This window comes from Segatella copri (assembly GCF_949820605.1).
GTDB lineage: Bacteria > Bacteroidota > Bacteroidia > Bacteroidales > Bacteroidaceae > Prevotella.
Genome location: NZ_CATKVU010000006.1, coordinates 3,195,344 through 3,253,014, shown reverse-complemented (window position 1 = coordinate 3,253,014; position 57,671 = coordinate 3,195,344). Strand labels below are relative to the sequence as shown.

47 protein-coding genes, 2 tRNA genes and 2 pseudogenes (2 of these 51 running past the window's edge) are annotated in these 57,671 nt (G+C 44.0%); 30 read left to right on the top strand and 21 right to left on the bottom strand.

The genetic code is table 11. The features are described 5' to 3' along the window. A protein-coding gene (locus tag RCO84_RS14540; RefSeq protein WP_317585466.1) for a TonB-dependent receptor crosses the window boundary here: on the top strand, positions 1-192 show its end. The gene continues 2,379 nt to the left of window position 1, outside the view; only the last 192 of its 2,571 coding nucleotides appear in the window; the start codon falls outside the window, past its left edge; it ends in the stop codon at positions 190-192. A gap of 964 nt (positions 193-1,156) precedes the next feature. Here RCO84_RS14540 and RCO84_RS14535 read toward each other — a convergent pair. Further along, positions 1,157-1,402, bottom strand: a complete 246-nt coding sequence (locus tag RCO84_RS14535) for a hypothetical protein (RefSeq protein WP_117727369.1) — start codon at positions 1,400-1,402, stop codon at positions 1,157-1,159. A gap of 1,044 nt (positions 1,403-2,446) precedes the next feature. Between RCO84_RS14535 and RCO84_RS14530 the strand changes: the two genes are divergently transcribed. From RCO84_RS14530 to RCO84_RS14505, 6 genes are all read left to right on the top strand, one after another. Next, positions 2,447-2,803, top strand: coding sequence for a hypothetical protein (locus tag RCO84_RS14530; protein ID WP_317585465.1), 357 nt, complete (start codon positions 2,447-2,449; stop codon positions 2,801-2,803). Between the two features lie 39 nt (positions 2,804-2,842). After that, entirely contained in the window at positions 2,843-5,062 is a 2,220-nt protein-coding gene (locus RCO84_RS14525; RefSeq protein WP_317585464.1) for a TonB-dependent receptor, read from the top strand. A gap of 197 nt (positions 5,063-5,259) precedes the next feature. After that, on the top strand, positions 5,260-6,624 hold the full coding sequence (locus RCO84_RS14520) for a sigma-54-dependent transcriptional regulator (protein ID WP_317585463.1): 1,365 nt from the start codon (positions 5,260-5,262) through the stop codon (positions 6,622-6,624). Between the two features lie 47 nt (positions 6,625-6,671). Next, positions 6,672-7,862, top strand: a complete 1,191-nt coding sequence (locus RCO84_RS14515; protein ID WP_317585462.1) for a sensor histidine kinase — start codon at positions 6,672-6,674, stop codon at positions 7,860-7,862. Between the two features lie 136 nt (positions 7,863-7,998). Continuing rightward, positions 7,999-8,790, top strand: a complete 792-nt coding sequence (locus RCO84_RS14510) for a Fic family protein (protein ID WP_317576026.1) — start codon at positions 7,999-8,001, stop codon at positions 8,788-8,790. Positions 8,791-8,972: 182 nt separating this feature from the next. Beyond that, entirely contained in the window at positions 8,973-10,277 is a 1,305-nt protein-coding gene (locus RCO84_RS14505) for an ATP-binding protein (protein ID WP_317576027.1), read from the top strand. Between the two features lie 9 nt (positions 10,278-10,286). Here the strand turns inward: RCO84_RS14505 and RCO84_RS14500 are convergent. From RCO84_RS14500 to RCO84_RS14435, 14 genes and pseudogenes are all read right to left on the bottom strand, one after another. Then, a pseudogene (locus RCO84_RS14500) lies at positions 10,287-10,385 on the bottom strand (ABC transporter ATP-binding protein); the annotation flags it as partial. Positions 10,386-10,493: 108 nt separating this feature from the next. Then, positions 10,494-11,468, bottom strand: a complete 975-nt coding sequence (locus tag RCO84_RS14495) for a hypothetical protein (RefSeq protein ID WP_144155746.1) — start codon at positions 11,466-11,468, stop codon at positions 10,494-10,496. A 12-nt stretch (positions 11,469-11,480) separates the two neighbouring features. Further along, positions 11,481-12,434, bottom strand: coding sequence for a DUF6175 family protein (locus tag RCO84_RS14490; protein ID WP_119229348.1), 954 nt, complete (start codon positions 12,432-12,434; stop codon positions 11,481-11,483). Between the two features lie 12 nt (positions 12,435-12,446). Further along, positions 12,447-12,929, bottom strand: a complete 483-nt coding sequence (locus tag RCO84_RS14485) for a hypothetical protein (protein ID WP_151202046.1) — start codon at positions 12,927-12,929, stop codon at positions 12,447-12,449. Positions 12,930-12,940: 11 nt separating this feature from the next. Next, positions 12,941-13,510 carry a hypothetical protein gene (locus RCO84_RS14480; RefSeq protein WP_151202047.1) on the bottom strand — a complete coding sequence of 190 codons (570 nt, stop codon included), beginning with the start codon at positions 13,508-13,510 and terminating at the stop codon, positions 12,941-12,943. A gap of 22 nt (positions 13,511-13,532) precedes the next feature. Next, a complete protein-coding gene (locus RCO84_RS14475) occupies positions 13,533-13,883 on the bottom strand; it encodes a hypothetical protein (protein WP_151202048.1) in 351 nt (116 codons plus the stop codon). Between the two features lie 129 nt (positions 13,884-14,012). After that, positions 14,013-15,245: a hypothetical protein gene (locus tag RCO84_RS14470; protein ID WP_287868093.1), complete on the bottom strand. Its 1,233-nt coding sequence runs from the start codon at positions 15,243-15,245 to the stop codon at positions 14,013-14,015. 13 nt (positions 15,246-15,258) lie between these two features. Next, positions 15,259-17,001 (bottom strand): WG repeat-containing protein, encoded by a 1,743-nt coding sequence (locus RCO84_RS14465; RefSeq protein WP_317585461.1) that lies wholly within the window; start codon positions 16,999-17,001, stop codon positions 15,259-15,261. Between the two features lie 388 nt (positions 17,002-17,389). Next, the gene (locus tag RCO84_RS14460; protein ID WP_144155734.1) at positions 17,390-18,070 is read right to left on the bottom strand and encodes an ABC transporter ATP-binding protein; all 681 of its coding nucleotides are present in this window, start codon (positions 18,068-18,070) and stop codon (positions 17,390-17,392) included. Between the two features lie 40 nt (positions 18,071-18,110). Beyond that, positions 18,111-20,495 carry an ABC transporter permease gene (locus tag RCO84_RS14455; RefSeq protein WP_317585460.1) on the bottom strand — a complete coding sequence of 795 codons (2,385 nt, stop codon included), beginning with the start codon at positions 20,493-20,495 and terminating at the stop codon, positions 18,111-18,113. Positions 20,496-20,573: 78 nt separating this feature from the next. After that, positions 20,574-21,827, bottom strand: coding sequence for an efflux RND transporter periplasmic adaptor subunit (locus RCO84_RS14450; protein WP_317585459.1), 1,254 nt, complete (start codon positions 21,825-21,827; stop codon positions 20,574-20,576). A gap of 3 nt (positions 21,828-21,830) precedes the next feature. Next, a complete protein-coding gene (locus tag RCO84_RS14445; protein ID WP_317585458.1) occupies positions 21,831-23,174 on the bottom strand; it encodes a TolC family protein in 1,344 nt (447 codons plus the stop codon). 147 nt (positions 23,175-23,321) lie between these two features. Then, positions 23,322-24,002, bottom strand: coding sequence for an ABC transporter ATP-binding protein (locus RCO84_RS14440; RefSeq protein WP_117691789.1), 681 nt, complete (start codon positions 24,000-24,002; stop codon positions 23,322-23,324). Positions 24,003-24,053: 51 nt separating this feature from the next. Continuing rightward, positions 24,054-26,405, bottom strand: a complete 2,352-nt coding sequence (locus RCO84_RS14435) for an ABC transporter permease (RefSeq protein WP_317585457.1) — start codon at positions 26,403-26,405, stop codon at positions 24,054-24,056. A 201-nt stretch (positions 26,406-26,606) separates the two neighbouring features. Here RCO84_RS14435 and RCO84_RS14430 point away from each other — a divergent pair, with 201 nt between their 5' ends. The 3 genes and pseudogenes from RCO84_RS14430 to RCO84_RS14420 form a co-directional block, all read left to right on the top strand. Further along, on the top strand, positions 26,607-27,125 hold the full coding sequence (locus RCO84_RS14430; protein WP_117695454.1) for a DNA-binding response regulator: 519 nt from the start codon (positions 26,607-26,609) through the stop codon (positions 27,123-27,125). Positions 27,126-27,163: 38 nt separating this feature from the next. Next, positions 27,164-28,051: a sensor histidine kinase gene (locus tag RCO84_RS14425; protein WP_317585456.1), complete on the top strand. Its 888-nt coding sequence runs from the start codon at positions 27,164-27,166 to the stop codon at positions 28,049-28,051. 34 nt (positions 28,052-28,085) lie between these two features. Then, a pseudogene (locus RCO84_RS14420) lies at positions 28,086-28,340 on the top strand (MFS transporter); the annotation flags it as partial. Between the two features lie 116 nt (positions 28,341-28,456). On the opposite strand, the gene RCO84_RS14415 reads toward RCO84_RS14420, so the two are convergent. The 4 genes from RCO84_RS14415 to ribD all read right to left on the bottom strand — a co-directional run bounded on the left by RCO84_RS14415 (position 28,457) and on the right by ribD (position 31,916). Next, positions 28,457-28,591, bottom strand: a complete 135-nt coding sequence (locus tag RCO84_RS14415) for a hypothetical protein (protein WP_317585455.1) — start codon at positions 28,589-28,591, stop codon at positions 28,457-28,459. Between the two features lie 356 nt (positions 28,592-28,947). Next, complete coding sequence (locus tag RCO84_RS14410; RefSeq protein ID WP_287864458.1) at positions 28,948-30,387, bottom strand: AAA family ATPase; 1,440 nt, start codon at positions 30,385-30,387, stop codon at positions 28,948-28,950. Between the two features lie 223 nt (positions 30,388-30,610). After that, positions 30,611-30,769, bottom strand: a complete 159-nt coding sequence (locus RCO84_RS14405) for a hypothetical protein (protein ID WP_022121547.1) — start codon at positions 30,767-30,769, stop codon at positions 30,611-30,613. 109 nt (positions 30,770-30,878) lie between these two features. Continuing rightward, positions 30,879-31,916: a bifunctional diaminohydroxyphosphoribosylaminopyrimidine deaminase/5-amino-6-(5-phosphoribosylamino)uracil reductase RibD gene (gene ribD, locus RCO84_RS14400; RefSeq protein WP_317585454.1), complete on the bottom strand. Its 1,038-nt coding sequence runs from the start codon at positions 31,914-31,916 to the stop codon at positions 30,879-30,881. Between the two features lie 73 nt (positions 31,917-31,989). Between ribD and prmC the strand changes: the two genes are divergently transcribed. The 12 genes from prmC (at position 31,990) to metG (ending at position 43,305) form a co-directional block, all read left to right on the top strand. Continuing rightward, positions 31,990-32,883, top strand: a complete 894-nt coding sequence (gene prmC / locus RCO84_RS14395) for a peptide chain release factor N(5)-glutamine methyltransferase (protein WP_317585453.1) — start codon at positions 31,990-31,992, stop codon at positions 32,881-32,883. Positions 32,884-32,923: 40 nt separating this feature from the next. Next, complete coding sequence (locus RCO84_RS14390) at positions 32,924-33,451, top strand: regulatory protein RecX (protein ID WP_181975270.1); 528 nt, start codon at positions 32,924-32,926, stop codon at positions 33,449-33,451. Positions 33,452-33,590: 139 nt separating this feature from the next. Further along, positions 33,591-34,232 carry a ComF family protein gene (locus RCO84_RS14385; RefSeq protein ID WP_317585452.1) on the top strand — a complete coding sequence of 214 codons (642 nt, stop codon included), beginning with the start codon at positions 33,591-33,593 and terminating at the stop codon, positions 34,230-34,232. A 111-nt stretch (positions 34,233-34,343) separates the two neighbouring features. After that, positions 34,344-34,976 (top strand): orotate phosphoribosyltransferase, encoded by a 633-nt coding sequence (pyrE, locus tag RCO84_RS14380; protein WP_006848066.1) that lies wholly within the window; start codon positions 34,344-34,346, stop codon positions 34,974-34,976. 19 nt (positions 34,977-34,995) lie between these two features. Continuing rightward, on the top strand, positions 34,996-35,457 hold the full coding sequence (locus RCO84_RS14375) for an SRPBCC family protein (RefSeq protein WP_117587246.1): 462 nt from the start codon (positions 34,996-34,998) through the stop codon (positions 35,455-35,457). A gap of 14 nt (positions 35,458-35,471) precedes the next feature. After that, positions 35,472-36,809 (top strand): argininosuccinate lyase, encoded by a 1,338-nt coding sequence (gene argH, locus RCO84_RS14370; protein ID WP_317585451.1) that lies wholly within the window; start codon positions 35,472-35,474, stop codon positions 36,807-36,809. A gap of 18 nt (positions 36,810-36,827) precedes the next feature. Then, on the top strand, positions 36,828-37,454 hold the full coding sequence (locus RCO84_RS14365; protein WP_317585450.1) for a hypothetical protein: 627 nt from the start codon (positions 36,828-36,830) through the stop codon (positions 37,452-37,454). Between the two features lie 103 nt (positions 37,455-37,557). Next, positions 37,558-37,630: transfer RNA gene (locus RCO84_RS14360), tRNA-Gly, on the top strand. Between the two features lie 20 nt (positions 37,631-37,650). Further along, positions 37,651-37,736: transfer RNA gene (locus RCO84_RS14355), tRNA-Leu, on the top strand. A gap of 17 nt (positions 37,737-37,753) precedes the next feature. Further along, positions 37,754-38,761 (top strand): DUF4369 domain-containing protein, encoded by a 1,008-nt coding sequence (locus RCO84_RS14350; protein ID WP_317585449.1) that lies wholly within the window; start codon positions 37,754-37,756, stop codon positions 38,759-38,761. A gap of 42 nt (positions 38,762-38,803) precedes the next feature. After that, complete coding sequence (locus RCO84_RS14345) at positions 38,804-40,354, top strand: YifB family Mg chelatase-like AAA ATPase (protein WP_317585448.1); 1,551 nt, start codon at positions 38,804-38,806, stop codon at positions 40,352-40,354. 884 nt (positions 40,355-41,238) lie between these two features. Further along, positions 41,239-43,305 carry a methionine--tRNA ligase gene (gene metG, locus RCO84_RS14340; RefSeq protein WP_287798141.1) on the top strand — a complete coding sequence of 689 codons (2,067 nt, stop codon included), beginning with the start codon at positions 41,239-41,241 and terminating at the stop codon, positions 43,303-43,305. Between the two features lie 92 nt (positions 43,306-43,397). Here metG and RCO84_RS14335 read toward each other — a convergent pair whose 3' ends face one another. Next, positions 43,398-44,102, bottom strand: coding sequence for a porin family protein (locus tag RCO84_RS14335; protein ID WP_317585447.1), 705 nt, complete (start codon positions 44,100-44,102; stop codon positions 43,398-43,400). A gap of 482 nt (positions 44,103-44,584) precedes the next feature. Here RCO84_RS14335 and RCO84_RS14330 point away from each other — a divergent pair, with 482 nt between their 5' ends. Continuing rightward, a complete protein-coding gene (locus RCO84_RS14330) occupies positions 44,585-44,896 on the top strand; it encodes an AAA family ATPase (RefSeq protein WP_317585446.1) in 312 nt (103 codons plus the stop codon). Positions 44,897-45,351: 455 nt separating this feature from the next. On the opposite strand, the gene RCO84_RS14325 is transcribed toward RCO84_RS14330, so the two are convergent. Next, positions 45,352-46,554: an ROK family transcriptional regulator gene (locus RCO84_RS14325; protein ID WP_317585445.1), complete on the bottom strand. Its 1,203-nt coding sequence runs from the start codon at positions 46,552-46,554 to the stop codon at positions 45,352-45,354. A gap of 344 nt (positions 46,555-46,898) precedes the next feature. On the opposite strand from RCO84_RS14325, the gene RCO84_RS14320 reads away from it, so the two are divergent. The 7 genes from RCO84_RS14320 to RCO84_RS14290 form a co-directional block, all read left to right on the top strand. After that, a complete protein-coding gene (locus RCO84_RS14320) occupies positions 46,899-48,134 on the top strand; it encodes an MFS transporter (RefSeq protein WP_144155701.1) in 1,236 nt (411 codons plus the stop codon). Positions 48,135-48,178: 44 nt separating this feature from the next. After that, complete coding sequence (locus tag RCO84_RS14315) at positions 48,179-49,096, top strand: dihydrodipicolinate synthase family protein (protein ID WP_144155698.1); 918 nt, start codon at positions 48,179-48,181, stop codon at positions 49,094-49,096. A gap of 25 nt (positions 49,097-49,121) precedes the next feature. Then, positions 49,122-50,309 (top strand): AGE family epimerase/isomerase, encoded by a 1,188-nt coding sequence (locus RCO84_RS14310; protein ID WP_317585444.1) that lies wholly within the window; start codon positions 49,122-49,124, stop codon positions 50,307-50,309. Between the two features lie 12 nt (positions 50,310-50,321). Then, a complete protein-coding gene (locus RCO84_RS14305) occupies positions 50,322-51,551 on the top strand; it encodes a sialidase family protein (RefSeq protein ID WP_264901781.1) in 1,230 nt (409 codons plus the stop codon). Between the two features lie 69 nt (positions 51,552-51,620). Next, entirely contained in the window at positions 51,621-54,941 is a 3,321-nt protein-coding gene (locus RCO84_RS14300) for a SusC/RagA family TonB-linked outer membrane protein (protein ID WP_287832502.1), read from the top strand. 18 nt (positions 54,942-54,959) lie between these two features. Next, positions 54,960-56,510, top strand: coding sequence for a SusD family outer membrane lipoprotein NanU (nanU, locus tag RCO84_RS14295; protein ID WP_119229893.1), 1,551 nt, complete (start codon positions 54,960-54,962; stop codon positions 56,508-56,510). 94 nt (positions 56,511-56,604) lie between these two features. Continuing rightward, positions 56,605-57,671 carry the 5' portion of a cyclically-permuted mutarotase family protein gene (locus RCO84_RS14290; RefSeq protein ID WP_317576043.1) on the top strand. Its footprint extends 13 nt past the window's final position, so 1,067 of the gene's 1,080 nt are visible here — the first part of the coding sequence; the start codon lies at positions 56,605-56,607; its stop codon lies off the right edge, out of view.

Below are 57,671 nucleotides of genomic sequence, written 5' to 3'. Positions count from 1 at the left end.
TTCTATCCTCATGGCTGCGTGTATAAGGATGAACTTTTCAACAAGTATGTGCAGCAGAAGAACAAGGTACGCCTTGCTGACCAGGGCAACATGCTTGTCTTTACTGTCAGCTTCAACTTCAGCCATGGCCGCAGATACCATACAGGCAGCCGTAAGCTGAACAATAGCGATAGAGATAATGGTATCAGATAGAATTATTATATTTTCCTGAAATCACAAATAAGCAAAAGGCTGAACTTCCTAACCCGAAGTTCAGCCTTTTTGCATGTCATCAGTAATCCAAATACACATTTTATCGTTTATAGACGATAAAAATGTATCAATTCTATCGTTTATAGATGACAAGCATCATTTTTAGGGCAATTTTGCGCTGGGACGATTACCCTTCTAAGAGAAGAAAATAATATTTCTAGTTAGGAAAATAAAAATCTCTAACTGGGAAAATATTTAGGATGAAAATGACTCAAAACAGACAGCTGAGACTCACTTTCCGGTTTTTCCGGCTCTAAATCGGGCAATAGTCTCAGTTATCCCGTTTTTACTTGCATTTTTTAGGAGAACATGATTTTGTATTTCAGCAAGGTCTAAATCTACTTTAAAGCAAAAAACAAAGCAATTTTGAGGGTTTGGGAGACCTAAAAAGAATGCTTTTGTAAAATCTTTCGAATAATCTATAGGGCTGAGACCGAAAATGGGAAACCGCGAAACCTTCATAAGTCGTTGCTTTCTAGGGAATTAGATTATCGCCTCTTTTCCTTTTACTTGCTTCCATAGTCTCAGTCTCAGAGTCTCAGTTGTTTTTCAAGCACCCCTCTTCTTCTTATATACTTATATATTATATATATATTAATATATAATTAATTAATAATCAATAAGTTATAAAGATAAAAAAGGGAGAGCGGAAGAATGGTACCCCCTTTATTTATAACTGAGACTCTGAGACTGAGACTCTCTGCTCATCCCGAACAAAAAAGCAGAAGTCTGCCAGCATCCCTGCCAGCAGACTCCTTTTCCATAAACCGAACCTAAATTTTACACTTTCTTTTTCTAGGAAATGCAATTACAATGTAAACCTAAATATAACCTATTACCTTGATGAAACTTCTAATACACTTTTCTCTATTATAACGCTTTGCAAATGAATACCTTCTTAAGACTATTCAGCAACAGCCTGCTGCTCTACAGCCTTGTCCGCAACAGTCTGCTCTGTAGACTCCTGCTTGGCAGAATCCTCAACGCTAGCCTGAGAACTGATAGCTGTGCCTTCTACTGTTGAATCGGCTGGAGCTACTGTATCAACTGGAGCTACTTCAGAATTACCCATCATTTTGCTAGAAGCAAAAACATTACTTACTGAAACCATTACCATAGCTGCGATAGCTGCAAAAACGAACTTCTTCATAATCTTATCTTTTAAACTGTTATTACTAATATTGTTATTTACTTTCGTTGTGGATTCATTATCGAACCCGCTATTCATTATCACAAGATGCGTGCCAGAAATGAGCAAATCGACTATTTCTGCTGATTATCAGCCACTTATCATTTTCGTATCAAAAACAGAGAGTGGGGATAATGGGGAATGAATGGGGAAAAAATCCACAAAAAAATGGGGATTCCGTTCCAGATAACTTCCATTTTCCCCAAGAAACAGTTTTGTTTCACCCCGAATTCCGGATTTCTTTATTGCTTCAGATTCATTCCCAGCCATACAAGAGAGCATGGTTACCCCAACAGAAAGCACAAAAGCTAGAAAAATGAAACAGATATAGCCCTCAAAAACGCTCCTTTTTGGAAGATACATTCCTTTTTCAAGTTATACGGAAGATTGATGATTGCGTTAACCACTTGACAATAAGCCTTTTAGAAGAAAGCAGATTAGAAAATCTTCCAGATTCCAAATCTTCCAATTATTTTTTCTGCATATCCCTCCTACCTCTATTTTTATATATATTTATATATATAATTAATTAATAATCAATAAGTTATATAACATAAAGAAGTAAAGAAGAAGGACAAACTAAAGATGCATACCCTCTTAAAATTAATTGGAAGAACTGGAATCTGGAAGATTCAGCAGGTTAACTGGAACGCTAGAATTTTATTAACTATCTGATAATGAGACTTCTAGAAGAAAAGAAAGCGTTCCCGTTCCAGGAAAATCCCTTTTCTCTAGAAGGCAAGACCTATCCATTTGCTTTTCCACTTAAATACTCTCTTCGATTATGCATGTAACTGAAACCACAAGGATTAGATAAAAAACAGATAAATTTCCTTTTCAAAAGGAAATAATTGCCAATTTCTTTCCTTTTTAGAAGGAAAGTTTGTATCTTTGCAACCGAGTGTAGGTATCTACATATTAACAACAGAGCCCACTTTAAAATATTTCTGTATAGACAAGCAAATTATTTGAAATATCATCATAGACTGTAGATAAATGCAGAGGATGACGCATAAGAGAATCAGAATTTCCTGGCTGCTGCTATTGGTTTACCTGCCGATGCTGCTTGCCATTACGTTTCACCATCATGGTGAAGCGCAGGGAACTCATACTGATTTCTATTGTGCCGATTGTGCCCATCATGTTCATCACGACGGGCATCTGATAGCCCTGCAGCATACCATGCACGACTGTGTGCTTTGCCAATTGCAAAGCACTCCTTATCTGGCTCCATCCCTCGTGGTTTGGGTTGCCATCGCCGTGCTCCATCTCTCCCCTCGCCGTGCCTTCTGTTCTCCTTGCTTGTGCAGGGCGAAGGGGACAAAATCTACCCGTGCTCCACCTTATTCTTTGTTTTTATAAATAATTGAATATTAACAGAATAAGGTAATAAATAACATAATGAGAACAATATTGAAAGCAATATTGCTGATGAGTCTGTACTCATCGGCAACAGCCCCTGCTATGGCTATAAACAGAGCAAATCATGATAAGAAGGACGCAAACATTCATGAAGAAGAGACAAACGATTCTACCAGACACCAGCCGCTGACGGAATCGAGCGTGAAACTGAACGAAGTGGTGGTAACAGGCTTGACGGGCAGCCAAAAACTGAAGCAATCGCCTGCGCCAGTCTCCTTCGTTTCTGCCAAACAGCTCGAAATGCAACCTTCTACCAACATCATCGACGCCATCGCCCACCAGCCAGGCGTTTCGCAGATTACCACGGGAAGCGGAATTTCAAAGCCCGTGATTCGTGGCCTGGGCTATAACCGCGTGGTAGTGGTAAACGATGGAGTCAGACAGGAAGGACAGCAATGGGGCGATGAGCACGGAATAGAAATCGACCCCGCTTCGGTTCATTCTGTAGAGATTCTGAAAGGCCCGGCAAGTCTCATGTATGGATCAGATGCGATGGCTGGCGTCCTTATCTTCCATTCCGCTCCTACCCTTGCAAAGGGCGACATGAGAGCAAATTTCTCAACGGGTTATCAAACCAACAACGGACTTTTTGATTATTCGTTCAACTTTGCCGGCAACCAGGGCGGATTTGTATGGAACACCCGCTACAGCGGAAAGATGGCGCATGCCTACAAGAATAAATACGATGGTTATGTATTCGGTTCATCACTCAGAGAGCAGGCATTCTCGCAGCTTCTAGGCTGGAACTACCGCCAGGGGCATTCGCATCTCACACTCGATTATTATCATCTCACTCCAGGCATCGTAGAGGGAGAAAGAGATGAGAAAACGGGCGAACTGGAAATTCCGGAAGGCTACGATGCCAAGAGTTACGGCAAGCCGATGCCTTATCAGCAGATTCATCATTACAAGGCTGTACTTGATAATTCCTGGTTCCTGGGCGACGGCAATCTGAAGTTCCTCCTGGGTTATCAGCAGAACCGCCGTCAGGAGTTTGAGGAGGAAGAGAATCCGAAGGAATGCGGACTCGATTTCATGCTCCATACCATGAATTACGACCTGCATTATCTCTCGCCGGAAATGAATGGATGGAAGTTCTCTACGGGCATCAACGGCATGTGGCAGCAGTCGATTAATAAAGGTTCTGAATTTCTGATTCCAGCCTATCATCTCTTCGATTATGGTGTATTTGCCACGGTGAGCAAGGAGATAGGCAAACTGAACCTGAGCGGCGGCATCAGATACGATCATCGCCATCTGCACAGCGAGGCTTTGAGAGAAGAGGATGATGCAGAATCGCATCGTTCTGAATCGAATGATTCATTCCGCTTTCAAGCCTTTAAGCGCAACTTTGAGGGAGTGACTGGAAGCATCGGATTGGCTTATGAAATCCTGCCCGATTTCAATCTGAAGCTGAACCTGGCAAGAGGATTCCGTGCTCCAAACATCAGCGAATTATCATCGAATGGTGTGCACGAAGGAACACAGCGATACGAATTGGGAAATACCGGTCTGAAGCCTGAGAACAGCTGGCAATTCGACCTTGGTCTGGATTATTCTTCGCCTATCATTTCGGCAGAGCTCTCGCTGTTTGCCAATCGCATCAACCATTACATCTATAGCGAGAAGTTGGCAGATGAGAAGAATCAGCCTGTCCTCATCGACGACACGCCAGCCTATCAGTTTACTTCGGGCGACGCCCGCATTCTGGGTGGTGAGGCGAGCATCGACATCCACCCTGTGGAGCATCTGCATATCGGCAACACCTTCTCGTATGTCAACTCGGTTCAGTTGCATCAGCCATCCGAATCAAAGTATCTGCCATTCACCCCAGCCCCTCGCTGGGTTTCGGATGTAAGGTATGAGTTTGTCTGCGACGGCAAGACTTTCGACCATCTTTTCGTAAAGCTACAGATGGATTGCAATCTCCGCCAGAACCATTATTTCGCAGCCAACGATACGGAGACCGCTACGCCATCGTATACCTTATTAAATATGTATGCCGGTACCGACGTGAAGCTCCATGGCAAGCGCCTTCTCTCGCTCTATCTTTCGGGCGAGAACCTTACCAACCGTGCTTACCAGAACCACCTGAGCCGTCTGAAGTATCTTGACGTAAACCAGGTTACAGGCAGAAGAGGCGTTTACAATATGGGCCGCAACTTCAGCATAAAGATAGTGGTTCCGATAGAGCTGTAACTCCCCTTTTGGAATAAGTAATTCCCCTTTTAGGATAAGCAATTCCTCATCAGGAATCAGAATTTTGAATAAACAAGTGCCGATAAGGATGCCAAAAGCTGCCGGAAAAGCAACTTTTGGTACCATTATCGGCATTTTTTCGTCTAATTATTAGACAAACATTACCACTTTTCCATGATATTTCGTAACTTTGCACCATGATTAAGAAACAAGGAACGATATTGATTGTTGATGACAACCGCAACATTCTTACTACGGTAAGGATGCTGCTGGAACCCATATTCGATGACATCATCACCATCGCCAACCCTAACTCCATCCCAGCCAAACTGAGAGAGGAGCATCCCGACGTGGTGCTGCTCGACATGAACTTCTCCAGCGGAATCAATTCGGGAAACGAGGGACTGTACTGGCTCAGGGAAATCAAGAGCCTCAGCCCGAAAACCGAGGTGGTACTCTTTACCGCCTATGCCGACATCCAACTTGCCGTAACAGGCATCAAGGAAGGTGCCGCCGACTTCATCGTGAAACCTTTTGAAAACGAGAAGATGATACGTACGCTGGTAGAGGCTAGGGATAAGAATAGGGCTGTGGATAACGTTATCAACAGGAAAGGTGGAAAACCTGGTGGAAAAGATGCGCAAAGCGCTATGTATTGGGGAGATAGCGAAGTTATGAACAATTTGAGAAGTATTGTGGAAAAGGTTGCTACAACCGATGCAAACATCCTCATTACGGGCGAAAACGGAACGGGTAAAGAGGTGTTAGCCAACGAGATACATCGTTTATCCACAAGATGTGGAAAGAAAATGCTGCCTGTGGATATGGGAGCCATCACGGAAACCCTTTTCGAGAGCGAACTCTTCGGTCATGTGAAGGGTGCTTTTACCGATGCCAAGGTGGATAAACCGGGCAAGTTTGAGCTTGCCGACGGCAGTACCATCTTCCTGGATGAGATAGGAAACTTATCCTACAGTCTTCAGGCAAAACTCCTTACCGCCCTGCAACGCAGAAGCATCGTAAGAGTGGGCGGAAGTAAGCAGATTCCCATCAACGTACGACTGGTTTGCGCCACCAACCGCAACCTGCAGCAGATGGTAAACGATGGCGAATTCAGAGAGGATCTGCTCTATCGCATCAATACCATCCATCTGGAATTGCCTGCCCTGAGACAGAGAAAATCAGACATCGTTCCATTGGCAGAAAGATTCCTCCATCAATATGGCGATTTATATAATAAGGTGAATCTCCGTCTTTCGGAAGAAGCTGAGAAAAAACTTACCAGTTTGCCTTGGTACGGCAACATCCGTGAACTTCAGCACGCCATCGAGAAAGCCGTGATTCTGTCTGATGGCGGAATGATTTCTGCCGAAGATATTGACGGCGGAAACCAGCAGAAAAGAGAGAAACCCCTGGAAGAGGTTCAGACGCTCGACGAGATGGAGAGCCGAATGATAGAGAAAACCATCAGGGAATGTGAAGGAAACCTGTCGGTGGTAGCTGCAAGACTGGGCATTTCCCGCCAGACGCTTTATAATAAGATTAAGCGATACGGGATTTAAGTGAAGAACGAAAAGTGAAGAGTGAAGAATTCTATAGTTTTTGAAGTATGGATATTAATAAGGTGATTATTATCGTGCTTTTGCTCGTGGCTGTAGTGGGTTACATTCGCCTCTACCGCCACTATCGCCGTAACATCAAGAAGGTAACCTTCCTTTTTGATGCGATAGATAATGGGGATTTCTCCTTCAACTTTCCTACGGAGAAGAGGTTTAAGGAGGATAATATTCTACACCAGTCCCTCAACCGCATCAAGCTTTTCCTGCAACATACGAGAGAGGAGCAGATGGATCGGGAGAAATATTACGAGCAGATTCTGAATGCGGTGGATACGGGCATCCTGGTGGTAGATAGTCACGACAACATCCTGCAACATAATCAGGCAGCCCTCCGGTTGCTCGATACGGATGTGCTTACCCACATGAACCAGGTAAAAGGAAAGCTGAAGGATGAACACCTGGCAAAGCATGAAACCCAAGCCATGCTGAAAGACAAGCACGTGCGCATCATCGCCCTGAGCGACGTGAGCCACGAGCTGAGCAATCAGGAGGTGGATTCTTGGATCAAACTGATTCGTGTGCTGACCCATGAAATCATGAATACCATCACACCGGTTACTTCGCTGAGCGAAACTCTGCTTACCCGGGTTACAGAGGATAAAGACCTGAAGCAAGGCTTGGAAACCATCCACAAAACAGGAACCGAACTGTTGGCTTTCGTCAACAACTATCGCCGTTTCACCCGTGTTCCCCAGCCTCAGCCTGCTCTCTTCTATGTGGAGCCATTTCTGGAAAGAATGGCGTTGCTCTGCAACCACGAAGTAAAGATAGAAGTTTCTCCCAAGGATTTGTTGGTTTATGTCGATGAGAGCCTCCTCTCTCACGTGGTAACGAATCTTCTGAAGAATGCCGTAGAAGCTTTCAAGGAAAAGGAAAGAGAAGACAAGCAGGAATGCCGCTCCGCAGATTTGCAATCCGCGGCAAGCAAGAAGGCATTTATCCGTCTCAAAGCCTACGCCAACGCCCAGGAATCCATCATCATCGACGTAAGCAACAACGCCGGCCTCATCCCCGAAGATGTAGCCTCCCACATCTTCATCCCATTCTTCACCACGAAGCCGGAAGGAAGCGGAATAGGTCTCTCCCTCTCCCGCCAGATCATGCGAGTAAGCGGCGGCAGCCTTTCGCTCCATCAGGACAAGGCACAGGGAATCACCACCTTTCGCATCATCATCCCATAAAAAAGTATAATTTGGGGAAGGAAAGTTTGGCACTTTCGCTTTTTTACCATATCTTTGCCTTTATAAAAGATTAAGCTTATGTCAACAGACGATAAGACCATATTAGAGTTAGTCATATAATTACTTACAGAAGATTATGGCATTCGAAAAGGAAATCAAGGAATACGAGGATTTGAGAGGAAAATATCAAACCCTTATCATCAATAAAATGGATAGAGAAGAGTACATCAAATATAATGAAGTACTCTTCTCTACACACTCGTGCGCCATTGAAGGCAACTCATTCTCCGTAGATGACACCCGGGAACTGAAGGAGAAAGGATTAGGGATGATTCCTGCCGGAAAGACTCTTTTCGAGGCTTTCGAAATGCTCGACCATTTCGAAGCCTTCGAGTACATGATGCAAAACACGCAACATCCACTCGACGAGAATCTTCTGAAAGAAATCAACAGACGGGTTACCAGCCATACGCTTTCCTACCGTTCCCCAGAAGCTATTCCGGGCGAATACACCACCACAGACATGGCAGCAGGCGATACGGTATTTGGCGACCACGAAGAACTCATCGCCAGAGTTCCCAAGCTGTTGGAATCTACCGAAAAAGCCATCGTTTCAGCAGCCGTTCATCCCATGATTCTTGCCGCCCGTTTTCATGGCTTCTACGAATATCTTCATCCCTTCCGTGATGGGAATGGAAGAACAGGACGTCTCATCAGCAACTACATTCTCTTAAGATTGAATCATCCTCTCCTTATCATCCCATCCGAAGCCCGACAGGAATACATTTCTGCCCTCCGTATGATTCGTACGGAAGCAACCGACAAGCACCTCATCCGCTTCTTCTTCAAGATGGCAATACAGAGAATGGAAGAAGAGCTGAAGCAGAAAGAGGCTAACACCAAGCGATTTATGACTTTTCTCTTCTAATATGGGCAAACATTTTACGGATTTCGGCATATTCGCGCCAAAACATTTTGCGGATTTCGGCGAAATAAGGTTAAAATATTTTGCGGATTTCGGCAAAACCCTTATCTTTACACACATAAATCATTAATTATAAGCAAAATATGGAGCAAACCAAATTATTCAAAAGAAAAATATACCAAGAGATGCTCAGATGGAAAGAAGAGCGACAGGGAGAAACCGCCCTATTGATAGAAGGAGCGAAACGAATCGGCAAGTCTACCATCGTAGAAGAATTCGCAAAAAACGAATACTCTTCGTATATCTTGGTAGATTTCTCGAAGACAGCTACCGAAATCAACGACCTATTCAATGATCTTTCTGACCTTAACTACATATTTCTGCGTTTACAGCTTAACTACAACGTCAGTTTGAAGGAGCGCAAATCCCTCATCATCTTTGATGAAGTGCAAAATAATCCTAAGGCACGACAAGCCATCAAGCATCTAGTAAAAGACCATCGATACGACTATATAGAAACTGGCTCACTTATCTCCATCCGCAAGAATGTACAAAACATCATCATTCCTAGCGAGGAGACACGAATCAGTATGCACCCCATGGACTTCGAAGAGTTCAGATGGGCTATGGGCGACAACGTCACATTTACTCTGCTAAAAACAGTTCTTGAGCAAAAACAACCTCTCGGCGAAGCAATCCACCGTAAAATGATGAGAGACTTCAGACTATACATGCTGGTCGGTGGAATGCCACAAGCCGTAGACAAATACATCAAAACCAACGACCTTAGCGAAGTAGACACCGTGAAGCGGGACATCATCGCCCTTTACGAAGAAGACCTCAGAAAAATAGATACGTCGGGCAAAGCAACCGCTATGTTCGACGCCATACCTTCACAACTGAGCAAGAATGCCTCACGATATACTATCTCGACTGTCATCCCTGGAGAAAAGCAAGACAGGATAATCGACATTGTCCAACTGATGGAAGAATCCAGAGTGGCAAACATAGCCTACCACTCCAACGACCCCAATGTTGACTTAGCCCTTACAAAAGATTTGCAACGATATAAGATGTATACTTCAGATACGGGACTCTTCGTCACATTGGCTTATAAGTCTAAGAAATTTACAGACAATATCATCTACAACAAATTGCTGAGCGACAAATTAGACACCAATCTAGGGTACATCTATGAGAATGTAGTGGCTCAAATGCTCAGAACTTCCGGCAAAGACTTGTATTACCATACCATACCCAAGCATGACGGCAAAGGATATTACGAAATCGATTTTTTGCAGGCAGATGGGAGCAAGATAAGTCCTATAGAAGTAAAGTCTTCTGGCTATAAGTCTCATGCGTCACTCGATCAGTTTTCCGAGAAATACAGTTCTAGAACAGGGCACAAATACTTAGTTTACACCAAGGACTTGAAAAAAGATGGCAATGTGCTCTGCCTACCTATATATATGGTACCTTTACTCCCATAAGACAAGATTTTACTCATCCACTATCTGTCCATCAAACAACCGGATGGTGCGATGGGCTATCTTGGCATCATGCTCATTATGCGTTACCATGACGATGGTGGCGCTCTCATGCCCGCTTCGTTTTGCAAATGCGGAACAAGTTCGACCACAAAACACATAAAAGTATTTTGTGGTCGAATATCATTCAATTATTAAAATATCAAGTATCAAATCTAATTATGGAACTGCTACGGGAGACTGAGTGGCGATAGCACCGCCATGTCCTAAAAATATAAGGTTCATAGGTCTATTTGCAGCATACGCCTTACCGATTTCCCCAATAGTTTGGATGCGTAGTTTTTCTAGTTCAACAGCATCCTCATACTTCTTCTTTGTCTCATAATCCACATCGGTCTTTACGACTTTAGCAACCTGCGACAGAAGTGCCATCGCTTCTTTATAGCATTTGGCATCAGGATCGACCGAAGACAAGATTGCCACCACAGGTACGCTACCAGCCTGAGTAGGATTGGAACTCCAAAGAGCCTTAGCCTCATTCAACCGAGCCAAGAAATAGGTATCCCGATAAAGAACATAGATTCTCATAGCCTCCTTCATTGCAGAATCATAGCCATTGCAGCAGGTAGGAACCACCGCCAACATGGCAAGAGCCTCCTCATAATTTTTGAAGGAAGCCTTGGAACGTGCTTCCTTAATTAGAGAAGGTAGTTGCGAATCATAATAGCTTATAATCTTTTTCTTTGCACCAGAAAGGAAAGTATTGATTTTTCCATTCCCTGCATTCAACTGACGTATCGCATTCAGCGAAGCCTTTGTTTCATTAGAGCCCACGCCCTTTACCTCAACATATACAGAAGCAAAAAGCTTTTGGTTGTAAACATCCACAAGATACAATGTAACCCCAAATACATTGGCTATCTGGGTAGGCGCACTACTTACAATATATCTGTCCAACTGATCAAACTTTGCCGTAATGGCAAAGTTTGCATTTTTCCATCCCACATCCAATTTCGACTGGGTGATAAGACGTTCCAACTGTGTCTGCAAAACAGAAGCACTCTCGGCGGTAACATGAGCAAAGCCCTCATCCACAATCACCGACATCGGGATATTGCAATCTTGCGCCAACATCCCCTGCGCCGACAAGAGCAAAGTCGATGTCAGCAAACACTTATATATATTCTTTCTCATTGCCTGTAACCTTTATTTTTCACCAAATATCAACTCACACTTACCAAGGCCCTTATTTACGGTCTTGATTGGAATATTATAAGGAGCAGCCTTGAAAAAACGGGCCATATTGCGAGCAAACGAATAGGTATCCATAGCTTGTCCATTCTCCTTATACAAAGGTATTCTCACCTGGTCGTAAATAAGCGTAGTTTCTGTTCCGTCGGACTTATTGAAACGATGATTCACACAATTGTCGCTAAGCCAATTATCGATAACTTCATTGAGTTCATAGTCACCATATTCTTTCTCGAAATCCAAGCCGGAGCCATTATCAAATACTTTCATTACAAGAGATATTTCTCTACCATTCTGCATCATATCCTCAAAATGAGATTGCAAACGCTCGCAAAATTCATCCATGTGATCTTGTACTGCCTCTTCTAGTAAGACTGGAAGTTCGGCAGAAAAAGATCCCTTGCCCGTACCCTCAGCACCAGCAACTTGTTTGTCAGAATAAGCATCCAAGGCACGAAGATTATATGTAATAGAACTTTTTGGTCCCATCTTATTCTCCGTCCAATCTATTTCCATGATGATGTCCGGTTTGGCACGACGGCGCAACCTATCCAAAGGGCTCTCTGCCACAGAATTTCCAGCCTTGCTGGTCAAGAGCGCATCCTCAGCAGCATCATTATTGAGGGTTTTCAAAGTTTGCTGCAAATCTTTCAATGGAAATCCCCTATCAGCCATCAGATTGTTGATTTTCGAAATAACAGCATTCAACTGTTTATCCGTAGAAACAGCAGCCTTATAATCTGGTACTTTTTCCTGAGTTCCCTGGTTGTCATAAGTCTGCATATACCCATGCTCGTTACACCATGCATCACTTGGCATTACCATGAGGGTAGGTTTCTTCGCCTGTCCAAAAACAGCAACAGAAGAAAAAAACAGCAGGGCTATCATCAGCATTTTTCTTATCTTCATAATATTTTCTTTTTATAAGTGATCTTTATCTATTACATTATCAGCCTTTAAACGCGCCTTGAGCTGTGAGCGAAGCACTCTAATGGTCATCTCATACGAATAGCCTACCTTATCCTTGCTTTTATTAGCAGAACGTTTTTTGGTATCTCTAAGAGTAACATATTTTTTATACTCTCCTCCATCTGCAAAAAACACATTGAAATAGTCCTCATATCGCTCACGAGCATTCACTTCTGTCACCAACGGACGCATATTGCATCCCGATACTCCCTCACGGATACCATCAAAGACTACAGCCCAAACGGCATTCTTCATGGCTTGTTCCTTGGCATCAGAACGATTACGACCATAGCCCAGTACTCTCAATGTCTGGGAGCCATCCAATTCTACCCCCATACACTTGATTGAAGAACGGTCGTAGATCGCCTGCTTCTGCGCCATGACAGAAACTGAGGTCGCAAAGACCATCAGCATACACAAAATAACTTTCTTCATAATCGTAATATTTAAAATTCATAGCCAAGTTTCAAGCCAAAATAGTTATAGTTTTGCTTTACACCGGCATTATCCTTGAGATTTGACAAAGTATAAGCAACACCAACCTGAAAGTTATTGCGAAGTCCACCAAAGCTATAACCTATGGTAGGGCTAAAGAAAGCACCTTCTTTGGTGATACCACCAACATTGAGCGACCAAAAAGGAACGCCATCCCTATCCTGAGCTGATATGAAATTACCACGGACATTGGCAAAGATTGGTATTCCAAACTTGCTATTGGTATTTCTCACACTAGCATTATTAACATACATCCTGCCTCCAAAACCTACACCTAAGCGCAAAAACTCGTTTATGCGATAACCACCAGTAAAGGTTAGGTTCACATATTGCATATTAGTTTTATGCTCCATGATGCTACTACCACCTTCTGTCTCTACGGCACACCAAAAGCCCTGTTCTTGTGAAGTATAATCACGATAATTTGAGCCCTTAGGCTGTTCTGGCATACGTACATCACGATACTGACCAAAAGAAGGCAATGCTAACAATACAAATAATATAAAACTGATAATTCTCATATTCATCAATATTTATTAGAAGTTAAAAACCTGCAGACAGAGAACGTACTACACCAGCCTTTTCCAAAGCCTTGCGCAATGCCTTCTTGTCTACCTGAACAATAGCGCCACTCTTTACTCCCTTGGATGTCTTCACACGCTCATAAGAACCAGCTATGATACTAGCATAATTTTGACATTCACCCTGCGCAGCAAAGAATCCATTACAAAATTCGGAATGGCTTGCTTCAGATTCTGCTGGTGCCATCGCTGGTTGTTTAGCACCACTATTATTTCCAGAACATCCTCGAAAAACAACACCATGAACAGCAGCACGCTTCAAGTCCTGATCAGTCACCTTCTTGGAATATACGAAGACCTTAACCAACAGCATGCCTTCATTGCCAGATCCAGCCCCAGTTATATCATACTGAGGCATCTCATTACCCTTTGCAAATGCAACAAGAGACAACATTAGCATTAGGCATAACAAACTCAAAATTCTTTTCATTTTCCAAATAATTTATTTATTCGTAATTTCCCTTATCAACATTCCTTTCGCAAAGTTTTTACCGCTGATGGCACGGAACGTAGTATAGTTCAAGTTACTGCCTACTGCACCTTCCTCTGTAGCCATAAATCGATTGTCCCAAATTTGCCCCTCTATAGGTTGAATCTCACCCACCTTTTTATATTTATGAGAGCCATTTTCCAACAATACGACTTCAAGGACTTCGTATCTCGACTTAGCTGTCACGCCCTCCTTCTTGCCAATATAAGCCGTAAGAGGTTCTGCTGTCAAAAGTGGAGTCTTGGTTCTAAATTCCTCATAACTACGTTGTAAATCCACCACATTCTCATCAATGGCACGCTGGCAAGCTTTTCTTACCATCATAATTGGCTCATCCTCCTTAATACCAAGGAAAGAAGTAGTGCCGCCCTGGCTTTCTACTTTACCTACATATTTCAAATGATAATTAGGACGAGCCTTTTCAAAGTTTTGTTTTTTTGCAGCATCGGCCCCTACGCCATATTGTTCCTGATAAAACAAATTAGCCTGGTCCTGATTCCAATCCAGACGATAAAGGAACGTATTGATTCGGACAGAGAAGCCCTTTAAACTCTCAGCAATATCACCTAGGTTATTGCCCAAGTCCTTATAACTGTCAACACCAGTATATGCAGCAGCAACCTGTCCCAATACCTTGAAGATAGAACCTACCGTCTTAGAGCCCTTACTCTTATCTATATATCGAATGTCATTAACAACCACAAAGGTATTACCAATTAAGTCTTCACCTGCATCTTGTAATAACGCCATTCCACGAGCAGAATGCTTAGCCAACTGGCGGTCAAACTCTGTTGCATTATAAAGTCCGCGTTCCTTTACCAACTCCATATCACAAGCACCAGTATAGATATCCCTATTGAACCAGCGTCCCACCAAGCGACTTGCAACATTATTGTCTTTCAGGAATTTCGTTATCACAGGATTTTCCTTATCACTCTTTGCGCCATCAAGCTTTTTATCAAGATTAAGCACCTTTACACTAAGGTCATGATTATTAAACTTATCCGGAACAGGAATCTGTAAGAAAGCCTCCTTTATCTCGTTAGCAAACTGTTGGTCTGTATGATTCACCATCAAAGAATATAAAGAACTGCGACGATAGTTCATCACATCTTCATGATCCGCCTGGGCGTAAGAAGCCATGACGGCAGCACTCATCATAAGTGTCAATATTATCTTTTTCATAATCTCCTACATTTTAATAATTCCACTCATCCTCATCCAAAACTGAATTTAAATCATAACTACGATTTTCCTTAGTTATATCCAAGAGGATATTTTTCTTCTCAGCCTCAGTTAACTTACGGTTTCCTCGTTTTTTGAGCTGTTCCATAACGAGTTCTACATAGGTAGTAGACACCGGTAAATCAAACAGCACCACATCATTAGTATTCACCAAATAGCCAAAACACTCTCTCCGTCCCTCAGGATTGACAGAAGCTATATCCTTATGATTGGTATTAGGGGCAAATAATTGAGAACGATTTACCTCTGAATTTTCTATTTTCATACCAACTGGGCGAACATGAGCGATGCCTTTAGAAAAATTGGCAACTGCCTCATAGCCTAAGTCATATATTTTTTGCGATGTCACATTAAAATGATAAAACAAACTATCAGATTTCATCACCCAGAAATCTTGACAACCACGCTCGCTTGGTAATATTATTTTCTTGTAAGACAAAGGAATAATTTTATTTCCCGAGACTGAATAAGCTCCCCACAAACTATCCTTCATAACATCTAAGACATCATAAGTATTTGAAGCTACAAAATCATATTGAAAAGGAATTACCTCTTTGCCAGTCTTAGTAATTGCTCCATATCGAGTTCCCTTTTTGACAGAATAAACCTCTAAATCACCTTTTTCTGTAGGGAAATTGATATCCTCATAGTTAGACAACGAAACTATGTCTTGGTTGTAGCTATCAAACACATCCCATTTTCCAGAGACATTCTGTGCCGCCCACTCACCATTCTGGCTATGTTTCAACTGTTTGTAATCCTTGCGCAATATCTTACCTGTCTTATCGACAAAGTTCCAAGTCTCACCATTAACAGGTGCAATATCGCCATCAAAATCTCCATGAGTCCAGAACTTTATATCAGCTATACTCAATTTAAACTTAGCTGCAACGAAGCCCTTACCTGTATCAAGATTGTGATAGCCACAAATTGTTTGCTTCTTCTTGATATCATAATATCTGACCATACCACTTTGTGGTAGCATCAATTGGTCATACACTCCCATCTTAAGGATTTCCTTGCCATTTTCATCTATAAGACCACATCCTGTGATGTCAAAAGGATCATTATTAAAACCGATATACTTACAATCTGTTTTCAAGGTGTCTTTCAAAGAATGAATTGCTGCCGACAAACGCAATCCTTCGTTGTAAGGAAATACGCCCTTGGTATTGTAAGAAAACTCATGAATTCCCTTATATTTTGGAGTAACCAGTACTCTACCATTATCATCAATGATACCCAATTTTGCATTGAGCATATACTGCTTATTATCGGAAGAAGAAGACTGCTTTCCCCCAACCGCAACTAAAGCCTTGCCATAACAATTTGGCTTAGAAATAAAAGAATACTTAGTTGGAAGAACCACTTTTCCATCATGGCTTGCCAATCCCTGTATCTTGCCTGTCTTTATCAAATAAAGGGACTGATTCCAAGGCATAATAGATGTATACTTCAGCGGTAAGACGACCTTACCCCTTTCATCTATTATACCGGACTTTCCTGATTTAGTTACAATCGCATATCCACCTGAAAATGGATAGGCACTCTCGTAAGCACATTTAATTACTTCGGCTCCATTTTTATCAACGAACCCGACTTTACCTTTCTTATTAACATGGATAGTTAAATCCTGGGCTTGGGCAACGCAAGCAAAAGTCACACTTGCTACCATTAAAATCTTTCTAAGCCTCATAGTTCTTATACATTAATTTATGAATAAATAATCACTTACTAAAGTTTTCCACCCCAAAATAATGGGAGAAATAGTTTCTCACTAAAAGTTGTATCTTTGTAATCGCTAGAAAACAATAGAACAACGGTTTTAAGAGTAACTATATATGGAGGCAAAATTAAGATTTTTTTCTGAATTATACAACATTTTAAGTGTTAAAAGTTGTTGCAAACCATTTAAAAGGCTTTTTAACCGATTGGCGCATGGCATTTACTATTATCGCATGTTATATAGAGCTACTATAGACAGACAAAAAATCTTTTTCGAGAATTCGCTACAAGCATCATGGTGTTACCTTTGACAAATTGGAATCAATAAGAATCTAGCTGTCTCTGCTTATCTTTTTACGTTAAAGCAGATTGCCCTCCGCCTCCACAATCTGTCCATCAAACAGGCGGATGGTGCGATGGGCTATCTTGGCATCATGCTCATTATGCGTTACCATGACGATGGTGGTGCCCTCGTGGTTCAGCTCGGTAAGCAGATGCATCACCTCGGCTCCATTCTTGGAATCGAGGTTACCCGTAGGCTCATCGGCTAGGATGAGCTTCGGACCGAAGACCACGGCACGGGCGATGGCAACCCTCTGCTGCTGACCACCTGACAGTTGGTGAGGGAAGTGCTTGGCACGATGGCTGATGGCCATTCGCTTCATAATCGCCTGCACCTTTGCCTTGCGCTCCGCCTTCGGAATGTTGAGGTAAGTAAGAGGAAGCTCGATGTTCTCCTCTACGTTCAATTCATCTATCAGATTGAAGCTCTGGAACACAAAACCGATTTCTCCCTTTCTCACATCCGTGCGCTCCTTTTCCTTCAAGTTTGCCACCTCGTGATTACCCAGGAAATATTTTCCCGAAGTAGGGTTGTCGAGCAAACCGAGAATGTTGAGCAAGGTAGATTTGCCGCAACCGGATGGTCCCATAATGGCGACAAACTCGCCGTCTTCTACTGTGAAAGATACATTATTTAAAGCAATCGTCTCCACATCTTCTGTGCGGAATGACTTGCAAAGATTCTCTATTTTAAGCATTTTCTTATCTTTTTACTTTTTTACCTTTTTACTTTTAATTTTATTCATCCTTGAGATATTTCACAGGATTACTGTTAGCCACCTTGTAGCAGTTGATGACGACGGAAAGCCCGATGATAACGAGCAAGATGATGGTAACGCCGATAAACAGTAAAGGCGTCATCGTAATCTTCTCGCTAAACGACATGAGCCATTGTCTGGCTATCAGCCAAGCCCCCAAGTCGCCCACGATGATGCAAGGCAAGGCAATCTTCATAATGTCCTTCAGGAAGATGCGAAGAATATCCTTCACCTTCGCTCCGTTCACCTTTCTAATCGCAATCTCCTTGCGGCGGCGGTTCACCTCATCACTCGTATAGCCCACCAATCCGAAGAGGGCGATAATCATCGTTACGATGCCGGCTACCAGGATTCCGTTGCGGAAATTGAGCTGTGAAGCATACTGGTTAGCCAGTTCTGAGGCATAACTTTTCACGATGACCTTATTATTCGGATACATCGCCTGCACCTTCGATTGCAACTCCGACAACGATTCATCCCTTAGTTCATTAAACTTAACCAACATGTAGTAGGCCGTCTTGGCTGAATAGAAATACAAATCTGGAAATTCATTCATACCATCACCCCCGGTTTCCACAGCCCCCCAGCGGATATTCTTGCTCACGCCACAAATGGTAAAGATATTATTATCATGTCCTGTACAGGTAATTTGCTTGCCAACTACGCCATCCTTCCAATGCCACGTTTTGATGAGTTTCTCTGCACCTCGTTCATCAATAATAACCTGGCGGCAACTGTCATTTCTTTCCGTAAAGAAAGAACCCTGAACGATAGGAATATTCATCATCTTGAAGAAATTGTCGTCCACTCCCGACATCTCCATGATATTAAAGGTATTCTTCTCGTCGCCAGGTACTCCAACCATATTTCCACTACGATCATACCCATCGAGCGGAACATTAAAAGTCGAACTGCAATCCTTGACATTCGGCATTCGCCTGATTTCTGCCAGACATTGATTGCGCTGGTCTCTATTGCTGGCATCTATCGAAACTATCGCTACATGATCGTAATCATACCCAGGATTGAGTCCCAACATCAGCTGGTATTGACCATTCACGATGTAAAGCAAACTAAACAGCAAACCAGAGATAACGAACTGGATACCCAACAAACCAAGTTTCCATCGGTTGCGATTCTCATTATAGCCACGGAAAGCGATGGCTACAGGAATCTTGTTGTAAAGCCAACCAGGCAACAAGCCGCCAACCAGCAGTACCAGAATACAAATAGCCACCAATATCCAACTGCCACGATTAAGCACCAACGTGCTTACCGGAGCAGAAAGGAAGTTTTCGATGGTTCCCTTGCAAAGGAACACAAGAACAGCCGCAAGAACAACCGCCAGTCCCACATGCACCAAAGCCTCTGAGAAAATGATGGCATGAATGTTCTTCGATTCGGCACCATAACACTTACGGACAGCCATTTCGCGAGAACGACCCACAAGATTTCCCACGATGATAAGCAGATAGTTCATCACAGAAGTGAAGAGGAGGACAAAAGCGATAATTCCCATAATCCATCCCATCTTCTTGACATAAGGATCTTGGGTGTAAACATCGCTCAATACCGTGAAATCATAGTTCAGTTCTATTCCCATATTCTTCATCTCCTTCAAAGGGAAATGATCCTCTCGCATCTTATTCACGTAAGGCTTGAGTTCTTTTGCCTCATGCCCCTTTGCTAACCGGATGTAGGACCTATAGGAATCATTTCCCACCCATTGGCCTCTGCCATCGTAGGAATATACGTATGGCACACTACACCTCGACAGAATCATCTGCGTACCATGAAAGGAAGAACCCCAGGGAAACGCTTCGAAAACACCATAGATGGTAAAAGTGGTTCCCGGATAATTGGAAAGCGTGAAATGCTTACCTACAACATTACCGCCAATCTTTGCTGCCGTTTCTGAATCGATGAGACAGGATAAGGGTTGGGATAGAATCTGTTTAGCCTTGCCTATCAATATCTTCTGTGGAAAGACATCAAAGAAACAACTGTCTGCCACCCTGATATTGGCAGAAATGATGTTCTGGTCTTCCATCTTGCATTGGGCATCATCATAAAAATAGTGAGTACTGGTAGCAGCTTCCACCATAGGCGCATATTGCTTTACACCTTGGGCAGTGGCTCCTGAAGTATTGGTAAACTCCATGGTTTCGCCATGGTTAGTACCCACTTCCGAAATCATATACGTCCTCTCCCAACTAGGGAAATACGTATCGTAGGTCTGCTCGAAATAAATCTCGGCAATAATTACCGAACTGATTGCCAATCCGAGCGCCAGACACAAGATCTTCACGAAATTATGCTGGCCCCTTCGGGGCAGATTCTTGAATGCGTTAATAATATGATTCATATCAAATATCCTGTTTCAAGGGCGTTAGCCCAATTTATCACTAATCACTACTAATTAATCATTACTAACTAATCACTACTAATTAAAAACTAATACATCATTATCCTTATAGGCTTCATAGCCACTAACGATAACTTGCTCGCCCGGCTCCAAGCCCTCAATCACCTCATAATACTGAGGATTCTGGCGACCGATGGTGATCTTGCGGCGATAAGCCTTCTTGCCACTCTTGTCTAAAACAAAAATCCATTGACCACCCGTTACACTATAAAACGTGCCTTTAGGGATGATTATTGCCTGCTTCGACTGACCGAGCTGCAAATCTACATAATAAGTCTGACCGGTTCGGATGTTGCCTGGACGAACGCCTTTGAAGACGAAGTCGATGCGGAACCTGCCGTCTCTTACCTCGGGATAAACCTTGCGGACCTGCAGGAGATAATGCTTGCCGTTCTGGTCGAAGGTAGCAGTAAGTCCCGGTTTTACCCGGTCGATGTAATGCTCATCTACCTGCGCCTGCACCTTGAAATTGCTGAGGTCGTTGATGACTCCAATCTTCTGTCCAGCCTGGATGCTCTGTCCCAGTTCCACATCGAGCAAGCCGATTTCGCCCGAAATGGTGCTGCGGATGTTCAGCTTCTCCTTGCGCTGGCGAACCAGCTGCACATTCTTCTGCATGGCTTCCAGATTATCACCCATCTGATCCATCTGCGAACGGCGGAGCTGTGCATCCTTCTTCAATCGCTTGCTGATGAGTGCATGCTTCTTGACGGCAAGGTTGTAATCTTCCTTAGCCTTCAGATACTCCTCGCGCGAATTGAGTTCTTCCTTGTGCAACGCCTCCTGATGCTGATAGGAGCGGCGCTTGGTAATGACATCCTGCGAAAGCGACAGTTCCTCGTTGCTATTGTTCAGGCGGTCCTGCTCCATCGAAATCTGGGTGTTGCGAAGCATATCCTGCTTTTCGGCAAGTTCGCTTTCGGCATTCAGAATCTCCAGGTCGAGATTCGAATTGCTCAGTTTCACGATTACATCGCCCTTGTTCACGTGGGCACCTTCATCCACCACTTTCTCCAGAACGATACCGCCTTCCTCGGAACTGATCTGCACCACGGAGATAGGAACCACCTGTCCATCCACCGAAACATAATCGTTGAACTGTGCCTTCTCCACGGTTCCGATGCTCAATCCCTTCCTGTCCACCTTCAGGGTGGAAGAGAAATTGCTCAATCCCAACCAAATGAGGACTGCGATCAAAACCGCTCCTCCGCCAATCCATGCCCAATACTTGCGAGGCACGAGATATTTTTTCTTTTCTATTTTTATATCCATAATTTATCTTATTAAATTTTCTCCCTGGTAATAAGCAACCAGCCTCTGTTTGATAATGAGCAGCATCTGCATCTGGAGTTCCTTGATTCTGCTTTCCAGAAGCGTCTGGGCTGCGGTATGAAGGTCGAAGGTGGAAAGCATTCCTTCCTCAAACTTGCGGCTCGACATGTGATAGGCGAGCGAATCGGAGGTCACCTTCTTCTGCATCTGATGCAACTCCTTGGCGTAACCCTCTGCATCCATTACCGCCTGGGCTATCTGGTCGTGAAGTTTGCGACGGGTTTCCTCCAGGTTCACCTGTGCCAGTTGCCAGTCGTTGCGTGCCTTCTTCACGCTGTGCCATCGGTCGCTATTATAAAAAGGTATGGAAAGGGTCAACGCGAGGTATTCGCCCTGGTTGTTGTGAAACTGCGAGGCAAACCCATCGTATTGCCCTTTCTGAGAGAGATTCTTATAATAATTGGTAGAAATGCCGCCACCGAGAGAGAGTGATGGCAGCAATCTGCCTTTTGCTATCTTGTAATCATACCGTGCCCGCTCCACTTCATATTCTGCCGACTTTAAATCGGGAGAAATATTCTGAAAGCCCTGGTAAACGGTTTCGTAGTTTACTCCAGATTCAGGAACCTCTTTATTATCAGACGTTAACTTCAAATTCTGCTCCTCATTAATCAGAATTTTCAGCTCTTCATCCACCGGAAAATTCATCGCTGATTTCAAGGCGAGCAGACTCTGTTTTGCCACATTCTCCTGATGCGTAAGATTGTATTCATCTTCTGCCACCTGCGATTCCATCTGTACCACATCCGGTCGGCCTTTCTCGCCCAGTTCATACAGGCGCTTCATCTTATCCAGCATCCGCTTGCTTTCGTTCAGTTTCTCGCTTGCTATCTGAATGCTTGCCTCAGCATAGGCAGCATCCACATATTTCTGCATCACGTCGATGGCACGGTCGTCCTGAATCTTCTGCATCGCCGTGGCTGAATAATCCCGGCTCAACTTTGCCTGCTTCAAGGCGTTGATGGTGGCGAAACCATCGAAGACATTCAGTTCGGCATAAAGCTGATAATAGTTGTTGAATGTCGTTACATTATTATAAGTATTGGTTTCCGGATCGATGTTTCGTCCCCAGGCGTACTGTCCCTGCACGCCACCTGTAACGGAAGGCAGGAATCCTGCCACAGCATGCTGGTAATCCTGCTTGCGCTGGCGGGCATTTACCACCTCCCGCTTCACCTCCGTGGCGTGCTCCACGGCGTATTTCATGCAGTCGTCAAGGCTCCAACTCTGTGCCGAGGCGCCTGCAGCCCAGACCAGCCACCCTATCAATATTCCTATTCTTTTCATAATCTTCTTCATTTTGGCATGATAAGGACAAGAGCCGTGCCAAAACAGCATTTCTCCTGATAATCAAACCATTAAATAAAAACTCTCATTAAACAAACTGTCCAACAATTAGACACTACCGTCTAATTGTTGGACAGAAACCGCAGCTTAAAGCTGATCATTCATCGCATCCACCACTTGTCCATCAAACAGATTGATGATGCGACTGGCGTAGGTAGCATCGTGCTTGGAGTGCGTCACCATCACGATGGTGGTTCCCTCCTCGTTCAGCTCGCTAAGCAACTGCATCACCTCCATACCATTCTTGGAATCGAGGTTACCCGTAGGCTCATCGGCAAGAATGATGCTAGGCTTGCCCACCACGGCACGGGCTATCGCAACACGCTGCTGCTGACCTCCGGAGAGCTGATGAGGATAATGCTTGGCACGATGACTGAGCTTTACCTTGCGCAGGATGTCGAGCACTCGCTCCTTGCGTTCCGCCTTGCCAATGCCTAGATATTTGAGCTGCAGGTCGATGTTCTCCTCTACCGTCAACTCATCTATCAGATTGAAATTCTGAAAGACGAAACCGATGCGACCCTTGCGATAAGCCGTGCGCTCACGCTCCTTGAGATGTCCTACCTCCTCATCGCCCAGCCAATACTTACCCTCGGTAGGTGTATCGAGCAAGCCGAGGATGTTGAGCAAGGTAGACTTGCCACATCCCGAAGGTCCCATGATGGCTACAAACTCGCCATCCTTTACATTGATGTTCACGCCGTTCAGGGCGATGGTCTCTATCTCTTCTGTACGAAATATTCTCGTTAAATTCTCTGTACGTATCATCTTGATTTAATGTTTAATGTGTAGTGTTTAATGTTTACTTAGCTCATCATGCTATTCCATCTTGATGCTGTCTATCGGATTCTCCAGAGCGGTGCGCAGGGTATAGCTGAAGACCGATACCAAGGCTAGCAGCAAGGTGAAGATAGCTCCTGCTACCAATGTCCACCAAGGGAAATCGATGCGATATTTGAAACCTATCAAGTATTCTTGCATCAGCTTAACACACAATGGGATGGCGATAACCACAGCCACACACGATGTGATGAGGAATCGCTTGGAAAGTTGCCATGCCGCATCTGTCACCGAGGCTCCCATCACCTTGCGCAAGGCTATCTGTCGGCGCTGCTGGTTGCCGTAATATACCGACATGCCAAACAAGCCGAGGGCGGAAATCAAGATAGAAATGCCCATGAAGGTGATGATGAGCACCATCATGTTGTGCTTCTCCTTGAGGGCATCCGCCAAGGTGTCGTCCAGATACTCCGTATCCATATCCGTAGGTACGCCCAATTGCTCCTTAGCCACTTGCTTGCAGGCACTCTGGATAGCAGCCAAGGCTTGGGCATGGTCGCCACGAGTCTTCACCAAGATGGTCCAAAGCACATCATGATTAGAAGGAACACGTATCGCATTATGATTTCCAAATTTGTCAGATTTGAACTCATCAAGAGCGTCGCCACAGTGGAAATCTTTCACAACGCCACAAACCTCATATTCCGGCTTGCCTTCACGATTACCGAAATATGGCTTCTTGCTCGATACGCCAAAGGTTCTCTTGGCTTCCTCGCTAACCCAGATTTTGCCTGGCGTAGGGTCTGAATATCGCTCCAGCACCTTGAAACCCATCGTCTTCATCGCTATGGAATCCAATACGCTCAATCTCAAGAACGCTATATTTTCTCCCTTCTCATCATGCACACCATTGGCAAAGCTGATGACAGGATTGTTGCCGATAGCCGTAGCCTCCTCCACCTCTGACAGAGACTTCAATCTCGCTATCAACGCTGCGTTTCTGACATCCACATTATCAAATCCGAAAGTGGTGGAGATGCAGAGAATGTCTTTCGTCTGATACCCCAAAGGTATGTTGGCGAGATGGCGCATCTGGAGCATCATCGTGATAGCCATCACCACTAGCGACATACTGATAACGCTCTGTGCCACAATGAATATTTTACTAAACCACATCTTGCTGCGCAAGCGGATGGTACCCTTCACCACATCTATCGGATTGAAGCGAGACACCACGATGGCTGGGAACAAGCCCGACAGCAAGGAGATAACGAGATAAGCCACCAACAGGCATCCCCAAACGGCAGGCGAAGAGAAGAGCGAAATCTTCGTATCCAAGATGCTATTAAATAAAGGTGTGAATGCCCAAGCCAGCAAAATGCCCAGCAAGAAACAACCTGCCGTGAAGAGTGCTGCCTCCTTGATATAGCGCAATACCACACCCAGTACCGACTCACCCAACAGGCGGCGGGTAGCCATCTCCTTGGCTCGATTGCCTATCTGCGCCACGGTGAGATTGATGTAATTGAAGATGGCTGAAAGCAAGAGGACGAGTGCCACAATCAAAAGGACATTGACCAAGGTCTTGCTGCCATGACGGACATGCGAGCATGTAATATCTGAAAAATACAACTTATCCCAGCGTACCAAGCTAGAGCCCCACAAGAAACTGCCAGTTGTCTTCCTACGACTCCACCATTTCTTCCAATAGCCCATATATTTATTGAGCAATGTGGCATTCACCTTTTCTGGATCAGCATTATCTGCCAGTTTGGCGATGGTAACAACCTCACCAAACTGATCCATCGGATACAAATCTGCGTCCTTAAATTTCATGGAAACAAAGATGTCGGTGGGTTCCAGCAAGTCTTCCCTGCCAAAATCATCCACGATGCCCACTACCTTGAATTGCAGCGTGTCGCACTTAACGACCTGCCCGATAGGATTCGTATTGCCAAAAGCCCTCTTGGCAAAAGACTCGGAGATAAGGGCCTGGTGCTTATCCGTGAGCACACGATGAGCGGAGCATCCCCTGCACTTCATTCCCATCATATCCAAGAAGTTAGAATCTATGGCACGTGCCTGCACATGGAAGTATTGACCATCCACCACAGCACCCTTGTCTGTATAATAATCGCTAAATCGGGTCCATTCCTTGATTTCCGGGATGGAAGGAAAGAACTCCTTAGCCGTACCCAAGGTCATGCCAAGGTAATCGCCCGAACCAGGCACATAGAGATTCTTGGCATCTGGCTGATGCGTGCCCACCCGATACTCCATGAAGGCGTAGGATACCAAAATCATCACAAAAGCCAAGGCTATCGAGAGTCCGAAAGCCTCGATAGCCGTATAGAGTTTGTTGCGTGATAAGAACTTAAAATAACTTTTCATATCTGTTGTTTCATTATTTTTTCTGATGCAAAGGTAGCCATTCCTTTTGATTCTGCCAAAGACCAGAAGCCAGCGGCAAGTGGATTGTATGAAATTCATACACTTTTCTGTATGATAATCACACATCACATTCCATTTTGTTGGCTATTTCAAGAAAAAAGTGTACTTTTGCAAACAAAAGATATAACAGAACACAAATAGATGAAATACGGAACAATACTTGTTATCGACGACAATCCATCGATACTCACAGCCCTGAAGATATGCCTGGGCGGCACTTTTGAGAAGATTCTCACCTTGCCTCGCCCAGACACCGCCCCCACTCTGCTCCAACAAGAGCCAGTGGACATCATCTTGCTCGACATGAATTTTTCCTTGGGCGTAAACAGCGGACAGGAAGGTTTGCTTTGGCTCCGCACCTTCCGCCGTCTCCATGCCAACATCCCCGTGGTGCTCATCACCGCCTACGCAGATATCCAGCTCGCCATCAAGGGATTGAAATCTGGCGCAGCCGACTTCATCACCAAGCCTTGGGATAACGATGAACTCATCAGAACCCTAAAGGATGCCATCGACCGAAGCCAAGAAGTAGAGACGCTGGAGAGCATCGAGAGCACTCATATTCACAAGGTTGTGGATCAATGCCACGGCAATATCTCACGCGCCGCCGAACTCCTCGGCATCACTCGCCAAACGCTTTACGCCAAGTTAAAACGATAATTTTCCATCACAATCATTCATGATTATCAACATCTGATATGGACACCATCTTCCACATATATATAATAGGTATCATTCTCCTCATCATCGGAGGCATCATCTATCTCTTCTTGCGCCATCAGCGCAACCTGAAGAGCCGTGCCTTCTTGATGCAAGAGGCTATCCGCAATGGCGATTACTCCTTCCGTCTATCCACCAAGGGATTGCTCTCTGGAGAACGAGCCTTGCAGCAAGCCCTCAACGATATGGAGAACGACATCGGCAGACTGGTGGCGCAGCATGAGGTGGAATCTTGGCAAAAGCTAACCCGAGTGCTCACCCATGAGATTATGAACGCCACCGCCCCCATCTCCAGTATCTGCCAAGCCTATCTTAGCAATCCCGACATCCAAGGCTCGCCCTACGAGGAAGGCATCCGAGCCATTCGAGACACCAGCAAGTCGCTCACCAGTTTTGTGGACAGCTACCGCAAGCTCACCCAGCTACAAGAACCAGTCATCGAGAACATTCCACTCAAGGATTTCGTGGAAGGCATCAAACCGCTCTATCCTCAGATAGAATGGCACATCCATATCCCCGAAGATGCCACCTGGTCTGCCGACAAAAACATGCTGCACCAGGTATTTATCAATCTGACCAAGAATGCCATCGAGGCTCACGCCTCAGCCATCGACATTCGATGCTTCCACAAACATCCAGAGAGCATCGAGAGTTCACAATTCTCGAGCATCTATTTCAGCAACAATGGCGCCCCCATCCCAGCCGATGTGGCAAAGGAGATGTTCATCCCCTTCTTCTCTACCAAGCCATCAGGTTCGGGCATCGGCCTCTCCATCTCCCGCCAGATGCTGATGATGCAATCCATCAACCTCTCCCTAGCCGAGCATAATGTGGCAGGCTATCATGTAACATTCCGAATGGAATGAAATATATGATAAAGAAGATGAAACAAAAACTTTTGGTGGTTTGATGGCGGTAGATATTGCGCCTAAGAATGCATCGGGTGCTGCTCTTGGCGTTGTCGGCGTAGCGAGTTATGTGGGTGCCGGCATCCAGGACATCATGAGCGGTCTGCTCATCGAGGGCAACAAGCATCTGGTAAATGGCGTAGAGACTTACTACTTTACCTATATCAATTATTTCTGGATTGGCGCAGCCCTGATGTCTGTCTTGATGACTTGCATCGTCTGGAAGGCGAAACCAAAGACAGTTTAAGAAATAAACGAAGCTATCATCAAAATACTCTTCACTCTTCACCTTTCGGCCGGGAGCCCCTGTGTTTATCGGCATTCCGAGGGGTGAAGAGTTGTTTTTATCTCTTCACCCACTCTTCACCACTCTTCACCACTCTCCACCTTCAGGCACGGAAACAGATGCGAAAGACAGATAGAAGGATTGCAAATCAGCCAGAACTGAAGGGTGAAGAGTGGTGAAGAGTAGGTGAAGAGTGCCCGAATACTCTTCACCCCTCAGAATGCCGATAAACACAGGGAATTCGGGGCTTTTGGTGAAGAGTGAAGAGTATTTGGCAGGAAGCCTATACGAAAACAAAATAAAGGAGGTTTCGATAACTGTTCCAGTAAAACAGCCGACTAGCGACTCTTGCGCTAGTCGGCTGTTTGCGTTTTGCCAGTTAGCTGTTTATATTTTGCCAGTTGGCTATTTTCGGTTCTCCCATCGGCTGTTCCCGAAAAACAGCTAACCTAATAATCGGGCATAATAAAACGAATATAGCTGCGCTAACGATTGTAAGTACTTTCATCAGCCATCGTAAGTACTTTCATCTGCCCTCGAAGCTACTTGCACTAAAGAACTGTATCTGTCATTTAAACAAATCATCCATTGTAACGACACTTTGTACCCGACCGGCATATTCATTGAACTTAAGCCCATAAGTAGTAACCAATGTAAGATGCAAGGAACTCCTGCATTTCGTTTCTTCAGCAAACGTACTCAGTTTATGGCGCAGATTCTTATCATAAGCAGCATTGATGGAGAAATCATCCTCGCAGAATTTCATTTCACAAACATTGATGACGCGGTCGGCTCTGTCAATAATCATATCTATCTGCGCACCATCTTTCTCTTTTCTGCTTTTCCAGGGACTCACCTCTGTCTGCACTCCACTAATACCGAGCGCCTGCTTGATTTGTGGCAGATGATAATAGCAAAGCGATTCAAAGGTAAAACCTCGCCATGCTGTCAGCTCAGGTGTCAGCAGGTTGTCTTGCCAGAAATGTGGATTGGTCGTCTTTCTGCCATCAATAAATGACAAATAGAATTTGCTGTAGAAATCTGTCAGACGGAAATATACCTCACGCTTGGGATAATCATACTTAACATACGATGTTATGAAATCACTCACTTCGAGTGATTTTAATGTAGCAGAAAGCCCCCCGCCATTAGGTATTTTTGTAAGCGAAACAATTTCTTTTCGCGTATATCCCTGTCTTTTTTGAGCCAGAAGGCGCACGATAGTCATGCAATCCTCCGCATTAGTAAAGAGAGAAGAATAGAGACGGTCGAACTCTAAGCCGAGTTTGGCTGCAGGCTCGAAGAAAAGCCTGTCCATATTCTGAGCCAGACTTTTGCCTTTCTGAAGCATGGAAATATAATAAGGAATGCCACCTGTAGCCATATAACATTGTATCTGGTCGAACTTAGACATCACGATGTTGTTAGCCTGATAGTATTCTTCACATTCGCCTAATGTAAACGGGCGCAACTTGATTTCATCAGTTGTGCGATCAAACAAACCGCCTTTGTTGTTTAACAGCTTGTCTGAAATCCATGACGTGGCAGAGCCGCAGACGATAAGCATGATATTCTGCTTTCCTGCAGCCCATCCATTCCAAAAATGCTCTAATGCTGTAACAAATCCCGAGCGGGGAGTATCAAGCCATGGCAATTCATCTATGAATATCACCTGACGCTTGTCTGCATCTTGCTCTTCCAAGAGATTGATGAGTGCATCAAAAGCTTCGAGCCAAGAGGATGGCACCTTCTTACCCTTGCTGCCATAGCGAACAAGACTGGAGTAAAAGCTAGTCAACTGTTGCTCCATTATTTTTTGACCACTCAACTCGTAAGGAGATAAACCCGTATGGTAAAAGCTCATTTTATCCTGAAACAATTCTCTTACGAGAAAGGTTTTTCCGACCCTTCTTCTACCATATATTACTGCAAAAACAGGTTTATTTTCCTTGTAAAGATCCAGGAGTTCCTTACTCTCCTGCTTTCTTCCGATAATTTTCTGTGCCATAATCTTTGCGTTTATTTTGCTGCAAATATACAAAAAATATCGTTTCGAGCAAAATAAACGCACGCTATTTTGCTCGAAATTGGATAAAAATATCATTTCGAGCAAAATAAAGAGTGGCTATTCTGCGCAAAATACATCAAAAGACCCGTTTCGAGCAAAATAGCGATACATAAGAAGGGATGGAAAAGGCATCCTAAACGCAAAGACTATAATGGGGGATTTTCTAATAATCCTCCATATAACCCTTGGTAAACATATCATAAGACAGGGCTTCCAGTTCTGAGAGCGTCATCTGCTCTACCGAATGCTCTATCTTACGTATCAGTTCGTCTCGCTTGAAATCGTCGTCATCACTCAGGCGCGATGTAAATCTGTTACTCATTTTCTTGAATGTTAAGTGTTGAATGTTGAATTGGGCATACGCCACTAAATCTGTGTCATCTGTGAATTGAAAATCGCTGGCCGAAGGGAAAAGCAAATCTATGAGAAGATTACATCCGCTCGTAGGTGTTGATAACATTTCCATCATACGCCTCGTGGCTGATTAACCGGACGTTATGAGGAAGCATAGGCGCTGGTGTTCCGGCAGTTACCACGTTTTCCACAGATGTGGACAACAACGTTTCTACCCTGATTTCATCCCAAAGTTCAGCATCGAGGAATGCCTGATGGGTGATGGCGCCTCCCTCTACTATCAGCGACTGTACCTTATTATTATATAAGTACTGCATGATTTGCTGCAACACTTCCGTCTTGCCCCGTGAGAAATCCAGACCTTCGAAACAAGGATGATGGCGGTCGATGACCAGGCGCATCGGGTCCTTGCCGCTCCAATCTCTAACGTTGAGCTGACTGTGGTCGCGTTCATCGGTTACGCGGCCTATGAGGATGGCATCGTTCTCAGCACGCAACTTGTGAGAGAGCATCTTGGTGAAAGGCGAGGAAATAGCCATACCCCTACCCCCGTTATCAAGAAAGCCATTCGCGGTCTGCGCCCATTTCAGGATGATGTAAGGACGCTGATGGGTGTTGAAGGTGATGAAGCGCTTGTTGAGTTCGAGACATTCCGCCTCCAGAACGCCTACTGTTACTTCGATGCCTGCCTCGCGAATCTTGCGGATACCGCGACCCTGAACCTTGGCAAAGGGATCTACGCAGCCGCAAACGCATCGCTTTACTCCTTTTCTTACTATCAAATCGGCGCAAGGCGGCGTCTTGCCGTAATGAGAGCAGGGTTCGAGACTCACATAGATGGTAGCTTGGCTTAATAGATGCTCATCCTCGGGCTTAACAGATGCAAAGGCGTTGACTTCAGCATGCCCTTCTCCGCATCTTACATGATAGCCTTCGCCGATGATTCTGCCATCCCCACTCACGATAACGGCTCCCACCATCGGATTGGGTTTGGCATTCTCTCTTCCGTTTTTCGCCAGCTGCAGACAGCGGCGCATAAACATTTCGTCTATTTCCTTTTGCGACAACGGTTCGCCCGTCTTCACATTCTGAAAAGAAACATTATTTTGTTCCATATCTAAAACTTTTCTTCGTTTTTTACTTACTTTTCGATAAAATGTCGTACCTTTGCTCTCAAATCAAATCATAATGTACGATTTAGAGATGAAAACGTATCAACAACTTTGGCAATCCATTACCACTCTATATGAGGCGGGCGAAGCACAGGCTATCGTCCGCACCGTGCTCGATGTGAAGTACGGAATGACGCTGACCGACATAATCTGCGGCAAAGTTAATGAATTATCTGCAGATGAAGAAAGAAAACTGGAAGAAATTATCAGAAGATTGCAAAAAGGCGAACCTGTACAGTATGTTCTGGGCGAAGCTGACTTTGCAGGAAGAACCTTCCATGTAGAGCCGGGCGTGCTGATTCCGAGACCCGAAACGGCGGAACTCTGCGAGTGGATAGAAAAAGATGCGACTGAAAACAAAGGGATTACGGAAGGAGAGAAGGAAGAAAACACCACCCGCATCATGGACATCTGTACGGGTTCGGGCTGCATCGCCATTACGCTGGGACTGGACATCGGCGGCTCGGAGGTTACGGGTTGGGATATTTCGGAAGATGCCTTGAAGATAGCACAGGGAAATGTTGCGCTTCTGGATGCCGGTAACGTAAAAATAGAATATCAGGATGCCCTGAAATTGGCGGAAACATCGGATGCCGGAAGATGGAACATCATCGTGAGCAATCCCCCGTATATCTGCGAAAAGGAGAAAGCGGATATGGAGAAGAATGTGTTGGAACACGAACCTGGAATCGCTCTTTTCGTGCCCGATGAAGAGCCTCTAAAGTTCTACAGAGCCATCGCCGAATATGCCTCTTCTGCCCTCAAATCCGGAGGTGCATTATACTTCGAAATCAATCCTATCTACGAAAAAGAAACAAGGGAAATGCTGGAAGGATTGGGGTTTAAAGCTATTGATACAAAGGAAGATGCCTTCGGAAAGCAGAGAATGATGCGAGCCGGCAAATCATAAAGTTCAATGTTCAAATCTCAAAGTTCAAAGTAAAATCATCATGTTCAAATCTCAAAGTTCAAAGTATAAAAAGCCGATGACCGAGCAGCAGGCGCTCCTGAAGCTCACCACCCTCTGCACCCAAGCCGAACATTGCTCGCAAGAGATGATCGACAAGATGAAGAAGTGGGAACTGCCCGAAGATGCCATCGCCAGAAACATGGAATTCCTGACCGAGAAGAAATTCATCGACGACGAACGTTTCGCACGCTTCTTTATCAACGACAAGATAAAATACAACAAGTGGGGACGCCGGAAGGTGGAACAGGCGCTGTGGATGAAACATATTCCGAAGGACATCTCCGACCCTATCTTCGAAGAGATAGAAGACGACCTGTATATGGAAACCCTCCTGCCCCTGATGAAAAACAAATATAAAACCATCAAGGCAAAGAACGACTATGAACGCTCGATGAAACTCATCCGCTTTGCCCTGGGAAGAGGATACAGCATGGAGGTTATCCACAAATGCATCGACCGGATGAAGGAAGAAGATCTGGGAGACATCGATTTCGAAGAGGAATTCTAAAGCAAAGCATCAAGTTCAATATCCAAACATCAAAATTAAGAGTAAAGCCATGCGTACCAGCCTGTTAAGAGACATATTAGATTTATTCTTCCCCCGAACCTGCGCCATCTGCGGAAAAGTGCTCGCTGGCGGGGAGGAGATGATATGCATAAAATGTCTGTTCCGCATGCCGGGAACCGATACCTGGAAACAGCCCTACGACAACGAGATGGCAAAACTCTTCTGGCATCTGATTCCCATCGAACGCTGCTGCGCTCTCTTCCATCACATCAGCCATGCCACATCGGCTAGAGCCGTCTACCAGCTGAAATACATGCATCATCCTGAAATGGGAATCTATCTGGGCAGAATGCTGGCAAAGAAGGGATTAAGCATTCAGTTCTTCGACGGAATAGACGCCATCATCCCCATCCCGCTCACCCGAAAACGAGAAAAAGAACGCGGCTATAACCAGAGCCTTCTCATCGCCAAAGGCATCCAGCAACTCACCCATCTGACCATCATCAAGGATGCCGTAAGAAGGAAAAAGTTTAGCGAAAGCCAAACCCACAAGAACCGGCAGGAAAGACAGGAAAACGTGAGCCAGGTTTTTGAAACCGCAGCAACCTATCATGACAGGCAGGGCGAGCACCCCATCACGCAACTTGAGGGCAAACATATCCTCATCATCGACGACGTATGCACCACCGGAGCCACCATCATCTCCTGTGCGGAAACCCTGATAAAAGCAGCCGGAAAGATGAAGATAAGCGTGCTGACTGTAGGTTTCGCACACGACTAAAGGTTCTTTTTGTCGAGAGTTAAAACATTTTAACCCTAAATATAGCCGCCGTGTGCAAAAATCATTGTACCTTTGCAAAATAATTAATAATAATTTAATCCTTTAAAGATTATGGACAAACTGAAGAAAGAATTCGCATCTAAGTTATTGAAAGTAAAGGCTATCAAGTTGCAGCCTAATGATCCATTCACATGGGCTTCTGGCTGGAAGTCACCATTCTATTGCGATAACCGCAAGACTCTCTCATTCCCAGAACTCCGCAATTATGTAAAGCTTGAGCTCGTTCACGCTATCCTGGAGCAGTTCCCAGAGGCTGATGCTGTAGCCGGAGTAGCTACGGGTGCCATCGCGCAGGGTGCTTTGGTTGCTGACGAACTGAACATGCCTTTCGTATACGTTCGTTCTAAACCAAAGGATCACGGTATGCAGAACCTCATCGAAGGTCAGCTCGACCCTAAGGCTAAAGTTGTGGTAGTAGAAGACTTGATTTCTACCGGCGGCAGCTCTCTCAAGGCAGTAGAAGCTCTCCGCAAGAACGGCAACGAGATTGTGGGCATGGTAGCTAGCTACACCTATGGTTTCCCTATCGCCGAGAAGGCTTTTGCTGATGCTAACGTAAAGCTGGTTACTTTGACCGACTATGAGCACGTAGTGGCAGAGGCTCTGGAGACTGGCTATATCAAGCAGGAAGACGTAGAGTTGCTCCACGAGTGGCGCAAGGATCCAGCTAACTGGAAGAAGTAATCAAGCTGACCCATCAATAATGAGTACAAGTACATTCGAAAGTAATATCAAACAGATTCCTCACAAGCAGGAATCTGTTTACCGTACATTGAGCGATCTGAACAACCTGCAGATGCTCAAAGACCGCTTCGAGCAGGTGAAAGACCAGATTCCTGAGGACAAGAGAAAAGAAATGGAAAAGCTGAAGGATCTCAAGTTTGATAGCGACAGCATCTCTATCACAGCACCTATGGTGGGTGAAATCAAGATGCGCATCATCGACCGCGAGGAGCCTAAGACCATCAAGTTTGAAACAGAAAACAGCCCTGTTCCTTTCAACTTCTGGATTCAGCTGCTCCCTACAGGCGAATTCTCATGCAAAATGAAACTCACCATCAAGGCAGAACTTAACATGTTTATCAAGGGTATGGTGAAGAAGCCATTGCAGGAAGGCATCGAAAAAATTGCTGATGCGCTTGCAATGATTCCTTACCAGGATTAATAAATAAAGAAATTATGGCACATAAACTTTGGGAAAAGAACTTCGAAGTAAACAAGGAAATTGAAAGATTCACCGTAGGAAGAGACCGCGAACTCGACCTCTATCTCGCCAAGTATGACGTGCTGGGCAGTATGGCACACATCACCATGCTCGAAAGCATCGGACTCCTGGAGAAAGATGAACTCACCCAGCTCCTTGCCGAACTGAAAAACATCTACGCCATCGCCGACAAGAGCGAATTCGTAATAGAAGACGGCGTGGAAGACGTTCATTCCCAGGTAGAACTGATGCTCACACAGAAACTGGGCGACATGGGCAAGAAGATTCATTCGGGTAGATCACGCAACGACCAGGTTCTCGTAGACCTCAAACTCTTCACCCGTCATGAGTTGAAGGAGATTGTGGACGCCGTGAAGATTCTCTTCGATGAGCTGATTCAGAAGAGCAACCAGTATAAGGACGTGCTGATGCCGGGCTACACCCATCTGCAGGTGGCTATGCCTTCATCATTCGGTCTCTGGTTTGGCGCTTATGCTGAAGGACTTGCCGATGACATGCTCTTCCTTCAGGCTGCTTACCGCATGACCAACCGCAACCCATTGGGTAGCGCTGCCGGCTATGGAAGTTCATTCCCATTGAACCGCACCATGACCACCGAACTTCTCGGTTTCGACAGCATGGACTATAATGTGGTTTATGCACAAATGGGCAGAGGAAAGATGGAGCGCAACGTGGCTTTCGCCATGGCTACCGTGGCAGGAACTTTGGCAAAGATGGCTTTCGACGCCTGCATGTTCAACTGTCAGAACTTCGGTTTCGTGAAATTGCCTAAGGAGTGCACCACCGGTTCGAGCATCATGCCACACAAGAAGAATCCAGACGTATTCGAGTTGATTCGCGCCAAGAGCAACAAGCTCCAGAGCCTTCCACAGCAGGTAATGCTCATCATGAACAACCTGCCAGTAGGCTATTTCCGCGATCTCCAGATTATCAAGGAAGTGTTCCTCCCTGCCTTCGACGAGTTGAAGGACTGTCTGCAGATGGCTGCCTACATCATCAACAAGATGGAGGTGAACGAGCATATTCTTGACGATCCTCGCTACGACCCTATGTTCTCAGTAGAAGAAGTGAACCAGCTTGCAGCCAACGGAATGCCATTCCGCGATGCTTACAAGAAGGTAGGACTGGAAATCGAGGCTGGCGAATTCAAGCCAAACAAGGATATTCATCATACTCACGAAGGCAGCATCGGCAATCTCTGCAACGATAAGATTCAGGCGCTGATGGAGCAGACCCTCTCTGAGTTCCACTTCGAGCGCATGGAGAATGCCGAGAAGAATCTTCTGAAATAAAGACTGAAAGGTTTCTGCATGAAGAATAGCATATATAATAAGGTATATATATATAATAAGGTGAAGAGCATGGCTGGAATAGCTATGCTCTTACTTTGTTCGTGCGATGCAGAAAACAGCATCAGCACCAAATATCCCTGCCAGTTCTATTTCAAGTCGCAATACCATCCGGGCACAAGTTTGGAAACAGCCCTCAACGGAACGGGCGTCTACACGATGGTTAGCGCCAAAAAGGTGAATGGAGTCTGGAATATCTATTCTACATTAAACGATGGGAAAAACCAGACGGAAACCATCATCCTCTCTACAGCGAAGGAGAATTATGCCAACTATACCTATTTGGGAGCGGGCAACGACCCTAAAGATGCCAAAAAGAACGGCTTCATCATGGGATTATCCAACTTCAGCGGACCTGTAGCCTGGGACCGCCAATGTCCAAACTGCCTGGAACAATATGGTGGAACCAACTATCCGCTGGAATGGACCGGCAACCGCCAATCGGTAATTTGCGACAAATGTAAACGCATCTACAGCCTGGAAAACGGAACCATCACAAGCGGCGGAAAGAGCAAAAACGACAAGGCGATGATGAAATATATAGTAGATTACCATGGTACAGGAAGCGATATACATGTAGGAAACTAAGCAGAAACGGAGGGCAAACGAAAAAAATGGCGCTTTCTTGTCTTAAAAAATGTAAATCGTTTGGAGATTTAAAGAAATAGCATTACCTTTGCACCCACATAACGCGGAAATAGCTCAGTTGGTAGAGCACAACCTTGCCAAGGTTGGGGTCGCGGGTCCGAGTCCCGTTTTCCGCTCAACTCTTAACGTTTACCATGCCGCAATGGTGGAATTGGTAGACACGAGGGACTTAAAATCCCTTGGCCAGTAATGGCTGTGCGGGTTCGAGTCCCGCTCGCGGCACCTTAAAGTTTTTCCTTATGAAAAAATTTGCTTACATCCTCATTTTATTCATTACGCTGGTCTTAACATCATGTGGTGTTAGCGGTGGGCATTTCAAGTTTGAAGGCAAATTTCTCAACATGAATCAAGGCGAGTTTTATGTATACAGTCCTGACGGGGGCTTCGAAGGCGTTGACACCATCAAGGTAGAAGGCGGTCGTTTTACTTTCGAAACCGAATGTAAGGAAGATTTTACCATTATGCTTGTTTTCCCTAATTTCTCTGAGCAGCCTATTTTCGCAAAATCGGGCAAATCAGTAGAAATCAAGGCAGATGCTTCGCACCTTAAGGAAATGGAGGTAAGCGGAACCAAGGATAACGAACTGATGACAAAATTCCGCCAGAACATCCTGAAAGATACGCCACCTGAGGCTAAAAAGCATGCTGAAGACTTCGTCAGAGAACATCCGAATTCTGTGTGCAGCATCTATCTGATCAGAAAATACTTCATCACTTCTACACAACCTGATTACCGCAAGGCGCTCTCACTCATCAATATCGTAGAGAAGGAACAGCCTAAAAACGGACAGTTGGCTAAGATGAAGCAGTTGGCAGAAACCATGAAGAATGTAGGCACCGGTGCAACCCTGCCTTCATTTACAGCATACGATATCAACGGAAAACTCGTTTCTAGTACAGAAATGAGCAGCGCTCCGGTTGCCGTACTCTACACCTGGGCTACCTATAACTATGACAGCCAGGACATGCAGCGCGAACTGAAGAGCCGTCAGAAAAAATCGAACGGCAAGCTTAAGCTGATGGCTTTCTGTCTGGATGCCAGCAAGAGCGAATGCAAGAACAACATCAAGCGCGACTCTATCGCATGCCCTACCATCTGCAACGGCGAAATGCTGGAAGACAAGACCTTGAAGAAGTTGGGATTGGAAAACCTTCCTGACAACATCATACTTCAAAATGGTAAAATCATCGCCCGAGGCATGAAAAAGCAAGAGCTTTACAATAAGCTCGACCAACTGCTAAAATAAATACTTTCGAGCTAGTCAAGAACCCATAAAAAGCACGCCTATATGTTAGTAAAGACATATTGTGCAGCAGTTAACGGACTAGAAGTAACTACTGTAACCGTAGAAGTAAGCCTCAACAGAGGCGTCATGTACCACCTCACAGGCTTAGGCGACGAGGCGGTCAAGGAGAGCCGTAACCGAATTTCAGCAGCTCTCCAGTATAGCGGCTTCAAATTTCCGATAGCCGACATCACTATCAATCTGGCTCCAGCTGACCTCCGGAAAGAGGGCAGCAGTTTCGACTTGCCGCTTGCAATCGGACTTCTAGGCGCCAACAACAACATTCCCGAAGATCATCTGAAAGAGTACATGATGGTAGGCGAGTTGAGCCTTGACGGTACGCTCCAGCCTATCAAAGGTGCCCTGCCGATAGCTATCAGAGCCAGAGCAGAGCACTTTAAGGGACTGATTGTGCCGGAACAGAACGCTCGGGAAGCGGCAGTCGTAAACAACCTTGAGGTTTACGGCATGAAAACGCTTTTCGAAGTCATACAATTCATGAGCGACAGAAGCAATCCTTCTCCTACAATCGTTGACACCCGCAAGGAATTTTACGAAAACCAGACACATTGTGAATACGATTATGCCGATGTTCGCGGTCAGGAGAACGTGAAAAGAGCGCTCGAAGTGGCTGCGGCTGGCGGACACAACCTGATTATGGTAGGTCCTCCAGGTTCCGGAAAGTCGATGATGGCAAAACGTTTGCCGTCCATCCTCCCCCCTCTCACGCTCTCTGAGAGTCTGGAAACAACACAGATTCACTCCATTGCAGGCAAACTGGGCAAGAATGTATCACTCATTTCCCAACGCCCGTTCCGGTCTCCTCACCATACCATCTCTCAAGTGGCTCTGGTAGGCGGTGGAACATCGCCACAACCGGGAGAAATATCGCTCGCCCATAATGGCGTTCTGTTCTGCGATGAACTTCCGGAGTTCAATAAAACCACTCTGGAAGTACTCCGCCAGCCATTGGAAGACCGCCACATCAACATCAGCAGAGCGAAATATTCTACAGATTACCCATGTTCATTCATGTTTGTGGCAAGTATGAACCCTTGTCCATGCGGATATTATGGTGATCCGACACATCGTTGTGTCTGCACGCCAGGCCAGATTCAAAGATACATGAACAAGATTTCGGGTCCGTTACTAGACCGCATCGACATCCAATGCGAAATCAGTCCCGTTCCTTTCCAGGACATATCGAAGGCAGCACCAGGTGAGCCAAGTGTCAAAATCAGAGAAAGAGTCATCAAGGCAAGAGAAGTTCAAGCCGAAAGATTCAAAGATTATAAAGGCATCCATTGCAACGCCCAGATGACCGAAAGAATGATTCATCAGTTTGCCGAACCCGACGAACAAGGTATCGAACTGCTCCGAATGGCAATGGAGAAGCTTTCTTTGTCAGCCAGAGCCTATAACAGAATACTGAAAGTGGCACGAACCATTGCTGATTTGGCAGGAAGTGAACAGATTAAGCCTGACCATATAGCAGAAGCCGTGAGATACAGAACCCTCGACAGAGGCGATTGGGCAGAAAGAGGACATTTATAATCATAAAGAAGATATATGTAAAAGGATAAAAATCCGTTTTTTCCTATCATTCGCTCTAAAAAGTTGGATTTATAAAGGGAAAAAGGGAGAAAAATAGAAGAATAGCCATTTTAAAATAGTTACAAATCTGTTTTAGAATGGCTATTTTCTTTTGTCATTACGAAAATATTACCCCATAAAGACAAAAATACCACAAAAAACAGACAAAAACGAATAGCAAAATCGTCTAAGACGGGGTAATTTCTATTCCATAAGGTGTAATAATTGATTTTAATTAGCTTTTAAATTTACAAAAATCACTAATTCTAACAAAAATTACCCCATATAGGATAAAAAAATGCATTACCTTTGCAAACGTAAAAAGAAAGCTAGCACAACGCTAGTTTAATTATTAACAACAAAACTATTAAGATTATGGATTGCATTTTTAAAATTACAAACGCAGTAAAGAAGATTGGTTTCGTAATTCTTCTTGCAGAGTTGGCCGTTATCGCCTATATGAACGTAATGTAAGAAATCTCTCTATAGATAAAAATATATAAGGAAGAAGTTTTCTACATACTAAGGTAATTAGATGGTAAAAGGTCAACAACATAAGTTGTCAGAATGAATAAGTTTGTAGAAAAAGTAAATGATAATATAATTAGGTACAGTCCTATCAGGGAGGAGTCTGATGGAAATGTACAAGATGGGAGGCTCTTGCAGAGATGCAAAGGGTCTTTTTTCGTATCCTGCCCTACGCTATCCTTACTATAAAAACACTAAAGAACCCAGCTTTTTACACCTTATTATATATATAAGTAAGAAAAAGCGACGATAATTCTTTCTTATCTCCAACATTTTTTGTAATTTTGCAGCCAAATAACAAAAATATATTAGCTAATATGGAACAAAAGAACTTTAAACGTACTACCGTGACTGCGGCTTTGCCTTATGCCAACGGTGGTGTGCATATCGGTCACCTGGCAGGTGTATACGTGCCAGCCGATATCTATGTTCGCTACCTCCGTCTCAAGAAGCAGGATGTTGTCTTCATCGGCGGTAGCGATGAGCATGGTGTACCTGTTACTATCCGTGCCAAGAAAGAAGGAATTACCGTTCAGGAGGTGGTTGACCGCTATCATAACCTCATCAAGAAGAGTTTCGAGGACTTCGGTATCTCTTTTGATATTTACAGCCGTACCACTTCGCCTACTCACAATAAGTTTGCTTCAGACTTCTTCCGCACACTCTATGACAAGGGCGTATTGGAAGAAAAGGTAGAGGAGCAGTTCTGCGACGAGGTAACAGGCGAATTTCTTACCGACCGTAATATCGTAGGTACTTGTCCTCGCTGTGGTGCAGAGGGTGCTTATGGCGACCAATGCGAGAAATGTGGTGCTACCCTCTCTCCTGAGGAGCTCATCAACCCTACCAACAAGAATAACCCTGGTCATGGTCTCGTAAAGAAGCCTACCAAGAACTGGTATCTTCCATTGAACAAGTATCAGGATTGGTTGAAGAAGTGGATTCTGGAAGGCCACAAAGAGTGGCGTACCAATGTTTACGGCCAATGCAAGAGCTGGTTGGACATGGATCTTCAGCCACGTGCCATGACCCGCGACTTGGATTGGGGTATTCCTGTTCCAGTAGAGGGTGCAGAAGGAAAGGTGCTCTACGTTTGGTTCGATGCACCTATCGGCTACATCTCAAACACCAAGGAGCTTTGCGATGCTCATCCAGAAAAGTGGGGAACATGGCAGAAGTGGTGGCAGGATCCTGAAACACGTCTTGTTCACTTCATCGGTAAGGACAATATCGTGTTCCACTGCATCATCTTCCCTACTATGCTGAAGGCTCACGGCGACTATATCTTGCCAGACAACGTACCAGCCAACGAGTTCCTGAACCTGGAGGATGATAAGATTTCAACATCCCGCAACTGGGCTGTATGGTTGCACGAGTATCTCGTAGATTTGCCAGGCAAGCAGGATGTATTGCGCTATGTATTGACAGCCAATGCGCCTGAGACCAAGGACAACAACTTTACCTGGAAGGATTTCCAGGAGCGCAACAACTCTGAGTTGGTTGCCGTTTACGGTAACTTCGTAAACCGTGCCCTCCAACTCACTAAGAAGTATTGGGGCGGCGTAGTTCCTGCCTGTGGTGAATTGCAGGAGGTAGATGAGAAGGCTATCGCTGAGTTCAAGGACGTGAAGGAGAAGGTAGAGCAGTATCTTAACGTATTCAAGTTCCGCGAGGCTCAGAAAGAGGCTATGAACCTGGCACGTATCGGTAACCGATACATCACAGAGTGTGAGCCTTGGAAGGTTTGGAAGACCGATCCTAAGCGTGTGGAGACCATCCTGAACATCTCCCTCCAGTTGGTTGCCAACCTCGCCATCGCCTTCGAACCATTCTTGCCATTCTCTTCTGAGAAGCTCCGCAAGATGATCAATATGCCTAACTTCGAGTGGACTCAGCTCGGCAGCACAGATTTGCTCAAGGCTGGTACCCAGCTCGGTGAGCCTGAATTGCTCTTCGAGAAAATTGAGGATGAGGTTATCGAAAGACAACTCCAGAAGCTCGCTGACACCAAGAAGGCTAACGAGGAGGCTTCTTATCAGGCTGCTCCTATCAAGCCAGAGGTTAGCTTCGATGATTTCGAGAAACTCGATATCCGCGTAGGTCACATTCTGAACTGCGAGAAGGTAAAGAAGTCTAAGAAACTCCTGAAGTTCACCATCGACGATGGTTCTGGCGTAGAGCGCACTATCTGCTCAGGTATCGCAGCCTACTACGAGCCAGAGCAGCTAATCGGCAAGGACGTATTGTTCGTAGCCAACTTTGCTCCTCGCAAGATGATGGGCATTGAGAGTCAGGGTATGATTCTGAGTGCAGTCAACTTCGACGGCTCATTGAACGTAACTTCTCTCCTTGGCAAGGTTAAGCCAGGAAGCCAGGTTGGATAAAGAATCATAGAATCATCTGATTATCAGATAAGGTAAAAGCCTCAAATCCTTTGCGGATTTGAGGCTTTTCTTATTTCTATCCAAATATTCTTTTATAATGTAAAACGATAACCCACGGTAAAGGTCAGAGCCTTGTTCTTGCAGTTATCCCAATCACCCTTGCCAGCCTTCGTCAGGCTCACGTTGTAACGGGCATCCAGAATCACGTTCATATATTCATAGCTCAAGCCCAAAGGAATGGCTACATCCACCTTCTTGGCAGGCCAAGGAGCTTCGGTTTCCTGCATATCCTTGTATGTAACAGACCCGTTCTTGTCCTTCTGAAGGTCGGTTTCCTCTCTTTTCACCTTGCCGTCGCCACAAAGGAATCCCACCTGAACGCCTGCATTCACCGACAAGCCCTCTACAAGATAGGCTTTCAGCATGAGCGGTACCTGGATATAACCGAGGTTCACATGATGATTCTTAATACCTGTATATTCCCCTTTTTCAGCATTCTCAGTCAACTCACAGTCAGGGAAGCGCATACCCTGCCGGGCATAATAAGCACCCAGCGTAATACCCAGGCTCTTATTTATGCGATATTCCACATCTGCGCCACCCATGAAGCCAGCCTGATACTTAGGCTTTAGCGAGATTCCCTTCTCAGGTTCGAGGACCAATCCGCTCCAGTTAGCCAGAGATACACCAATACGAGGAATTACCGAGAATCTGCCTACCGGATTCTCCACTTCTTGTGCCTTTGCTCCAACAACAGCAAGCAGCAGCACCATCATTATAACTATTTTCTTTTTCATTTCCACAACAGTTTGTATATCATAATAACAAGGAACAAGGGATAATATTGCATCCTACAGCCATTTTTCTCCATGAAAGACCTGTTCTCGTAAAGTGTTAACGAATCTAACTCATAGTTTTCTTCCCTCCAACTCACCGTTTTCTGGAGCATAAATCATAGTTTGCGCCATGCCAAACCTGCATTTATGACCTAAAAATATAACACGGACAAATTGAATTTGTCCGGATGTCTGTCCGGCAGTTTCATAATCTTCTTATAATCAATAGATTATATTATGCCGGACAAATTTGTCCGGACAAATTTGTCCGTGTTTTTTTTCTGAGAAAGTTTTCCTCATCCCTATTGAAACATAAAACATTTGGGGGATTTGGAACATTTCAAGTAAAAACATTTGGGGGATTTGGAACTTATATGTATCTTTGCACTCAAAATCAGCAAGTTATGAGAAAAAGAATATTTAAAAGAAAAGTATACGATAAAATGCTCGAATGGAAACGAAAGAGAAATGGTAGCACAGCTCTCTTGCTCAAAGGAGCACACCGGGTAGGAAAGTCAACGGCAGCCAAAGCTTTCGCAGAAAATGAATACAAAAGCTATATCCTTATAGATTTCGTACAAGCATCTAAGGAAGTGAAACTGCTGTTTGACAACCTCATGGACTTGAACTACATATTTTTACGCCTCCAATCAATCTACCAAGTAATCTTGGAGCCACGCAAATCAGCCATCATTTTCGATGAAGTACAAATGTGCCCACAAGCTCGGCAAGCCATCATCTACCCGATAAGCTGATTTCTTAGAAATATTTGGATAATACGATTTTAAACTATATTTTTGCAGTAACAAATCCCACCTTAGTACGCCTCTCAACGATGCGTACTAAGGTGGGACTTTGCTTTTTATTTAGGTATATGAGCTACGACAAGCAACCTATATATATATGAACAATTAGTCTTACTACAAAATAGGGGATTGATAATTAAAAATGTTGCAACGGCTAAACTATAACTTCGCAATATCAGCAATACTTCCGTTTTGCAAATTATCTCCGATACATGCAACAAGACCTGCAGAAGCTGGTCAATACATACGAGCAAGCTATCAGCATAGACAAAATATTTTCCAACACTTTATTCAAAATGCAAGTACGGAACTACACAAAATCCTTTGCGGGACTACAGCAGTAAAGCTGTTAATCTAAGGCAGAGTCCCCCAAATGATTATGACCTTAACACTGCCATAAACGCTTAATATTGCTCCTGTAACATTTTACTTCTTGCCATTAAGCATGCACCTATTAATCCTGCACAGTCTTTCAGAGTAGATGTTTCTATCTTGGAATCTTCGTTCACCATATTGAGAGAGAATTTCTTGATTCCCATACATATTGGTTGTGTTATGTAGTCACCAGTAACCGATAGGTCTCCTCCTATAACCAACATCTCAGGATTGAATATATTGATGACACCAGCAAGGGTTGTACCCAATTCTACTGCCATCATTTGCAACGTCTCAATGCTCATCACATCTTCTTTCTTGATGGCTTCGAGAATATCGTGGAGTGTTAGACTTTGGTGTTGATTCAACACTTTGTCAGAGAGGACAGATATGCCACCATTCTGTATCTTCTGATTCATCTTACGTTGTAGTGCAGAACCAGAAGTCTCAGTTTCCACGCATCCAGTCTTTCCACAATGACAAATTATGCCATTATTGTATATATGCATATGTCCAATTTCCCCAGAAAATCCCGACTTGCCAAAATATAATTTGCCGTTGATGATAATACCGATACCAATTCCCCAACTCACATTAACAAAAATGACATTCTTAACACCCTTACAGATGCCTCTGAGGTATTCTCCGTAGGTCATGCACCGAGTGTCGTTGTCAATGCATACAGGTATATTCAGGCTCTGAGAGAGCATATCAGCCAATGGTTTTTCTATACAAGTGAAATAATTGTATGCGCAACCAATTTCTGGGTTAACTCTGCCGCCAATGCTCATGCATGCATTCTGTATATTTTCTTTTTTGAAGCCTTCTTTCTCTATGAAAGTGTTGATTATTGCTATGAGACTTTCAAAGCAATCTGGGGTATCTTCATATACAAAGTCTATTCTCTCTAGCTGAGTTACCATATTACCACAAAAATCACAAATTCCTAAAGTAAGGTAATCTTTTCCTGTATCTATTCCAAGAAAATAGCCCGAAGTGGCAATTAAATCATACTCTTTAGGAGCCCTCTTTGAATAGTGGGCTCTTTTTCCTGTTTCCTGTACCAGACCGATTTCTATAAGTTCGTTCAGGGTCTTAGTCGTATATGGGATACTGACTCCTAAACTTTTGGAAAGTTCGGCAATAGTTTGTCCTCCACGCTCTATAAGCAGCCTCATTAAAGCCGACTTTGAAGCGGACCATTTTGTGTTATTGACTATATCTTTTAACATACTACATTTTATTATTAACTACAATTACCTTGCAAAGGTAAATAAATAAATTTATTTTTTTAATTAAGGATACGTTAATTAATCTAAATGCGTAAAATAACAAGTATTTTGTATTTAACTCCTCGCCATCAGAGATGTCATGGTATCAATATTGTTAGATAACAAAGAATTAATTAATTCTATCGCATAATATAATAAGGTATACTTGGCAAAATATGCCTCACAAATAAATTAAACTAAATTATTTAATCACTTTAATGAAAAAAGTTTCATAATAATTTGGAGGTTAATAAAATTAGTTATATATTTGCACCGAAATTAATAAACAATCTAATAATGATAAAATGAAGAGTAGAAAGTTTTATCCTTGGTTAGTTGTAGCACTCCTTTGGGTTGTAGCTCTTCTCAACTATATGGATCGTCAGATGCTATCCACCATGCAGGCTGCAATGAAGCTTGATATCGTGGAACTGCAGCAGGCTGAAGCCTTTGGCGCTTTGATGGCAGTCTTCCTTTGGATCTATGGTATTGTGAGTCCATTTGCCGGAATCGTGGCTGATAGAGTCAGTAGAAAGAAATTAGTAGTAGGCAGTCTCTTCGTATGGTCTCTGGTGACCTACCTGATGGGATATGCTTCTAGTTTCCATCAACTTTACATGTTGAGAGCGATGATGGGTATTAGTGAGGCTCTTTACATCCCTTCTGCCTTATCCCTTATTGCCGACTGGCATGAAGGAAAGTCAAGATCTCTGGCTATCGGTGTTCACATGACCGGTTTGTATGTCGGTCAGGCCATCGGAGGATTTGGTGCTACCGTAGCAGCAGCCTTCTCCTGGCACACCACATTCCACTGGTTTGGCATTCTCGGAATTGCTTATTCTGTCGTGTTGCTTCTGTTGTTGCACGATAAAAACAAGGATACAGTAAATACTACTGAAGTTCAGCAGGGAAAGTCCACAAAGGGCGGATTATTACAAGGCTTATCTGCTGTATTTTCTACTTGGACATTTTGGGTTATCCTCTTCTATTTCGCAGTTCCTTCTCTCCCTGGTTGGGCAACCAAGAACTGGCTTCCGACTTTGTTTGCAGAGAACTTGAATGTACCTATGTCAGAGGCTGGTCCGCTGTCAACCATCACCATCGCAATCTCCTCTTTGTTTGGAGTCCTCTTCGGAGGTGTGCTTTCAGACAAGTGGGTTCGCAAGAATATCCGCGGTCGTGTTTATACTAGTGCTATCGGATTAGGTATGACGATTCCAGCCCTATTCCTCTTGGGCTTCGGTCACAATGTGGTAGCAGTTGTGGTAGCCGGTTTACTCTTCGGCGTCGGGTATGGCATGTTTGATGCCAATAATATGCCTATTCTCTGCCAGATTATTTCGGCGAAATACAGGGCTACTGCCTATGGCATCATGAACATGGTTGGCGTGTTTGCTGGAGCAATGGTTACTCAGGTAATGGGTAAATTCTCAGATGGCGGTAATCTGGGGCTGGCTTTTGCCGTATTGGGTGTAGTGGTTATCGCAGCACTGACGATTCAGTTGGCTTGCTTGAAACCAAAGACAGATAACTTGGAATAAAAAAACGATAAAATTTTAACTAACTTACATTAATATATATAATTATGGAAAAGATCATTGGACTTATTGATGCACCGTTTACTCCTTTTTATACTAACGGTGATGTGAACTTAGAACCTATCGAGGCTTATGCCAAGATGCTTCAGAAGAACGGTCTGAAGGGTGTGTTTATCAATGGTTCATCAGGCGAGGGCTATATGTTGACCACCGAGGAGAGAATGCTCCTTGCTGAGAGATGGGTAGACGTAGCTCCAAAGGACTTCAAAATTATCGTCCATGTAGGCAGCTGTTGCCTCCGTGAAAGCCGTCGTTTGGCAGAGCACGCACAGAAGTTAGGTGTTTGGGGTATCGGTTCAATGGCTCCTCCATTCCCGCACATCGGCCGTATCGAAGAACTTGTAAAGTATTGCGAGGAGATAGCTTCTGCCGCACCAGAACTTCCTTTCTACTACTACCATATACCTGCATTCAATGGTGCTTATTTGCCAATGCTCGATTTATTAAAGGCTGTAGATGGACGAATTCCTAATTTTGCTGGTATTAAATATACCTTCGAGAGTTTGTATGAATATAACCAGTGTCGTCTTTACAAGAATGGCAAGTACGACATGCTCCATGGCCAGGACGAGACCATTCTCCCTAGTCTGGCTCAGGGTGGTGCACAGGGTGGTATCGGTGGTACGACCAACTACAATGGTAAAGAGTTGGTTGGCATCATTGAGGCTTGGAAGAACGGCGACATCGAAACTGCACGTGAGAAGCAGAACTTTGCTCAGGAGGTTATCAACGTTATCTGCCACTACCGGGGTAACATCGTAGGCGGTAAGCGTATCATGAAGCTGATGGGCTTCGATTTGGGTCCAAATCGTACTCCATTCCGCAACATGACCGATGAGGAAGAGCAGGCTATGAAGAAAGAGTTGGAAGCTATCCACTTCTTTGAACGTTGCAATCAGTTTTAAGTAGTATCAGCAAAAATCAATAATAATGAATATCAAGGAATATATCAAACAATGGGCAGAATCCTATAAAACAGATCTTATAGAGAATATCATGCCGTTCTGGATGGAACATGGTCTTGACCGCAAGCATGGCGGTGTCTACACTTGTGTTAACCGTGACGGATCTTTGATTGATACCACTAAAAGTGTGTGGTTCCAGGGACGCTTCGCCTTCATCTGTGCCTACGCTTACAACAACGTGGAGCACAATCAAGAATGGCTCAACGCTGCAAAATCCACCCTCGATTTTATTGAGCGTCACTGTTTCGACACAGATGGTCACATGTTCTTCTCTGTAACAGAAGACGGCACGCCGCTACGCAAGCGTCGTTACGTGTTCAGCGAGACGTTTGCAACCATCGCCATGTCCGAATATGCGCTCGCTACAGGTGACAAGACATATGCAGAAAAAGCTCTTAATCTGTTTAAGAACACACAGCGTTTTCTTGAGACACCGGGGTTTCTAACACCAAAATATGAGCCAGCAGTTGATTTGCAAGGACACAGCATTGTAATGATTCTCATCAATGTAGGTTCACGTTTGCTCAAAGTTATCGAAGATCCTAACATCAACCGCCAGATTGATGAATCGATAGCCAAGTTGCGCAAGTATTTCATGCACCCGGAATTTAAGGCGCTGCTCGAGTCGGTAGGTCCAAATGGCGAGTTTATAGACACTTGCATGGGGCGCACCATCAATCCCGGTCACTGCATCGAAACCTCATGGTTCCTCATGGACGTAGCTAAGAACCGTGAATGGGATAAGGACATTCTGGACACTGCTCTCACCATTTTCGACTGGTCATGGGACTGGGGGTGGGACAAGCAGTATGGTGGTATTATCAACTTCCGTGACTGCCGCAACCTGCCATCACAAGACTATTCGCAGGATATGAAATTCTGGTGGCCACAGACCGAAACTATCATTGCTTGTCTCTATAGCTTCCTCGCCACAGGCGACGAGAAATATCTCTATCGTCATGAGCGCATCAGCGAGTGGACTTATGCCCACTTCCCTGATAATGAGTTTGGCGAATGGTATGGCTATCTGCACAGAGATGGCACCGTAGCACAGCCTGCCAAAGGAAATCTCTTCAAGGGACCTTTTCACATTCCGAGAATGATGATAAAGGCATACACGTTGTGCCAAGAGATATTAAATAGTAATTTGTAAACTATAAATGATATGATAATATGTAAGAAAAACTTTTCTGTCTTTATGCTGTTAAGTGTGTTGGGCATCAGTTTCCCAATGACACTCTTTGGTCAATCAGTCACAGTTTTTTCTAATGCTAAAGGACAATATCGAATACCTTCCATCGTGGAATGTAAATCCGGCAAGTATATTGCTTTCACAGATCATCGCTACCAAAACCAGGATATTGGTGGTGGCAGACATCTGGATATAGTAATGAAAGAAAGTAAGGATTGCGGACGGAACTGGACTAGTACAGAGAAGATAGTGGCTAAAGGCGGGAATGGAATCCCAACAAGTTTTGACTGTGCTCATGGAGATGCCGCAACGGTGGTGGACAAAAAGTCGGGTAGAATTCTCATGATGTGTGCCTCAGGAGGTATAAGTTACTGGGAAAGTAATCGCAAGAAACCTCTCATGATGGGCAGATATTATAGTGATGATGAAGGAAAGACTTGGAAAGGAACTGATGTTACAAAGGAAATATATGACTTGATGCCAGATGTTCAGCAAGCATTCTTCGCAAGTGGAAGAATCTGCCAAAGCCGTTTGATTAAGGTTGGTAAATACTATCGTATCTATGCCGTCTTAGCAACACGTGAGGGTAATCGTGTTCTATATAGTGATAATTTCGGCGAAACTTGGCTTTTGTTGGGTAACAATGTTGCTGATTCGGCCCCTAAGGGCGATGAGGCAAAGATTGAGGAGTTGCCTGATGGGAATGTCTTGCTAAGTAGTCGTATTGCTAGCGGTCGCCTTTTCAACATTTACAAGTATGAAAACCCGAAAAAGGCAACTGGCATATGGGGAAATACTGTGCTATCCCATAAAGAAAACAATGGAGTAGCAGGCAGCAGTAATGCTTGCAATGGAGAAATACTGTTGGCTGATGCCCATAAAAATGGCAAGAAGGTAAAACTTCTTCTGCAGAGTATCCCATTAGGCCCTCAGCGTTCTCATGTAGGCATTTTCTATAAAGTGTTGGAGTCTCCAAAAGATTATGTCTCACCAGAAGTTATAGCAAAAGACTGGGAGGGATCTTATCAAGTGAGTGACACATCATCTGCCTATTCTACCATGGTTCAATCTAAGGATGGCAGTATTCTTTTCCTCATGGAGGAAAATGCTTTCCGACATCCTGAAACAGAGTCAGATGATTACTATGATATTCGTTTTGTAAAGTTGAGTATACAACAGATTACAAATAATCAGTATAAATAACAATAAAAATTATCTTTTTATATTACCATAAAAACCTCTAATATGAGATCAGATTTAAAACAATTAGCAATGGCAGTATCCCTGGGATGCTTGGGGGCAACTCCAACATTGGCAGGTACAAGTGGCATTACTGTTAATGCCACACAGCAATCGGCCTCTTGCACAGGTGTAGTTGTTGATGAAATTGGGGAAACCGTAATCGGTGCCTCCGTTATCATCAAGGGTACAAGTAACGGAACTGTAACCGACTTGGATGGTAAATTTTCCTTGCCGGGAGTGAAGAATGGTGACATCATTGTGATATCCTACATTGGTTACGATACTCAGGAAATCAAGTATGACGGCCAGCCGCTTCAAGTAAAACTTAGTGAAAGCAAGCAAACCTTGGCAGAGGTGGTTGTAACAGGTTATGGTGGTCAGCAAAAGCGTGGTACTTTGACTACGGCTATCGCCAAGATGGACAATCGCGTTTTAGAGACGGCAGCTGTGAGTAATGCGGGTTCAGCCTTGCAAGGTAGCGTGACTGGTCTTCGTGTCACCCAAACTACAGGTCAGCCAGGTTCTGAACCGACTATCACCCTTCGTGGTGGTGCCAGCATCAATGGTGGTTCAGATGGTGCCTTGATTGTTGTTGACGGCATCATTCGTGAAAGTTTGGGAGATATCAATCCTGCTGATATTGAATCAATTCAAGTGTTAAAGGATGCCGCATCTACAGCTATCTATGGTGCCCGTGCCAATGGCGGTGTAATTCTCGTACAGACGAAAAGTGGCAAGCAAGGTAAGGCTACTGTTAACTACAAGGGTAAGCTCGGTATGAACTTTGCGCGTTTGGGCTATGACATGTTAGATGCTCATGATTACATCTACTATAATCGCTTGGGGTATCAGCGGTATGCTAATGTTTCTGGTGCCAACAAATTGGAAAACCAAACAGGTTATGGTACCAATTCTAATCTTTGTGATGTCAAGTTTCTTGATGACACCAACAAAAATTTGCTGTCAAAGGGTTGGTTACAGATGAAAGACCCTGTGACAGGCAAGGACCTCATCTATAAAGATTACAATGGTGAACTTGACGATGCTTCCTTCCGTGATGTATCCCTCACTCAAGACCATTATGTTAGTGTGGCTGGTGGTTCAGATAAAGGAACTTTCTTCACATCTTTAGGCTATTATGATGAGGATGGTATGGTTCGTGGAACAGGTTACCAGCGTTTCAATGGTAGCGTGAATGCCAGTTATAAAGTGTTGCCTATTTTGAATGTGAAGGCAGGTGCCACTTATAGTTGGGCAAAGAAACCAGAACTTTGGATTGGAGAATATGAGTTTTTCTATCGCACACGTTCACAGCGCCCTACTTGGAATCCATATTTGGAGGATGGATCTCCTGCACCAGGTTGGAGTACCAGTGATGGTAATCCAGATTACTATCGTTCTCGTTTGACACGTGAGAACTGTACACGCAAATCAACTTATAACTTGGGTTGGGATTTGGATATCATTCCTAAGAAACTCACTTGGAGTGCGAATGCGTCACTCTATCATTATGACTATCAAAATGAAAAGTTTGATAAGAGTTTTCAGCCGCAAACTTCAAATGTCCCTAACAACGTGAGAACGGCAGTGGCAGAAATTTCTAGATTTTCGAATGTGCAGATAAATACTACACTCAATTATAAAGATACTTTTGCTGAAAATCATAATGTGGATGCCATGATTGGTGGTGAGTATTTCGATCACAATACTTTTGATTTCTCTGCAGAGACTCAGAATTCGCCTACAGATGACATTCCTACATTGAACGCAGGTGCCACAAGAAGTAAAACTTACAGTTACAAGTCTCGTTATCGTATTGAGTCCTTGTTCGGTCGCATCAATTATGATTATCAACAGAAATACCTGCTGTCTTTTACGGCACGTTATGACGGTATCTCAAAGTTGAAGGATAATCGATGGGGTTTCTTCCCTGGAGTAAGTGCAGGTTGGAATGTAACTCAGGAGGAATGGTGGAAAAACTCTAAGATTTCCAATATCATCACCAATATCAAACCTCGTATCAGTTATGGTGTGAACGGTAACGTGAATGGCATTGATGATTTTGCCATCTATGGTGTATATAAGCAGATAGAGGATAAAACCTATAATGGGCAGACTGCCTATTACAACTCTACATTGCTGAATACAGGTTTGAGATGGGAGCAGAGTCGTTCTCTTGAAATCGGCCTTGACTTGGGGTTCTTGAACAATCGCTTGGCTTTTATTCTCGATTATTATAACCGCACCACAGATGATTTGTTGACCAACCTCAACTTGCCTGCATATACTGGTTTTATGTCGATGAAGACTAATCTCGGTAAGTTGCGCAATACTGGATTTGAGATGGAAATAAGAGCTAATATTCTCAATAATCCTAAGGGATTCAAGTGGGATATCAGTGCCAATTTAACTTCTGTAGCCAATAAGATTTTGCAGTTGCCTAACAGTGATAAGCCAAACAATCAACTTGATGGCTACGAAGTGGCAAATGGCACAAAGAAAGATGCTAATGGCAAGCAGGTAACCAAATGGATAGGAGGTTACGCAGAAGGTGGTAAGTTGGGTGACATCGTTGGTTATAAGCAGCAACATATTTTCAAGGATTGGGATGATGTAAAAGCTCATGCCAACATGCGTATCGATGAGGTTGCAAAATTGTATGGTCCTGGTCTTGCTAATGAAATCAATCCAGCCACAGGTAAGACATATGCAACAAGTGCAGGATGGAAACCTATCGAACCAGGAGATGTATGCTGGGAGGATGTAAACCAGGATGGTACAATCAACTCTTTGGACAAGAGTGTATTGGGTAATATTTTCCCAAATGTTACAGGTGGTTTCTCTACCACGCTTGCCTATAAGAACGTATCTCTCTATGCACGTTTCGATTATGCTCTTGGACATACAATCTATAATCATCTGAAAGCTCGTTCTATGGGTCAGTATCAGGGACAGTTTAACAACATTACTTTAGTAAAGGATATGTGGAGCGAAGATAATCCAAACTCAGACTATCCTGCCTATTCATACGCAGATCAGTTGAACAAGAAAAATCTGAGTCGTGAGAGTGATGGCACTGATATTGATGGCCATAGTTCAAGAATGTATGAAAAGGGAGATTACCTTGCACTGCGAGAGATAACCCTTAACTGGAACATTCCAACTAAGTGGCTTACTCATATCGGCATCAGCAAAGCTTCAGCTTATATCACAGGACAGAATCTCTTCTATATCACTGGATATGACGGAGCTTCTCCTGAGCCAAAACTCGATAGCTATTATAAAGGTGTAGACGTGGGGCGTTATCCAACTCCTCTCACCCTTCTTTTCGGACTTAATGTAACATTCTAAACCGTCTTTAACATGAAGATTAAAAATATATTTATTACAGCCCTTGCAGCCTTGTCTTTGACAAGCTGCATGGACTTGGAGCCAGTAAGTAGCATCAGCGATAGCAAGTACTGGAAGGATCAGGCTCAATTTGCAGCCTTCAATGTAGGTTTGCAAGGCTTGTTCAGGGAAAAAAGTTTCCAATTCTATGAATGGGGAGAATTGCGTACAAACCTCTATGCCGGTACACCATTCTCAGGTGAGGCTGTACATTACAATAACTTATTCAATAATACGCTCAATGCCACAACCCCAGAAGTTACTGATTTCGGTGGGGTTTATACCATCATCAACCAGATAAATCTTATGATTTCGCACACAGAAAATACAGATGTGTTGAACGAGGCGCAGAGAAAAACATATCTTGGTGCGGCATATGGTATGCGAGCTTATCTATATTTCCATCTGCTCAGAACCTATGGTAAAGCGGTGCTTTGGCTCGATTACACAACAGGAAACAAGGTAGACATCGGCAATATGGGTAAGGCAGAGGCTTCTGCACAGGAGGTGATGGAACAAATCAAAAAGGACATCAAGGCTTCTGAGGATGCGTATGGTGCAGACATGAGTTTTACCAATGGCAGAGTCTACTGGTCTCATCCAGCTACAGAGGTACTGAAGGGTGAGGTATATCTGTGGAGCGGTAAGCAGATGAATGGTGGTAATAGTGATTATACAATAGCCAAGACTGCTTTAGAAAGCTTAAAAACGGCAGATGTAGCCTTGGAGAACAATTATCGTCAGGTATTCGCTTTTGATAATAAAGAGAATAAAGAAATCATCTTTGCTATTCATAATGGACGAGATGAGTATAATATGTTTAATGATGCTTTGCGTTACAATCTTGTGATGAATCAGATGATGATGGAAAACTATTATCTTTCTGATGGTACCCAAATGAGCAAGAGTGAGATGAGTGACATGAGTGGTGCAGTATATATTCCACTCAACACCAAGCTATATAAGGACTTGTTCCGTGAAGGAGATACCCGCCGACAGTATAGCTTGAAGGATTGTTATACAAAAAATGCTGATGGTAGTTTGCAGTATGTGGGAGTGGTTCAGTATAAATTCATAGGCGTATCTCTTCCAGGCAATTCTTATCGTAGTTTTCTTGAAGACTATCCTATCTATCGGTACGCAGATGCACTTTTGTTATTGGCAGAGACAAAGATTCTGTTAAACGAAGATCCTTCAGCCGAAATCAATGCAGTTCGTGAAAGAGCATACGGCAAGGAATATTTTGCAGAACATAAAGATCAGCTGGCTTATCCAAATGATACCGATAACTCTTTTTATGCAAACAACCCGTTTGTGGGTAGTGATGCCAATCCTATTGAGGCTGTCTTGAAAGAACGTTGCCGTGAGTTCTTACTCGAGGGTAAACGTTGGTATGACCTTCGCTTGATGGGTGCTGAATATTGTACTAAGTATACTTCAGCTAACGCCAAACGATTGTTGTGGCCTATTGATCAAAATTCTTTGGGTGAGAATAGTCTTTTGAAACAGACAGAGGGATATAATAATTAAATTAGGTGGCACATATAGTTAATTTCATCTTAAAATGAAGTGTATTACGTCGTTTTTAGTTTTATCTATAGCGGTAATTATAAATAGTTGTAGTATGATGAAATCAAATATTGAAACACAATTCTCAAATATAAAACTCATATCTGGCTTCCCCTCAGGGGAGGCCGGGTATGACCTAGGAGTCTCGGCCTGCTACGCTGGCTTCATTGGCGATTACCTCATTGTCGCAGGCGGCTGTAATTTTCCGGAGCCTGGTAAGAAAAAGTACTATTCAGGTATCTATGCCGCAAAGATAGCGGAAAATGTAGATTCTCTTAATTGGAAAATGATTGGTAATTTACCTGAACCAGCAGCCTATGGTGGAGTAGTAACTTTGGACGACAGTCTGATATTTATTGGTGGGTGCAATTCTGAACACAGTTTGCGAACCGTATTAAGTATCCAACTGGATAAGAAAGCAGATAAACCAATAATGCATTTTTTGCCAGTTTTACCATGTACAGTGGACAATAGTGGTGTGACAGTCATGGGAAATCAACTCTTTGTCGTTGGTGGTAATCAGGATGGACATCCGTCAAGTTCCTTACTCAGACTGGATATGGTAAAGAATAATAAGTGGATATATGAAAAACAAATGCCAGGTTATCCTAGAGTACAACCCGTATGTGCTGCCAACAATGGTACTATCTATGTTTGGGGAGGTTTTTATGAAAATAGTGATTCTAGCGTAGTGTTCACATCTGGTTTGAGTTATGATCTCTTTGCAAAAAGATGGACATCGCTGACATCACCTAAAAACTTGCAGGGTAAGGAACTAACCTTGACTGGTGCTACGGCTATGATTGTGAATTCTTCTCCAAATACTTCCAAAGTGATCTGTGCTGGTGGGGTCAATCAAGAAATCTTCTTGGATGCCATTAGTGGAAAATATTCTCTTGTAGCAAAGGAGAATTATCTTAAGAAAGATATCTCGTGGTATCGTTTTAACGATTGCCTTTTGGCTTATGATTTGAACACAGAACAGTGGAATACTCCTGTAGCAGAAAGTCATTTGTTGGCACGGGCTGGTGCACAAGTAGCCTTACATGATAAAACTTTATATTATGTAGGAGGTGAATTAAAACCTGGACTTCGGTCTGCGGGGATTATTAGAGTTGATTT

What these genes read in the sequence shown, in the direction of transcription:
- RCO84_RS14535 (WP_117727369.1), bottom strand. Translation starts at nt 1,402, where the DNA reads ATGAAGAAGTTCGTTTTTGCAGCTATCGCAGCTATGGTAATGGTTTCA.
- RCO84_RS14530 (WP_317585465.1), top strand. Translation starts at nt 2,447, where the DNA reads ATGACGCATAAGAGAATCAGAATTTCCTGGCTGCTGCTATTGGTTTAC.
- RCO84_RS14525 (WP_317585464.1), top strand. Translation starts at nt 2,843, where the DNA reads ATGAGAACAATATTGAAAGCAATATTGCTGATGAGTCTGTACTCATCG.
- RCO84_RS14520 (WP_317585463.1), top strand. Translation starts at nt 5,260, where the DNA reads ATGATTAAGAAACAAGGAACGATATTGATTGTTGATGACAACCGCAAC.
- RCO84_RS14515 (WP_317585462.1), top strand. Translation starts at nt 6,672, where the DNA reads ATGGATATTAATAAGGTGATTATTATCGTGCTTTTGCTCGTGGCTGTA.
- RCO84_RS14510 (WP_317576026.1), top strand. Translation starts at nt 7,999, where the DNA reads ATGGCATTCGAAAAGGAAATCAAGGAATACGAGGATTTGAGAGGAAAA.
- RCO84_RS14505 (WP_317576027.1), top strand. Translation starts at nt 8,973, where the DNA reads ATGCTCAGATGGAAAGAAGAGCGACAGGGAGAAACCGCCCTATTGATA.
- RCO84_RS14495 (WP_144155746.1), bottom strand. Translation starts at nt 11,468, where the DNA reads ATGAGAAAGAATATATATAAGTGTTTGCTGACATCGACTTTGCTCTTG.
- RCO84_RS14490 (WP_119229348.1), bottom strand. Translation starts at nt 12,434, where the DNA reads ATGAAGATAAGAAAAATGCTGATGATAGCCCTGCTGTTTTTTTCTTCT.
- RCO84_RS14485 (WP_151202046.1), bottom strand. Translation starts at nt 12,929, where the DNA reads ATGAAGAAAGTTATTTTGTGTATGCTGATGGTCTTTGCGACCTCAGTT.
- RCO84_RS14480 (WP_151202047.1), bottom strand. Translation starts at nt 13,510, where the DNA reads ATGAGAATTATCAGTTTTATATTATTTGTATTGTTAGCATTGCCTTCT.
- RCO84_RS14475 (WP_151202048.1), bottom strand. Translation starts at nt 13,883, where the DNA reads ATGCTGTTGGTTAAGGTCTTCGTATATTCCAAGAAGGTGACTGATCAG.
- RCO84_RS14470 (WP_287868093.1), bottom strand. Translation starts at nt 15,245, where the DNA reads ATGAAAAAGATAATATTGACACTTATGATGAGTGCTGCCGTCATGGCT.
- RCO84_RS14465 (WP_317585461.1), bottom strand. Translation starts at nt 17,001, where the DNA reads ATGAGGCTTAGAAAGATTTTAATGGTAGCAAGTGTGACTTTTGCTTGC.
- RCO84_RS14460 (WP_144155734.1), bottom strand. Translation starts at nt 18,070, where the DNA reads ATGCTTAAAATAGAGAATCTTTGCAAGTCATTCCGCACAGAAGATGTG.
- RCO84_RS14455 (WP_317585460.1), bottom strand. Translation starts at nt 20,495, where the DNA reads ATGAATCATATTATTAACGCATTCAAGAATCTGCCCCGAAGGGGCCAG.
- RCO84_RS14450 (WP_317585459.1), bottom strand. Translation starts at nt 21,827, where the DNA reads ATGGATATAAAAATAGAAAAGAAAAAATATCTCGTGCCTCGCAAGTAT.
- RCO84_RS14445 (WP_317585458.1), bottom strand. Translation starts at nt 23,174, where the DNA reads ATGAAAAGAATAGGAATATTGATAGGGTGGCTGGTCTGGGCTGCAGGC.
- RCO84_RS14440 (WP_117691789.1), bottom strand. Translation starts at nt 24,002, where the DNA reads ATGATACGTACAGAGAATTTAACGAGAATATTTCGTACAGAAGAGATA.
- RCO84_RS14435 (WP_317585457.1), bottom strand. Translation starts at nt 26,405, where the DNA reads ATGAAAAGTTATTTTAAGTTCTTATCACGCAACAAACTCTATACGGCT.
- RCO84_RS14430 (WP_117695454.1), top strand. Translation starts at nt 26,607, where the DNA reads ATGAAATACGGAACAATACTTGTTATCGACGACAATCCATCGATACTC.
- RCO84_RS14425 (WP_317585456.1), top strand. Translation starts at nt 27,164, where the DNA reads ATGGACACCATCTTCCACATATATATAATAGGTATCATTCTCCTCATC.
- RCO84_RS14410 (WP_287864458.1), bottom strand. Translation starts at nt 30,387, where the DNA reads ATGGCACAGAAAATTATCGGAAGAAAGCAGGAGAGTAAGGAACTCCTG.
- RCO84_RS14405 (WP_022121547.1), bottom strand. Translation starts at nt 30,769, where the DNA reads ATGAGTAACAGATTTACATCGCGCCTGAGTGATGACGACGATTTCAAG.
- ribD (WP_317585454.1), bottom strand. Translation starts at nt 31,916, where the DNA reads ATGGAACAAAATAATGTTTCTTTTCAGAATGTGAAGACGGGCGAACCG.
- prmC (WP_317585453.1), top strand. Translation starts at nt 31,990, where the DNA reads ATGTACGATTTAGAGATGAAAACGTATCAACAACTTTGGCAATCCATT.
- RCO84_RS14390 (WP_181975270.1), top strand. Translation starts at nt 32,924, where the DNA reads ATGTTCAAATCTCAAAGTTCAAAGTATAAAAAGCCGATGACCGAGCAG.
- RCO84_RS14385 (WP_317585452.1), top strand. Translation starts at nt 33,591, where the DNA reads ATGATATGCATAAAATGTCTGTTCCGCATGCCGGGAACCGATACCTGG.
- pyrE (WP_006848066.1), top strand. Translation starts at nt 34,344, where the DNA reads ATGGACAAACTGAAGAAAGAATTCGCATCTAAGTTATTGAAAGTAAAG.
- RCO84_RS14375 (WP_117587246.1), top strand. Translation starts at nt 34,996, where the DNA reads ATGAGTACAAGTACATTCGAAAGTAATATCAAACAGATTCCTCACAAG.
- argH (WP_317585451.1), top strand. Translation starts at nt 35,472, where the DNA reads ATGGCACATAAACTTTGGGAAAAGAACTTCGAAGTAAACAAGGAAATT.
- RCO84_RS14365 (WP_317585450.1), top strand. Translation starts at nt 36,828, where the DNA reads ATGAAGAATAGCATATATAATAAGGTATATATATATAATAAGGTGAAG.
- RCO84_RS14350 (WP_317585449.1), top strand. Translation starts at nt 37,754, where the DNA reads ATGAAAAAATTTGCTTACATCCTCATTTTATTCATTACGCTGGTCTTA.
- RCO84_RS14345 (WP_317585448.1), top strand. Translation starts at nt 38,804, where the DNA reads ATGTTAGTAAAGACATATTGTGCAGCAGTTAACGGACTAGAAGTAACT.
- metG (WP_287798141.1), top strand. Translation starts at nt 41,239, where the DNA reads ATGGAACAAAAGAACTTTAAACGTACTACCGTGACTGCGGCTTTGCCT.
- RCO84_RS14335 (WP_317585447.1), bottom strand. Translation starts at nt 44,102, where the DNA reads ATGAAAAAGAAAATAGTTATAATGATGGTGCTGCTGCTTGCTGTTGTT.
- RCO84_RS14330 (WP_317585446.1), top strand. Translation starts at nt 44,585, where the DNA reads ATGCTCGAATGGAAACGAAAGAGAAATGGTAGCACAGCTCTCTTGCTC.
- RCO84_RS14325 (WP_317585445.1), bottom strand. Translation starts at nt 46,554, where the DNA reads ATGTTAAAAGATATAGTCAATAACACAAAATGGTCCGCTTCAAAGTCG.
- RCO84_RS14320 (WP_144155701.1), top strand. Translation starts at nt 46,899, where the DNA reads ATGAAGAGTAGAAAGTTTTATCCTTGGTTAGTTGTAGCACTCCTTTGG.
- RCO84_RS14315 (WP_144155698.1), top strand. Translation starts at nt 48,179, where the DNA reads ATGGAAAAGATCATTGGACTTATTGATGCACCGTTTACTCCTTTTTAT.
- RCO84_RS14310 (WP_317585444.1), top strand. Translation starts at nt 49,122, where the DNA reads ATGAATATCAAGGAATATATCAAACAATGGGCAGAATCCTATAAAACA.
- RCO84_RS14305 (WP_264901781.1), top strand. Translation starts at nt 50,322, where the DNA reads ATGATAATATGTAAGAAAAACTTTTCTGTCTTTATGCTGTTAAGTGTG.
- RCO84_RS14300 (WP_287832502.1), top strand. Translation starts at nt 51,621, where the DNA reads ATGGCAGTATCCCTGGGATGCTTGGGGGCAACTCCAACATTGGCAGGT.